This window comes from Pseudogemmobacter blasticus (assembly GCF_003071405.1).
In the GTDB taxonomy this organism is placed as follows: Bacteria; Pseudomonadota; Alphaproteobacteria; order Rhodobacterales; family Rhodobacteraceae; genus Pseudogemmobacter; species Pseudogemmobacter blasticus.
Genome location: NZ_CP020470.1, coordinates 2,060,113 through 2,113,995, shown reverse-complemented (window position 1 = coordinate 2,113,995; position 53,883 = coordinate 2,060,113). Strand labels below are relative to the sequence as shown.

The following is a 53,883-nucleotide window of genomic DNA, read 5'->3' as shown; positions in this document are numbered from 1 at the left end:
CACCACGGTCTGGGTTGATGCCGAGTGGACCGACCGCACCGTTCTTGTCCGCATTGTCGATGACGGGGAGGGGTATCCGCAGAACGTGATCGGCCGGATCGGCGATCCGTTCGTGCGGTCGCGCCGGTCTGAACAGGATCTCAGCAAGCGGCCCGAGTATGAAGGCATGGGGCTGGGCCTGTTCATCGCCAAGACCCTGCTGGAGCGGTCAGGTGCAACGCTGAGCTTTGCCAACGGGGCCGATCCCTTCCTTGCGCCGGAAGAGCGCCCTGAACGCTGTGGCGCCGTGGTCGAGGCGGTGTGGGCGACGACCAGCCTTCTGGCCTCGACCACACCGATCGGGGCGCAGAACGCCACGTTCGACCATTGATCCCGGCCCTGTAGGCCGAAACGCGGTTAACCGGCCGTTAACCGAGAGGGCTTTAGTCTGGCAGCGCCACCCTGCCGGAACGGGCCCATGCTGTTTGACTGGACGCTTGCCTTCGGAACACTGTTTGCTGCCGGCCTGATGGCCCTGGCGGCGGTTCTGATGGTGCAGGCCCTGTCGCGTCGGGGGCGGCAGGCGGTCAGCTCGATCTTTTCGCAGGCAACACCCGGCACGGTGCTGTTGTTCGATGGCGACCGGCTGGTTGATGCCACTCCTGCGGGGCGGGCCCTGGTGTCGGCGGGGCTGGCAGGCGGCAAGGCTTGGCTGCAGGCCATGGCCCGGCTTGAACCGCTGTTTCCGGGTCTGTCTCTACGGTTGGAGGGCCTGCCGCGCGAAGGCCGGTTTGTCCTTTGTTCGCGTCAGGACATCGAACCGCCGCTGGTGCTGCGCGCCGAAAGCCTGGGCGGGCTGACCCGGCTGACCCTTTCGGACAGTGACAGCGAACAGCGCAAGCCGGGCACCGAAGCCGCGGCCGAACTGGCCCTGCGCGACGAGGCCGAGACGATGCGGACCACGCTGACCCACGCACCCCTGCTGATCTGGCATTGCACTGGCGATGGTCAGGTGACCTGGGCCAACGGGGCCTATATCCAATGCGCGGTGAACCGGCTGGAACCCGGCGAAGATCTGGGCTGGCCCTTGCCCGCGCTGTTTCCCACCACCGCTGAAGACACCTCAACCCGGCGCAGCCTGCGCCTTGGCCATGATGATTACTGGTTTGACCTGTGTTCGGTCCCGCTTGAGGGGCGGGTGCTGCATTACGCGCAACCGGCAGACCGGCTGGTCAGGGCCGAGGTATCGTTGCGCGATTTCCAGCAGACACTGACCAAGACCTTTGCCCAGCTTCCCATCGGCCTGGCCATTTTCGACCGTGGCCGGGTGCTGCAGATCTTCAACCCCGCCCTGATTGACCTGACCGGGTTGCCGATCGAGTTTCTGGTCGCGCGACCAACGCTTTCCATGCTGCTGGACGCCATGCGCGAACGCGCTGTTTTGCCCGAGCCGAAAGATTACCGAAGCTGGCGCAAACAGATTTTCGATCTTGAGGAAGCCGCCGCGTCGGGCCTGTTTCAGGAAACCTGGTCGTTGCCCGACGGGCGGACGATGCGGGTGACAGGGCGGCCGCATCCCAATGACGGGCTGGCTTTCCTGTTCGAGGACATATCGTCCGAGACGGCGCGCAGCCGTCGTGACCGTGCCGATGTCGCGATGGGTCGTGCGGTGGTGGATGGGCTGGATCAGCCGGTGGTGGTGTTTGCGGCCGATGGCGGGGTGATCCTGTCGAACCGCGCCGCGATGCAGTTGTGGGGCGACCCTCCGCCGGGACTGGGCCTTGAGATGCAGGAGCCCGACGCCCTGGCCAACTGGCGGCGCCTGACAGCGCCTACGCTGTTGTGGAACGACCTGGCTGATTACATCCGCACCCTTGGCACCCGCGATCCTTGGGATGGTGAAGTGCGGCTCAAGGACGGCCGGCTGGTCGAATGTCGGGTGATGCCGCTGCCGGAAGGGGCGACCATGGTCAGTTTCCGGGTGATGCCGCCTGCCGCAGGCGATGCAGGTGCAGCGCAAGCCGTGATGGTCGCCTGACAGGGAACGACGGTCCGTCGGCATATCAGCCTTGCGCCGGGCTTTCGTCTTGCGTTTGGCCCGGCTAGACTCGGCCCATGCCTGCCGATGCTCCGCCCGAATTTCACCTTCCCGATGAAGAGGTTTCCCGCCGCTTTGGCGCAACCCTGGGCCATGCCCTGCGCCCCGGCGATACGGTCTTGCTGGATGGTCCTGTCGGCGCCGGCAAATCGCACATCGCCCGCGCGGCAATCCGGGCGCTGTGTGGCGCGGCGACCGAGGTGCCGTCGCCCACCTTCACGCTGGTGCAAACCTATGACGGGCCAGAGTGCGAAATCTGGCACGCCGACCTTTATCGGCTGACCGGCGGGCATGAGGTTGATGAACTGGGCCTGACCGAGGCGATGGGGCGCGACATCGTGCTGGTGGAATGGCCCGACCGGCTGGGCTCACGCGCGCCCGGCAACGCGATGCGGCTGACCCTGACCATTGAAGGCGACGGTCGGCGGGTGCGTCTTGCCCACGCGCCCGCGCAGATTCTGGCTGCGCTTGAACAAGGCACAAATTCATGACCCGCGACCGCGAAGCCGCCAAGACACTATTCCTGCGGCAGGCCGGTTGGGGCGCGGCGGTACGGCGGCATCTGGCTGGTGATGCTTCGGCCCGGCGCTATGAACGGCTGGAACAGGGCGCGGATCGTGCCGTGCTGATGGACAGCCCGCCCGGCGCTGGCGATGATGTGCAGGATTTCCTGCGCATCGACGCGCATCTGACGGCCATCGGGCTTTCCGCGCCGAAGATTCTGGCTGCCGAACCCGCCCAGGGTTTCCTTTTGCTCGAAGATCTGGGCGACAACCTTTACACGGCAGCGGTGGCGAAGGATCCGGCGCAGGAAGCCCCGCTCTATGCCGAGGCGGTTGAAGTGCTGCTTCACCTGCAACGGGCCGCGCCGCCAGCCCCGGTGCCTGATCTTTCCGCCGAAGACTGGGCGCGATCGGCGGGCTTCGTGCTTGATTTCTACGCGCGCGCCGCGACCGGGGCCGTGCCGGATGGCGACGACTTTCATGCCGCCCTGACCACGTTGTTGCAGACCCATGCCGACGGGCCGCGCATCCTGATCCTGCGGGACTATCACGCCGGAAACCTGCTTTGGCTGCCCGATCGGCGCGGGCTGGCGCGGGTGGGGCTGCTGGATTTTCAGCAGGCGCAGATGGGGCAACCGGCCTATGACCTTGTGTCGTTGTTGCAGGACGCGCGGCGCGATGTGGCGCCCGAGGTTGAAACTGAGGGCGTGGCGCGGATGGCGCGGGGGCTGGGGTTGACGGTGGCCGATCTGTCGCCGGCCTATGCCACGCTGGGGGCACTGCGCGCGCTGCGGATTCTGGGCATCTTCGCGCGCCTCTGTCTGGTGGATGGCAAGCCCGGCTATCTTGATTTCGTGCCCCGGGTCTGGGGGCAGTTGCAGCGCAACCTTTCGCACCCGGCACTGCACGGACTGCGCGACCTGTGCGGTGGTCTGTTGCCGCCCCCCACCCCTGAAACGCTGACCCGGATTCGTGCCCAATGCGCCCCTTCCCGCTGATGCTGTTCGCTGCGGGTTTCGGCACCCGTATGCGCGAACTGACGGCCATCCGGCCCAAGCCGCTGGTTCCCGTTCTGGGCGAAACGCTGCTGGACCGGGCGCTGAAGCTGGCCGAGGACGCGGCTTGTGCGCCGGTGGTGGTGAATGTGCATTACCTGGGTGGCCAGATCATCGACCATCTGGCCGGGCGACCGGGGGTGCAGATCAGTGATGAACGTGCCGCCATTCTGGATACCGGCGGCGGCTTGCGTGCAGCGTTGCCGACGCTGGGGCCGGGGCCGGTGATGACACTGAACCCCGATGCCGTCTGGCGCGGGCCGAACCCGCTGTCGCTGCTGGCCAAGGCCTGGGAGGGTGACCGGATGGATGCGCTGCTTCTGGTCAAGGACCGGGCGCAGGTGCGCGGGCGCAGCGGCAAGGCCGATTTCCGGTTGGATGCGGAAGGCCGGATCACCCGCGCCGTGGATGAGACGGGCAGCCTGTATCTGGGTGCGCAGATTTTGCGAACAGATGCGCTTTCAGCCATAACAGAGCCTGTTTTCTCGCTGAACCGCCTTTGGGACCGGATGATTGCCGAAGGGCGGGCCTATGCCTTGCCCTATGCCGGAGACTGGTGCGATGTGGGCAGCCCCGAAGGGCTGGCCGAAGCCGAGGCGATGCTGCGGGAGGGGGGCTGATGTTCGCAGGCCCGGGCCCGCATGTCTTTGGCCTGCCACCCGGCGCCGATTTCCCGGCACGGCTGGCCGATGGGCTGTTGCAACGTCTGGAGGGGCAGCCGCCCGAGGCGCTGGCCCGGGTCACGGTGTTCCTGAACACCCAGCGGATGCGCCGGCGGTTGCGGGCCTGCCTGACCGCGCGCGGCGCAACGCTGCTGCCGCGGCTGCGTCTGGTTACCGAACTGGGTGGTGATCCGCTGCTTTGCGGCGCCGAACCAGCGGTTTCCGGTCTGGGGCGGCGGCTGGAGCTTGTGGTGCTGATTGACCGGATGCTGCGGGCCGATCCGTCTTTGGCCCCGCGCGGGGCGCTGTTCGATCTGGCCGACAGTCTGGCCGCCCTGATGGACGAGATGCGCGCCGAAGGCGTGGACCCCGAGGCAGTGGCTGCCCTGGATGTTGAAGGCCACGCGGCGCATTGGGCGCGTAGCCAGCGGTTCCTGTCGCTGGTTGAGCGGTTCTTCGATGCCGATGCCCGCCCGGATGCCGAAGCGCGCCTGCGCGCCGCGACATTGCGGCTGATCGAGGGCTGGCAATCTCGGCCGCCGGCCGACCCGGTGATCGTTGCGGGTTCGACCGGATCGCGCGGCACAACCGCCCTGTTGATGCAGGCTGTGGTGCGGTTGCCCCAGGGCGCGCTGGTCCTGCCGGGGCATGATTTCGATCTGCCGGAACAGGTTTGGGACAGCATGGCTGATGCCATGGCGCACGAGGATCACCCGCAGTTCCGCCATCGCCGGCTGATGGCGCTGCTGAAGGTCGCCCCCCGCGATGTGTCGGAATGGACCACCGGCGCTGCGCCAGATCCGGCCCGGAACCGGCTTTTGTCGCTGTCGCTGCGGCCGGCCCCGGTTACCGACCAGTGGATTACGGAAGGCGGAGCCCTTCCGGGGCTGTCTGCCGCCACAGCCGCGTTGACCCTGCTTGAAGCACCCACCCCGCAGGCCGAGGCGATGGCCATCGCCCTGCGGCTGCGACAGGCGGTTGAGGAAGGGCAGAGCGTGGCGCTGATCAGCCCCGACCGTGATCTGACCCGCCGCGTCAGTGCCGCGCTGGACCGCTGGGGCGTGCTGCCGGATGACTCGGCTGGTCAACCTTTGCCGCATACGCCACCTGGCCGGCTGTTACGGCTGACGGCGCGGGCGATGGGGCGGCGGCTGGCAGGGGCGGATCTGCTGGCGCTGTTGAAACATCCGCTGGCCTTTGCCGGCGCCGACCGCGGGCCGCATCTTCTGTTGACCCGCGATCTGGAACTGGAACTGCGCCGCAACGGCCCGGCCTTTCCCGACATTGCTTTCCTGACGGCCTGGGCGGCGGGGCGGAAAGAGGTCTTGGCACCGGATTGGGCAAGGGCACTTTGCGCCGTGTTAGAGACGCTTTCTGACACGGCAGAGGCCCCGCTGCCCGCCATGATCGCCCGCCACAGGGCGGTGACCGAGGCTTTGGCACGCGGCACCGATTGGGCCGCTGCGGGTGAGGTGCCCTGGGACAAGGCCGCCGGGATCGAGGCGTTGCTGGCGATGACCGAGTTTCAGGCCGAGGCGCCCGAAGGCTTTGTCCTGTCACCGCTGGATTACCCCGCGCTGCTGGATGGCGTTCTGGCCCGACGCGCCGTGCGTGACGCGGTGCTGACGGATGAGCGCGTGCAGATCCTTGGCCCGCAAGAAGCGCGAATTCAGGGTGCCGATCTGGTGATTCTGGCCGGGCTGAACGAAGGCATCTGGCCGGGCCAGCCCGGCCCCGACCCCTGGCTGAACCGCAAGATGCGGGCCGAGGCGGGCCTTTTGCTGCCGGAGCGGCGGATCGGTCTGGCGGCGCATGATTACCAGATGGCCGCTGCCGCGCCGCAGGTGGTGCTGAGCCGCGCCCTGCGCGATGCCGAAGCCGAGACGGTTCCATCGCGCTGGCTGAACCGGCTGGTCAACCTGCTGGCCGGCCTGCCTGACGGTGGCGGCCCCGATGCGCTTGCACAGATGCGGGCGCGGGGGGCCGATCTGCTGGCGCAGGCGGTGGCGGTGGAGCGGCCGCTTCCTTCCGCCCCTGCGGCGCGACCCGCGCCGCGCCCGCCGGTTGCGCTGCGCCCGGCACGGCTGTCGCTGACCGAAATCGAGCGGCTGATCCGCGACCCCTACGCCATTTATGCCAAGCATCTGCTGAAGCTGCATCCGCTGTCGCCACTGCGGGCCGACGCCGACGCCCGCCTGCGCGGCGAAGTGGTGCACAAGGTGATGGAGACGCTGCTGAAGGCTGGCCCGCTGCCCGCAGACCCCGAGGCGGCGGTGGCGCGTCTGCTGGATGTGGCCGATACGGTGCTGGCGCAGGATGTGCCCTGGCCGGTGGCGCGGACGGTCTGGCGCGGGCGTCTGGCGCGGATCGCGCGGCCCTTTGTCGAGGCGCTGGCGCGTGAGGGTGGCACGCCGGTGCTGCTGGAAGAGAAACATACGGCCACCTTCGCCCATCCGCCTTTCACGCTGGTCGGTAAACCTGACCGGATTGACCTGTTGCCCGATGGCAGCCTGCGGATCGTCGATTACAAGACCGGCAAGCCGCCCGGCGAGAAAGAGCAGAGGTATTTCGCCAAGCAGTTGCTGCTGGCGGCGGTGATGGCGGATATGGGGGCCTTTCCGCAGGTGGCCGGTGCCGAGGTGCGCGAGATTGTCTATCAGGGCCTTGGAGCCGACCTGAAGGCGGAACGCACCGTGATGACGCCCGAGTTGATTGCCGCCACGCGCGATGAACTGCTGTTGCTGTTGCACGCCTGGGCCGAGCCGGGGCGGGGATATACCTCGCGCCGGGCGGTGTTCGAGGTGAAATGGCCGGGCGATTATGACGATCTGGCCCGCCACGGTGAATGGGATGCGACCGATGCCCCGGTGCCCGAGGATGTGCCATGAACCGGCCTGTTCCTTCCGACGCCTCGCTGGCCCAGATCGCGGCTGCCAATCCGGATGACAACGTCTGGCTGGTGGCCAATGCCGGATCGGGCAAGACGCGGGTTCTGACCGACCGGGTGGCGCGGCTGCTGCTGCGCGGGGTTGATCCGCAGAACATTCTTTGCCTGACCTATACAAAGGCGGCGGCGGCCGAGATGCAGAACCGGCTGTTCAAGCGGTTGGGTGAATGGGCGATGGCCCCGGAAGGGCCGCTGCGCGACAGTCTGGCCGACCTGGGCGAAGGTGACCTGCCGCCCGAACAGTTGCGTCTGGCGCGGCAGTTGTTTGCCCGTGCCATCGAAACCCCGGGTGGTATCCGCATCCAGACCATCCACAGCTTTGCCGGCAGCCTGCTGCGGCGGTTCCCGCTGGAAGCGGGCGTATCGCCGGGCTTTCAGGAGATTGACGACCGCAGCGCCGCCCAACTGCGGGCGGATGTGCTGGACGCCATGGCCGAAGGGCCGGATTCTGCCTTGTTAGAGACGGTTCTTGAAGATTCCGGCGAAGACCTTGATGCGCTGGCGCGGGCGGTCATCGGCCGAAAGACGGCTTTTGAGGGCCGGTTGGACGAGGCGGCGCTGCGCGCATCCTTTGGCCTGCCCAAGGGGCTGGACAGTGCTGCCTTGCTGGCGCAGGTGTTTCTGGGCAGCGAAGCGACGCTGCTGGCGGCGATCCTGCCGGCGCTGAAAAGCGGCACGGTGACCGACACGAAAGCCGCGGGTGTGGTCGAAACCCTGCCGCCACTGCCCTCGCTTGCAGCCTTGCGGGGTCTTGAAGGGCTGCTGCTGACCGGCGCCGGTGCCAAGGCGCCTTATTCGGCCAAGATAGGGTCTTTCCCGACCAAGAAGACGGCCGAAGCCATTGTTGCCCACAGGGCCGCGCTGGAGAACCTGATGGTGCGGGTCGAATCTGCCCGACCTTTGCGCATGGCGCTTGAGGCGGCCGAGGCGGCCGTGCGGCTGCATCGTTTTGCCCGGGCCTTCCTGCGCCGGTATGAGGCTGCGAAATCTGCCCGGGGCTGGCTGGATTTCGACGATCTGATCCTGCGCGCAACCGATCTGCTGACCGACCCTCTGGTCGCGCCCTGGGTATTGTTCCGGCTGGATGGCAACCTTGACCACGTTCTGGTGGACGAGGCGCAGGATACCAGCCCCGGCCAGTGGCGCATCATCGAGGCGCTGACGCAGGAATTCACCGCCGGCGAAGGCGCGCGGCGGGTGCCCCGGTCGCTGTTCGTGGTGGGCGACAAGAAACAGTCGATCTACTCGTTCCAAGGCGCAGATGTGGCGGCCTTTGACGACGTGAAGGGCAAGTTTTCGGGCCGGTTCAACGCCGCCAAGGCACCGTTGCAGCAGTTGCCCCTGCAACATTCGTTCCGCTCGTCCCGCGCGATCCTGGAGCTGGTGGATCGCTGTTTTGACGGCCCCGCCTCTGAACCGCTGGGCGGTGCGTTCCGGCATCTGGCCTTTCACGAAGATTTGCCGGGCCGGGTCGACATCTGGCCTTCCGAACCCCCGCCCGAGAAGCCCGAGGAAGGCGCCTGGTACGAACCCGTTGACCTGATGGCCGAGAACGACGCGACGGTTGTTCTGGCCCGCCGGATTGCCGGGCAGATTGCCACGATGATCGAAACCGGGGTTCAAATCCCGGATGACCCGAAAGCCGGCACCTTCCGCCCGGTGCAGGCCGGGGATTTCCTGATCCTTGTGCAACGCCGCAAGGAGGTGTTCGCCGAAATCATCCGCGCCTGCAAGGCGGCCAACCTGCCGATCGCCGGGGCAGACCGCCTGATCCTGACCGACGATCTGGCGGTGCGGGACATCCTGTCGCTGCTGGCCTTCCTGAACACACCCGAGGACGATCTGGCGCTGGCAACAGCGCTGCGGTCGCCGCTGTTCGGCTGGTCGGAAAAGCGGCTGTTCCGGCTTGCCCAGAGCCGCAAAGGCTATCTCTGGGAAGCATTGCGCAATGACCCGGCCGAGGTTGAAACCGTCGCCGTCCTGCATGACCTGCGCAACCGGGCCGAGTTCCTGCGGCCCTATGAACTGATCGACCGGGTGGTGACACGGCACGGGCGGCGGCCAATGATCCTGGGCCGGATGGGTGCCGAGGCCGCCGAGGCGCTGGACGAGTTGCAGGCCCAGGCCCTGGCCTATGAACGCAGCGAGGTGCCGTCGCTGACCGGCTTCCTGGCCTGGATGCAGGCGGGCGAGGTTGAGGTGAAGCGCCGGCCAGAGGCCGAGGGGGGGCTGATCCGGGTGATGACGGTGCACGGGGCCAAGGGTCTTGAGGCGCCGATTGTCATTCTGCCCGATACCGCCGACCGCCGTCTGGACGACCGCGATGCGGTCCTGCTGGTGGCGGACGGCGTGCCGGTCTGGGCCGGGCGCAAGGAGGAGAACCCCGCCGTGGTGGCCGCGGCCAAGGCCGAGCGCAGCGCCGCCCGCAAGGCCGAGAACCTGCGGCTGCTGTATGTGGCACTGACACGGGCAAAAAGCTGGCTGATCGTGGCGGCGGCGGGCGAATGTGGCCCCGAATCGTGGTATGGAATGGTCGAACGGGGCGCCGCGACCCTGCCGCTTCAGCCCCTGGCCGAAGGCGTGCGGCGGTTGCAGGTGGGGCACTGGCCCACGGATGCCCCCGCGCCTGTGCGGGCCAAGCCAGAGATTGCCGCACCTGATTGGGCGCTGGTTGCAGCGTCACCGCCCCCTGCGCCGTTGGCCGAGGTTTCGCCTTCGGCGCTGGGCGGTGAGAAGGTGGTGGCGGGCGAACCGCTGGATGCCCCGGGCTATGATCCCGTGTTGCGGGGCAGTCTGCTGCACCTGCTGCTGGAGCATCTGCCGGGCCTGCCGCAGGCCGACTGGGCGGCGCTGGCAGAACAGATCGGCGCGCTTGATGTTCTGGACGAGGCGACGGCGATCCTGTCGGAACCGTCTCTGACATGGCTGTTTCAGCCCGGAACGCTGGCCGAGGTGGCGGTTTCCGCGCCGTGGAACGGGGCGGTTCTGGCGGGCAGCATCGACCGGCTGGTGGTGACCCCTGATGTGGTGACCGCCATCGACTACAAATCGAACCGGCGGATTCCGGTCCGCCCTGAAGAGGTGCCCGAAGCCTATTTGCGGCAGTTGGGGGCCTATGCCCACGCGCTGCACGCCATCTACCCCGACCGCCGGATCGAGACCGCGATCCTGTGGACACACGGGCCGGTGCTGATGCCGCTCTCTCTCGATATCGTGAGGGCTGCGCTGGGCCGGGCCGCTATCCCTTGACGATTCCCGGCCCGGTCCATACCTTCGATAACCGACAAATCCCCTCAGGAGAACCGCCATGGGCGCTGCCACCGTCGCCGTCACCGATGCCACCTTTGATGCCGAAGTCCGCAAGTCGGACGTGCCGGTGGTGGTGGATTTCTGGGCCGAATGGTGCGGCCCCTGCCGGCAGATTGGCCCTGCGCTGGAAGAACTGGCGGCGGAATACGCCGGCAAGGTCAAGATCGTGAAGGTGAACGTGGACGAGAACCCGGAAAGCCCGGCGGTTCTGGGTGTGCGGGGCATACCGTCGCTGTTCCTGTTCAAGGACGGTCAGGTCGTGTCGAACAAGGTTGGCGCCGCGCCCAAGGCCGCGCTGGACAACTGGATCAAGTCGGCGATCTGATTTTCGCCTGCGTCAAGAGCAAGGGGCGGTCTGGAAGGGCCGCCCTTTTGTTTTGCGCCTGCCGCCGCCATATTGGGCAGCGAAACGACGGAGAGACAGATGGCCGACGACAAGTTTCCCGGCTGGCATGGAACCACGATCCTGGCGGTGCGCCGGGGCGGTGAGGTGGTGGTGGCCGGCGACGGGCAGGTAAGTCTGGGCCAGACCGTCATCAAGGGCACGGCCCGCAAGGTGCGGCGGCTGTCGCCCGGCGGCAAGGATGTGGTCTGCGGCTTTGCCGGCAGCACGGCGGATGCCTTCACCCTGCTGGAGCGGCTGGAGAAGAAGCTGGAGGCCGCCCCGGGGCAGTTGGCGCGGGCCTGTGTCGATCTGGCCAAGGACTGGCGCATGGACAAGTACCTGCGCAACCTTGAGGCCATGCTGATCGTTACCGATGGCGCGGCGCTGTTCGTGATCACCGGCGCGGGCGATGTGCTGGAGCCGGAACATGACATCGCCGCCATCGGATCGGGCGGCAACTTCGCGCTGGCCGCGGCGCGCGGGCTGATGGAAACCGATCTGCCCGCCGAGGCCGTGGCGCGCAAGGCCATGGCGATTGCTGCCGACATCTGTGTCTATACCAACGGCAATCTGACGGTCGAGCGGATCACCGCATGACAGGACTGCGCTTGTCAGGCGTCCGGGATCACGGCATCGGCGGCGGCAAGCGCCTGCCCGATCTGTGCAATCGGAACCGACAGGGCTCGGTCGCCTTCCCGTCTGGCGCCCTTGATGGCACCGGCAAGGGTATCAAGCACCTCGGCTCTCAGGGCCCGGGGAAGATGCACCTCCAGCCCCATCCGCTGTTCATTCGACAGGCGCAGCAGCCGAAGGTGCTGTTCCTCGGGGCGGCCGTGCAGGAAAAGCCGCAGGAACTTGCGGTCATGCCGCAGGTCCGCGACCATGCCCCGTGGCAGCGCGGCGCGCAGATCGGCAAAGACCGTCAGCCAATAGGTGCGCGCGTCGGCGGCCTTCAGCACTTCGGCGGCTTCGGCGGGATGGGCCTCGGCAAGCGTCAGTGGGCCGGCGTAAGGCTGGCCCCCGCAGACGACCCAGGTCGCCTGATGCGTGGCCCAGTCCGGGAAAAGCTGCATGAGCGGGGTCGCGTTCCAGAACTTGTGCGGCCCGATGGCATGAACCAGAAGCGCATCTTCGACCCCGCCTGTCATGACCGGGTGGTTGAACCGCATCGGCCAGGCAGTGACGGGCAGATGCAGGCTGGCGGCGGCCAGATACCAGGGCATTTCGGCAATCTGCGACGGGGGGGCCTGTTCCACAAGGTGCGCCGCCATCCTGTGAATCAGTTCGACCGAACCGCCCCGCTCCAGGAACCTGCGCGATACGCCGATCACACCGCCGTTCAGCAAGGGAACAGCGGGATCAAGGTCAAGGTGACGGAACACCGACAGCACCTTCTCGCGCCGCGCGAAGGCGCCTTCGGGCAAGGGGCGCCAGGCCAGACAGTCGAAATCCCACAGCGGCGCCAGCGGCCCGCGCACCAGAATGTCGGCGTCCAGCCAGATGACGCGCTCGTACTCGTCCAGCAGGGCGGGCAGTTCCAGCTTGGTCAGCACAAGCGGGCTGAAATGGGCCAGATAGGGCGCAACCCGCGCGTCATCGACCGTGACCCCCAGCCGTTTCGCCACATCGGCTGCGGTGAAGGGCAAAAACCGGCAGCGCGGCCACAGCCGCAGGAAGGCGGTCTGCTGATCTTCGGGCAACCCGTCGTGATAGATCACCACGGTCGCATCGAAGGCCGGGTCGCGCGCCAGGGTCGACGCCAGAAGCGCCCCCGCAGCGAAGGCGTAATTCGTGGTGAACCCCAAAACGATTGCTCTGGCAGACATCACCCGACCCCCATGCCGGGCGTCATGTGGTCAGCCGTCCCTTCCCCTGTCAAGGAAAACCCATGACTCCCGAAGACCTTCGCGCCGCCGTTGCCGCGGGCCTTGTCACCGAGGCGCAGGCCGCCTCGATCACTGCGCTGGCCGACAGCCGGTCGGGCCGCCGCGCCGCCATGCAGGCCGAGGATGAACCGTTCGAGTTCTTCCGCGGCTTCTCCGAGATCTTCATCTCGATCGGTCTGGTGATCCTGCTGACCGGCGTTTCCCTGATGCTGACATGGTTCGGTGGTTTCGGCCTGCTGGTGGCGGTGCCGCTGATCACGGCAGCGATTGCCTGGTGGTGGGCGGGCTATTTCACCCTGCGCCGGCGAATGACGCTGCCGTCAATGGTGCTGGCCAGCGCGTTCGGGGCCGGGCTGATGATCTTTATCGTCACCCTGCTGGGCCAGAGCGGCCTGGATGAACGGATGGTCGGGGTGCTGGCCTTTGCCCTGTCGGCTGCGGGTATGCTGCTGTGGTATCGCCGGTTCAAGCTGCCCTTCGCGGCGTTCCTGACCGGGCTTCTTGTGCTGGGCATGATCTATGCGATCACGGCATCAACAGCGAACCTGATCGCGCTGGCGTCTGGCGGCAATGGCTGGGACCGGCTGTTCGACCTGACGGAAAGCCCGGCCTTCGCCACCGCGACGCTGCTGTTCGGCATCGGGGCCTTTCTGGTGGGCATGTGGTTTGACACCCGCGATCCGCACCGTCTGGGCCGGCACGCGGCAACCGCCTTCTGGTGCCATCTGCTGGCCGCACCCGCGCTGGTGAACACGGTTGCGGTCACGCTGCTGAACAGCGGTGGCGGCACCGGAATCGCGCTTCTGTCGCTGGCTCTGTTTGTGATCACCATGCTGGCGCTGGTGATCGACCGTCGGTCTTTCCTGACGGCGGCGATTGCCTATATCGCGCTGGTCATCAGTTGGGTTGCCGGTGACAGCGGTGATTTCGGAACCTGGATCTTCGTTCTGATCGTGCTGGGGTCGCTGATCACCGCCATAGGCACCTGGTGGGTGCAACTGCGGGCCTTCGTGATGAAGGCGCTGCCAGACTTTCCCGGCAAGCACCGCCTGCCGCCCTATGCGAGGCCCGAATAGGGGTATGACGGATCAGGCTCCTTCCTTTTCGACCAGCCCTTGCAAAAGCGTCAGACGCTGGTCGACGAAACTGCCAGAGCAGGTTGCCAGATCGTGCATGGCGCGTACGAAGAACTGTCGATAGCCCTGACGCTCGGTGCACCAGGCCAGAAGCTTTACCCCCTGCGGCGGATGAACTAGCGCCAGCGGCAACACGCTGCGCTGCGACGGCTGATCCGAAAGGTCGGTATAGGCAAAGAAGACCGGCTGCGAGGCCCCGATCGCCCGGTGCAGCAGCGCAAGGTCGTCTGCCGAGGCCGGCGGCATGTCTACCCTGTAGAAAGTCGACGGCCGCACATCGAGCGCACAGTAAAGCCGCGCCAGCAAGGCGCCTTCGGGGTCTGTTGCTGCCAGGCGCTCCATGGCTGCCCGCGCCGCGGCGGCAGCCACCGGGTCGCCGCGGTGCATGGCCAGCGCCAAGCCGCGCAGCGCGGCATCGCGCAGATCGGGGTCAGGGGCGGTCTGGGCCGGGGCGGTAACGGGGCCGGCCACGGCCACCATCGCCCCACCCATCACCCGCAGCCCAAGGGCGCGGCGGGTCAGGCGAAAGAGACCGGACGAGCGGGCGGGGTACATGGCCATGGTCCTTGTGGCACAATGGAAAAGGGCGACGGCCATGCGCGTGCGATGGCCTGTTGTCCAGCCGCTTGCTTGAAACGCGGGCGGGCCGTCTTTAAGTGGTGCAGAACCGTCACAGGAGCGAGCATGACCGACCTGACCCCGCGCGAGATCGTGTCCGAGCTGGACCGCTTCATCATCGGCCAGAAAGAGGCCAAGCGCGCCGTGGCGGTGGCCTTGCGCAACCGCTGGCGGCGGAAGCGGCTGGCCGATGACCTGCGCGATGAGGTTTATCCGAAGAACATCCTGATGATCGGACCAACCGGCGTGGGCAAGACCGAGATCAGCCGCCGTCTGGCCCGTCTGGCCAGGGCGCCGTTCCTGAAGGTCGAGGCGACCAAGTTCACCGAGGTGGGCTATGTCGGGCGCGATGTGGACAGCATCATCCGAGATCTGGTGGACGTGGGTCTGAACGACACCCGCGCCCGGATGCGCGACGAGGTGCGCGACCGCGCCCGCCGTGCCGCCGAGGACCGGGTGATCGAGGCGCTGGCCGGGACCGATGCGCGCGATGCCACGCGCGAGATGTTCCGGGGCAAGCTCAAGCGGGGCGAGCTGGACGACACGATGATCGAGATCGAGGTTGTCGATGCCGCGCCGCAGATGCCGATGATGGGCGGCGCGCCCGGCATGGAAATGCAGATGCAGGGGTTGCAGGATCTGTTCAAGGCCTTCGGGTCACGCGGCAGCCGCAAGCGGATGACGGTGGCGCAAAGTTTCGACGTGCTGCTTGGGCAAGAGGCCGACAAGCTGCTGGATGACGAGGCGGTGCGCGCGGCGGCGCTTGAGGCGGTGCAGGAAAACGGCATCGTCTTCCTGGACGAGATCGACAAGATCTGCGCCCGGGCCGAAACGCGCGGCGCCGATGTCAGCCGCGAAGGCGTGCAGCGCGATCTTCTGCCACTGATCGAGGGAACGACGGTTTCCACCAAATATGGGCCGGTCAAGACCGACCATATCCTGTTCATCGCCAGCGGGGCGTTCCATATTGCCAAGCCGTCGGACCTGCTGCCCGAATTGCAGGGGCGATTGCCGATCCGGGTTGAGCTGGGTCCGCTCAGCGAGGCGGATTTCGTTCGCATCCTGACCGAAACCGACAATGCGCTGACACGGCAGTATTCCGGCCTGATGGGTACGGAAGAGGTGGCGGTGCGCTTTACCGAAGGCGGCATCGCGGCGATTGCCAGCATCGCCGCCGAGGTGAACCGCAGCGTCGAGAATATCGGGGCGCGGCGGCTTTATACCGTGATGGAGCGGGTGTTCGAGGAGCTGTCCTTCACCGCCCCTGACCGGGGCGGGGAAGAGGTGGTAGTGGACGAGGTGTTTGTCGAAAAGAACGTCGGCGCGCTGGCGCGGTCGGCCGATATTTCGCGCTACGTCCTTTAAGATCAGGCCAGCGGCGGCAGGCCACAATCGGCGCGCAGGGCCGGATCGCGGAGATCCAGCTCTTGCCCTGCGCGGTCTGCGGCGGCGGTGGTGCACAGCCAGGCAATGCAGCGGGCGGGTTGATCGGTAGGGGCCAGCGCGCTGCGCGGCAGTTGCGACACCTGGTTGATGCCCGAGGCGCGGATGGCCCCCTGCATGTCGGTATCCACTACGCCGGGGGCAAGCCCGTAGACCCGGATGCCCAGCGGCGCATATTCCAGATGGACCGATTTGGTCAGCATGGCCAGCCCCGCCTTGCCGGCGCAATAGGCGGCCCAGCCTTCCTGCGGGCGATGCGCCGCGCCGGACGACACGTTGACGATCACCCCCCGCCCGCGTGCCGTCATGGCCGGCAGGCACAGGCGGATGGCATCGAACTGTGCGGTCAGATTCGTCTCTATGCTTGCGGAAAACGCCTCGGGCGTCAGATCGGTGATGCGCCCGATGGGGGATACGACGGCCGCGTTGTTCACCAGGATGTCAAAGCCCGCTGCGGTGATTTCAGCCAGCCGGGCGCGGTTGGTGATGTCGCACAGCAGGCCGGTGCCTGCGCCGTTCAGCGCGGCTTCGGCACTGGCCAGACTGTCCTCGGTGCGGGCGGTGAAGGTGACGCGGGCACCAAGGGCAGCCAAGGCGGAAACGGTGGCCAGCCCGATGCCACGGGCGCCCCCTGTAACAAGCGCTGTCTGGCCAGAGAGGGGGAGGGTCATCATTCGGGCCTTTCCTGCGGGGTGAAACCCACATAGCCGACAGACCTTTCGCTTTCCATGACTGCGTGAAAGAACGGGCGGCGGAGTGTCTGTCTCATGCCCTTTCTCGCCTTTCTGCGCGCCAATGCGCCCTTCCTTCTGGCGGGGTTCCTGCTCTCGTTGCTATCCAGCTTCGTGCTGACCTATTTCCTGTCGCCCTTTGGCGCCGAGATCCGGTCCGAATATGGGCTGTCGCATGGAAGCTGGGCCACACTTTACGCGGGGTCTACCGTGGCCGGGGCGATTGCGATGGTCTGGGCGGGGCCGTTGCTGGACAGGTTCCGTGTGCGGACAATCGGGGTGGTGTCGCTGCTGGGGTTGGCGGGCGCGTCGGCGCTGATGGCGGTGAATCCCAGTGTGGTGACGCTGCCGGTGGTGATCTTTCTCTTGCGGTTCCTGGGGCAGGGCATGGTGGTGCAGGCCGCCGGCGTGGCGATGAGCCGGTGGTTCGTCGGCAGCCGGGGGCGGGCGCTGGCGATTGCCGCGCTGGGGTTCAGTGTGGGCGAGATCGTGCTGCCGCTGGCCTTTACCGCCGCCAAGGCGGTTGTGCCGTGGCGCTGGCTGTTCGTGCTGGCGGCGGGGCTGATTCTGGTCAGCCTGCCGGTCTTGCTGCGGCTTTTGCGGCTGGAGCGGACACCACAGCAGATGGCGACGGGCGAAGACAGCGCCGGATTGGCGGCGCGGCACTGGACACGGGCCGAAGCCCTGCATCACGGACTGTTCTGGTGCGTGCTGCCGGCGCTGATGGTTCCGTCTATGTTCATCACGGTGATCTTCTTCCATCAGGCCCATCTGGCCGAGGTGAAGGGTTGGTCGCATCTGGGGCTGCTGACGGTGATGCCGTTCTACACCCTGGCGGCGGTTGTGGGCATGTTTGCCACCGGCGTGGCGCTGGACAGGATCGGCACCCGGCCGATGATGCCGCTGTATCTCCTGCCGCTGGCCGCGTTCCTGCTGCTGTTCCCGAATGTGCAGAGCCTGTTCTGGGCCGGTCCGGTTCTGGCCTTGATGGGTCTGACGGCGGGCGCGCAGGCGACGGTGCTGATGGCCTTCTGGGCCGAGATCTACGGCACGCGGAACCTGGGCGCGATCCGGGCGCTGACCGGGGCGATCATGGTTTTCGGCACGGCTGTCGGGCCGATGCTGGCGGGCGAACTGATCGACCGTGGCATCGAGATTGATGCTCAGATGGGCGCGATGGCTGCGGTCACCCTGGTTTCGGCAGGGCTGGTGGCCTTTGGTCTGCGGCGCTTTGCCGGTGGATTTGGCCGCACTTGACCGGGGCGTCCTACCCCGTCACACAGGGACCATGAAGGTATTGTCAGTCCTTGTTGCCCTGCTGTTCCTGATCGCCTGCAGTCCGCGGGGCGAGTTCCTGATGCTGGCCGATATTCCGGCCGAGAAACAGGCCGAAGCCACCACATCGGGCGTGCGCGAAGTGGTGTTCGTCGGCACGTCACGCAAGGAAGAAGATGGCATTTTCGGCTTTGGCCGGTCAGAACAGGCGCGGTTCCTGCGGTATGACATCCTGGTGCCCTTCAACCGCCCTCTGGGCGAGGTGAGCTGGCCCCGCAGCGCCAAGCGGGCCGATCCGAAGACCGATTTCCTGACGCTTGACGGCATCGGCTATGACACCGCCGCCGATTTCCGCGGCGCGCTGCGCGAGTCGATGGCGCGGCGCAAGCAGCGCGACGTGGTGGTCTATGTTCATGGCTTCAACAACACCATGGCCGAAAGTGTGTATCGCGTTGCGCAGATGCACTATGACCTCAAGGTGCCGGGCATTGCGGTGCATTATGCTTGGCCAAGCCGCGGGTCGCCCTTCGGATATGTCTATGACCGGGATTCGGCGCTGTTCGGGCGCGACGGTCTGGAACAATTGCTGCACGAAGTCGCGCTGTCCGGTGCCCAGCGGATTGTGATCGTCGCCCATTCGATGGGGGGCGCGCTGACGATGGAGACGCTTCGCCAGACGGCCATCCGCAACGACAAGCTGGTGCTGGGGCATATCGGCGGCGTGGTCCTGATCTCGCCAGATCTGGATGTTGATCTGTTCCGTGCCCAGGCCCATGCGATGGGACGCCTGCCGCAGCCGTTCCTGATCTTCGGCAATACCAAAGATTCGATCCTGAACCTGTCGTCCAAGATCGCCGGCGCGCCTGACCGGCTGGGCAACCTGAGCGATCTGGCACAACTGGGGGATCTGGAGGTCACCTATTTCGATACGGCGGCCTATAATCAGGGGGCGGGGCATTTCAATCTGGGCACCTCGCCGGCGCTGATCCAGCTTCTTGGCGGGATCGCGAACATCGACGCGGCCTTCCGGGCCGAGGCGGCCAGTCGCGTGGGCCTGCTGCCCGGCGTGGTGCTGACCGTGCGCAATGCGACCGGCATCATCCTGGCGCCGGTCGAAGCGGCGGTCGATTAACGCCGGCGCAGATAGACGTAGAACGCCCCGGCGCCCCCGTGTTTCAGATGCGCTTCTGACACCTGCAACACGGCCTGTCCCAGCGGCGGCAGTCGCAGCCAATGCGGCACCTGATGGCGCAAGGCGCCGGTGGGGCGCGGCACGGGTTCGAACATGGCCCGCCCCTTGCCGGTGATGACCAGCACCAGCCGCAGCCCCTGCGATTGCGCGTTCAGGATGAAGCGGATCAGCTCGGGGTGCGCTTCGGCCAGGGTCATGCCGTGCAGGTCAAGCCGCGCTTCGGGCGCCAGCTTGCCCCGGGTCATGCGCGCATGGGTCTTGGCGTCCATCTGCAAGGGCTGGGCCGTGGGCGAAGGCGCCAGCACATGCGGGCGGGCCAGCGGCGCCTGTTCACCCAGCCGGAACTGCGGCAGGCGGGGCTGAGCCAGCACCCTCGGGGCCTCTGCCGGGGGCGGCGTGGGGGCCAGCGCCTCGGGCAGCGGCAGGTGGGTGCCGTGCATCGGCCGGGCGGTGCGGGCGACCGCGTGCCAAAGCTCGGCCTCCTCGGGCCGCAGGTGACGACGGCGCGACATGGGTCAAAGCCCTTCCAGCATGGCGAAGGCGCGGTCGATGGGCAGCAGCAGCACCATACGGCCGCCGTCCTTGACATCGCCCGCGGCATCGCCTGCCGCATCGCCGAAGCCATAGAAGATGTCAGCCCGCTGCGCGCCCTTGATGGCACCGCCGGTATCCTGTGCCACCATCAGCCGGTTCATGGGAACGCGGCCTTCCTTTTCAATCCAGACCGGGGCGCCAAGGGGCGTGTAGGCCGGGTCAACCGCCAGCGACCGCAGCGGCGTGATTGACCGGCCCATGGCCCCGATCGGCCCCTTGTCGGCGGGCAGGTTCGCGATCTTGCGGAAGAAGATGTAGGACGGGTTATGGTTCAGAAGCTCGGCCCCCAGATCGGGGTTGCTGCGGACCCAGGCGGCGATGGCCCCCGCAGACACCTGATGCGGCAGGAAATAGCCGCGGCGCACGAGTTCCTGCCCGATGGACCTGTAGGCGTGGCCATTGCGCCCGGCATAACCCACGCGGATGACCGAACCATCGGTCATGCGGATGCGGCCAGAACCCTGGATGTGCAGGAAGAACACCTCGACCGGATCGTCCAGCCAGGCGATCTCAAGCCCACGGCCGCCAAGGGCGCCGCCTTCGATGCTGGCGCGGCTGTGATAGACGGTTCCATCGGCCAGTTCCGGCGGACGGCGATAGATGGGCCAGGCATAGCGCGGGGTGCGGACGGCGGAGCCGGTCAGTTCGGGTTCGAAATAGCCGGTGAACAGCGCCGGAGGTGTGCCCACGATGACCGGGCGGAAGAACAGTTCGAAAAAGGCGCGGGCTGAGGCATCGTCGCGCGGCACATCGCGGGCCAGCTGGCACAGCGGGCGCCAGTCGGCGGCATCCAGCAGGTCACAGGTGTCAAGAAAGGCCGCCAAGGCGGCGGCCTGTCCATCCTGCTGCCAGCCGGCAAGGGATTCGAAGTCAACCACCTGGGCGCGGACGGGCGGTGCGGCCATCAGGGCCACCGCAAGCGCAAGATTGCGAAAAGCCCCGCCCATGCCAAGGATCAGTCGCCGGTGGCCACAAGTTGCCAGTTCGGATCGTCCGCGCCCATCTTGCGGGCAAAGGTCCAGACATCGCGCTGACGCTTGAGCGCCTTGGCGTCACCTTCCACCACTTCGCCGGCCTTGTTGCGAACAACCGAGGACAGTTCGCCCACGAAGCGCACGGTGATTTCAGCCATCTCAGAGCCGCGGGTGAAGGTCGCCTCTTGCAGGGTCATTTCCTTGAGGCCGACGAAGTTGGATTCGATGGTCAGCCCTTCGCGTTCGCGCGCGGCGATCACTTCGGCGAAACTGGCCTCGACATCGTCGGACAGGAAGGGGCGGATGCTGTCAAGATCGCCCTTTTCAAAGGCGGTCAGGATCATCTCATAGGCGCCGCGCGCGCCTTGCAGGAAGGTGCCAACCGAAAAGGCCGGTTCGACCAGTTTCATCGCGGCCAGCGCCTTGGCCGAGGACGATCCATCGGGAACGTGGTCGATGATGTCGCGGTCGGGGCCGCCCTCGATCACCTCGAAATCGCGCTGCACCCGCGGTTTTACCGCGTCCAGCGGAACAGGCGGCTTTTCGAACCCGTCCCGTGTGCCAAGAACGGACTTCAGCTTGAGGATCAGGAAAATGGCGATCCCTGCAAGGACAAGAAGCTGGATCAGCGACGAATTCATCAGACACCCTTCCGCTCTGCGCCTTGGGTTGGCGCCGGTTTGCCCTTATGTAGGGAGGTGTCGGCGCCAAGTAAACCTTGGGGCCATTCACGGCTGCGAAGGAGGCCGTCTGATGTGGGTCTTGCTGGCCATTCTGGCCTGGCCTCTGGTGGAAATCGGGCTGTTTGTCGAAATCGGCGGGCGGATCGGGCTGTGGCCCACGCTGGCCTGGGTGATTGCAACGGCGGCGCTGGGCATTCTGGTGATGCGGACCGAGGCGGCGCGTGGTCAGATGCGGCTGCGGCAGGGCCTGTCGGCGCTGGGGCGGCCCGATGCAGGGTTGGGGCGGGGCGTGTTCCGCGGCCTTGCCGGGCTTCTGCTGGTGCTGCCGGGGTTCCTGACCGATGCGCTGGGGCTGATCCTGCTGCTGCCGCCGGTGCAGGATCTGCTGACCGCGCGTCTGATGGCGCGGGTCACCGTGGTGCAGGCCGGTGGCCGCTCTGCCCCGCCTGAACCCGATGTGATCGAGGCCGAGTGGGAAGAGGTGCCCCCGTCCGAGGTGGGGCGCCGGGGCCGGTCGGGCTGGACCGAGGATTGACAGGGCCATCAGTCATTGAGCGCGCGCCGCGCCTCTGCTAGGCACAGCGTCGAATTCACGTTGTGCGCGTCAGGCAGGGTGCCCGACCGCGAAGGAGGATCAATGGCCGAAGAAGCCCCCGCCCAGCCCGCCGGAAACGGCGCCCAGTTCGCCCCGCGGATGCAGATTCTGGCGCAATATGTGCGCGACCTCAGCTTTGAGAACGTTCTTGTCCAGAAAGGCGTGGGCCAGTCCGAGATTCAGCCGGACATGCAAGTCGCCGTCAGCCTGGACGCGCGCAAGCGCAGCGCCGAGAACCAGTATGACGTGATCCTGAAGTTCAAGGTGGCCAACCGGAACAAGGTGACCAACGACGTGCTGTTCCTGCTGGAGCTGGAATATGGCGGCACCTTCCACATCGAAGGCGTGCCTGATGACCAACTGCACCCCTATCTGCTCATCGAATGCCCGCGGATGCTGTTCCCCTTCGTTCGCCGCATCATCAGTGATGTGACGCGCGATGGCGGCTTCCCGCCGCTGAACGTGGATACGGTCGATTTCCTGACGCTGTATCGTCAGGAACTGGCACGCCGGGCGCAGGCCAGCGCGGCCCAGCCGACCCCGCAGCCGAACTGATCAGATCAGGCGGGCTCCGGCCCGCCACACACCCCGCAGGCTGAAATCCGCGCCAAGGTGGACGAAATCCGCCACGGCCCCGGGCCGCAGATGCCCCAGATCGGCCCGGCCCAGAACGGCGGCGGGGCGGCTTGTGGCCATGGCGAAGGCGGTTTCGGGCCGTGTGCCCGTCATCGCCACCAGATTGCCAATCGCCTGCGGCAGCGTCAGATCGGCGCCGGCCAGCGTGCCATCTTCCAGCGTCAGCCGCCCGTTACGCCGCAGGATGCGCCGTCCGCCCAGGGTGAATTCGGTCTGGTCAGAGCCGGCCACGGCCATCGCATCCGTCACCAGATAGATGCCGGCCGTATTGGCGGCCAGCGCCACCCGCATGGCCACCGGGTGGACGTGATGTCCATCCGCAATCAACCCGCCGTTCAGCCCGCCCACCAGCGCCGCGCCAACCAGACCCGGTTCGCGGTGCTGAAGCTGGCTCATCGCGTTGAAAAGATGCGTCACGCAGCGGGCACCGGCAGCAATGGCCGCCTGCGCCTCGGCATGGGTGCAGTCGCTGTGGCCAAGGCTGACAATCACCCCGGCGCGGGTCAGCGTGGCAATCTGCTCGGGCGTGACCGAGGCGGGGGCGACCGTTACCAGCAGGGCAGGCAGGCGTTTTCTGCCTTCACAGAGACGATTCAGATCATCACCTGTCATCGGGCGGATCAAGGCCGGATCATGCGCACCCTTGCGGTGCGGGTCCAGATGCGGGCCTTCCAGGTGCAGGCCCAGCAGGCCCGGCGTTCCCTCCGCACGGGCAGCCGCGTCGATCAGCGCGGCGGTCGCCTCGGCCGTGTCGGTGATCAGGGTCGGCAGTACGCCGGTTGCCCCCAACCGGGCATGGGTCTCGCAGAAGGCGCGCAGATCGGCGGGGGTGGTCTGCCCCGAGATCATCTGCCCCCCCGCGCCATTCACCTGAAGGTCAAGCAAGCCGGGCAGAAGATAGCCGCCGGCCAGGGAAACAGTCTCTGCTGCGGCGGAATCCGTCACTTTGCCGTCTGAAACGGTCAGGTCGGCAACGGGGTGCAGGCGGGTGCCGTCGAACAGGGCGGCGCCGGTATAGCGGATGGGCATCAGACGGTTTCCGTGACCTTGCGCAGATGGGGGGGCGTGTCGGGATCAAAGCCGCGACGGCGGGAAAGGTGTTCGGCAAAGGCATAAAACGCCACCGCCAGAACCAGCGGCGCGACCAGCGGATGCAGCCCCGCGACCGAAGGCAGCGTGGTGACACCGGGCGCCGTGGTTCCGGTCAGGAAGACATCCGCCCCCTGTCCGGCCAGACGCCCGGCCGTGGTGGCGACATGGGGCAGGGCGGCATCCTCGACCCCCAGCGCCAGCACGGGGAACTGTGCCTGCACAATTGCCGCCGGGCCATGCAGCACCTCGGCGGCGGAATAGCTTTCGGCATGAAGGCCGCAGGTTTCCTTGAGCTTGAGCGCGGCTTCAGCGGCAATGGCGAAGGCAGGACCGCGGCCCAGAACATAGGCATGGCTGGCACGGGACAGCCGGTCTGACAACGGTGACCAATCCAGCTCCAGCGCGGCGGAAAATGCTTCGGGCAGGGCGTGCAGGGCCGCGCGCAGGGCCGCATCATCCTGCCATTCGGCCAGCAGCGCCAGCCCGGCCAGAACCGAGGTGACGAAGGTCTTGGTCGCGGCGACGCTTTTTTCCTCGCCCGCGTGCAGCGGAAGGCAATGTGCGCAGGCCAGCGCCATCGGGCTGTCGGCAAAGTTGGTGATTGCAATGGGAATTGCCCTGCCCGCACCGGCGGCGCGCATCATTTCCACGATGTCGGGGCTGCGGCCCGATTGCGAGATGCCGATGCAGGCCGCGCCGGACAGCCGCAGCGGACGGCCATAGATCGAGGCGACCGAAGGGCCTACGCTGGCAACGGGGATGCCGGCCAGCAGTTCGATAGCGTATTTCAGATAGGTTGCCGCATGGTCGGACGATCCGCGCGCCACGGTCACGACCAGCGCAGGATCGGCTTTCCGCAAGGAGAGAGCCGCTTTTTCAACCACACTTGCACTTTGCAAAAGGAAGCGGGCGGTGGCTTCGGGAATCTCGGCCACTTCGCGGGCCATGTGGGTGGTCATGTCGGGCCTCCGTCCGGGGCAAGTTTCAGTTCGACGGCAAAGTCATAGGCATCGCCGCGGTAAAGAGAGCGGGTGTATTCCACGACCCTGCCATCGGGCAGATAGCCGATGCGTTCGATCCGCAGACCGGCGGCCCCGGCCGGGACAGCCAGAAGTTCGGCATCCCGCGGAGCAAGGTTGGCGGCCGAGATGCGCTGCACCGCGCGCACGGGGCGTTGACCATTGGCCTGAAGCGCATCGTAAAGGCTGGTAGCCACGGCTTCGGGGTCTGGCAGCGCCGAAAGCGGGATCGAGGCGCGTTCGATGGCCAAAGGCACTCCATCCGAACGGCGCACCCGTTCCAGCCGGGCGATGCGATCCCCGGCGCCCAGCCCCAGCGCCATGATCTCTTCCGGGGCGGGAGAGACGATCTGGCGCGAGAGCCAGAGGCTGTCAACGCTGCGGCCACGACGGGCCATATCCTCGGTGAAAGAGGTCAGCAGCGACAGCGCCTGTTCCAGCCGTTCCACCCGCTGCGCGACAAAGGTGCCCGAGCCGCGACGCTGGATCAACTGGCCCGAGGCGACAAGCGACTGGATCGCCTTGCGGATGGTCACGCGGGAAAGCCCGGTCATCGTGGCCATGTCCCGTTCGGCCGGCAGGCTGTCGCCGGGGGCAAGGCGGCCGCTGGTCATGGCGTCGGCGATGCGGCGCTGAAGCTGCAGGTAAAGCGGGCCGGAACCCGCGTCGTCAAACCCTTCCCGCGAGAAAATCTGTTCCATCACCCCACCTCGCGCGCCAGAAGAAGGGCGCCATCCAGCGCCGTGCCAAGGGCGGCGCGTTGCGGCAGATAGGGCAGCGCGGCGGCATAGGCCGGGCCAAGGCCGCCGGTGAAGGTGACCGGCAGGCCGGGGCCGGCCCCCAGTGCCTGCAGGATTTCGGCAATATCAGAGACGTTTTCTGCCCAAAGCGCGCGGGCGGCCGGATCGTCCGACGCAAGAATTTCCGGTGCAAGGGCGCCGAAGTCCCGTGGGGTGGCGGTCAGCGAAAAGGCGACCACGCCAGACGGCCCGCCGTGGCGGGCCAGCAAATCGCAGAGGAACGGGGTCAGCGGCGTGAATCCGTCATGGGCGCGCAGGGCCCGCGACAGGGCGGCACGGCCCAGACGCGCGCCTGAACCTTCATCCCCGAGGATCAGCCCCCAGCCGCCGAACTGCCGGGTTTCACCGCCCCGCTGGCGCACGAAGACCGATCCGGTGCCGATGGCCGCCAGCAGCCCATCAGCCCCCCCAAGCGCCCCGCGTGCGGCGGCGATGGCATCGGTCTCGATCCGGGCGGGAAAGGGGAGGGCGGCGGCAAGGCGTTCGGGGGCGCCCCTGGCATTGGCGCCGGCAAGGCCAAGCCCGGCACGCACCGCCCGAACATCGGCCGAAGGGCCTGCGGCACGGGTCAGCGCCTCGGAAACGCAAGCCAGAATGGTGCGGGCGGCAGCGTCGGCATCAGAGGCGATGTTGGCAGGGCCACCTTCCGCGCGGGCCAGAACGGCACCGGACGAATCAGCGACGGCAACCCGGCAGCCAGTGCCCCCTCCATCCACGCCGACAAGGTAGTGCATCCCGAATCCTCCCATAGCGCAATGATACCAAGATAATACCATTTGCAAAGGGATATTCTGTTTCCTGCGAATTTCAGGCTGTTAACGGGTAGAACGAAGAAGTCTCTTTACAAGTGGTATTGCTTTGGCATTATCTAGTGTAGGGGAGGACAGACATGGCCGAGAGATCGACCGAAGCGCGACACAGGCATTCCGTCGGGCTGCATCACATTGCACCGGCCGAGACGTTGAGTCGCCTGCTGGAGGCGCAGATGGCCGCGGTTCAGGCGGTGCATACCGCGCTGCCCGCGCTGGAGGCCGTTGCCGAAGCAGCCTCTGCCGCGCTGCGCCGTGGCGGCAAGATGGCCTATGCAGGTGCGGGGTCTTCAGGGCTGATGGCGCTGGCCGATTGTCTGGAACTGCCCGGCACCTTTGGCATTCCCCCCGATCGCACGCCGATGCTGTTTGCCGGTGGCGCGGTGGCCCTGCTGCACATGACCGGCGATGTCGAGGATGATCCGGCACTGGCGGCGGCGGATTTCGCCGCGGCCGGGCTGGCGGCCGGTGACGTGATGCTTTGCCTGTCAGCCTCGGGGCGCACGCCCTATGCGCTGGAACTGGCCAGGGCGGCGAAGGCCGCGGGTGTGACGGTGGCGGGCTTTGCCAACGTGCCCGGGTCTGACCTTCTGGCGCTGGCCGATCTGCCCGTGCTGCTGGACACCGGCCCCGAGGTTGTTTCGGGTTCAACGCGCATGGGCGCAGGAACGGCGCAGAAGGTGGCGCTGAATCTGGTTTCGGTGCTGGTCGGCATCCGGCTGGGCCATGTGCATGACGGATTCATGGTGAATGTGGTCGCCGACAATGCCAAGCTCAAGGACCGGGCGGCCCGGATCGTGGCAGCCCTGTCGGGGGTGGACCATGCGGCGGCGCTTGCGGCGCTGGCCGTGACTGCCGGGGCGGTCAAGCCGGCCGTTCTGGTGGCAGGCGGGCGCAGCGCCGCGCAGGCGGACGATGATTTGAAGCGGTCGGCGGGACATCTGGCCCCGTATCTTGGGTAACGAAGCAAACCGGGCCCGACGAGGCCCGCACATAGGGAGAAGACGGATGACGAAGACCTTTCGGATGGCGCTTCTGACCAGCACGCTGCTGGCCGGACCGGCGCTGGCGGAAACCACGCTGACGATCGAAAGCTGGCGCAATGACGACCTGACCATCTGGCAGGACGTGCTGATCCCCGCCTTCAACGCACAGCACCCCGACATCAAGGTGGTCTTCGCCCCCTCGGCCCCCACCGAATACAATGCTTCGCTGAACTCGAAACTTGAAGCCGGCAGCGCGGGCGACCTGATCACCTGCCGCCCGTTCGATGCCAGCCTTGAGCTGTACAACAAGGGCTTCCTGGCCGATCTGAGCGGCCTTGCCTCGATGGCCAACTTCAGCCCGGTGGCGAAAAGCGCCTGGCAGACCGATGACGGCAGCGCCACCTTCTGCGTGCCGATGGCCAGCGTGATTCACGGCTTCATCTACAACAAGGATGCCTTCGACGCGCTGGGCATCGCCGTTCCGACGACCAACGAAGAATTCTATGCCGCGCTGGACAAGATCAAGGCCGACGGCACCTATATCCCGATGGCGATGGGTACCAACGACCAGTGGGAAGCCGCGACCATGGGCTACCAGAACATCGGTCCGACCTACTGGAAGGGCGAGGAAGGCCGTCTGGCGCTGATCAAGGGCGAACAGAAGCTGACCGACGAACCCTGGGTTGCCCCCTATCGCGAACTGGCGAAGTGGAAGGACTATCTGGGTGACGGGTTCGAGGCCCAGACCTACCCCGACAGCCAGAACATGTTCACCCTGGGCCGCGCCGCGATCTATCCGGCCGGGTCGTGGGAAATCTCTGGCTTCAATACGCAGGCCGAATTCAAGATGGGCGCCTTCCCGCCGCCGGTCGCCGCTGCGGGCGATACCTGCTATATCAGCGACCACAACGACATTGCGATCGGCCTGAATGCCAAGTCGCCCAATGCCGAAGCGGGCAAGGTGTTCCTGGAATGGGTGGGCAGCCCCGAGTTCGCCACGCTTTACGCCAATGCGCTGCCGGGCTTCTTCAGCCTGAACTCGACCCCGGTGAAGATGGAAGATCCGCTGGCGCAGGAATTCGTGTCCTGGCGCGAGAAGTGCAAGTCGACGATCCGCTCGACCTACCAGATCCTGTCGCGCGGCACGCCGAACCTGGAAAACGAAACCTGGAATGCCAGCGCCAATGTGATCAAGGGCACCGAGACGCCCGAAGATGCCGCCAAGCGCCTGCAGGACGGGCTGGCAAGCTGGTACGAGCCGCAGAAGTAAGCGCGGCCTGACTGGACGGAGCCGGGGGGCCATGCGCCCCCCGGACCCCCCGCAGGGTATTTTCACCAAGAGGAAAGGGCGAAGGCATGGCTTCCGGAAGGCCTGTGCGATGGCATATTGCCGTGTTTCTGGCCCCTGCGGTGGCTGTCTACACGGCGTTGATGATCATTCCGCTGTTCGGCACGCTGGCGCAGTCCCTGTTCAACGTCGATGGCACGGGGCAGCGGGTCTTTGTGGGCCTGCAGAACTTTGCCAGGCTGTTCGGCGAGGCGCTTTGGTCCAGGCAGTTCTGGAACGCCTTGGGCAACAATGCGTGGTTCTTTGTCATCCACATGCTGGTGCAGAACCCGGTGGGCGTGGCACTGGCGGCGCTCTTGTCCAGCCCCAAACTGCGGATGGCTGCCTTCTACCGCACCGCGATTTTCATTCCGACGATCCTCAGTTTCGTGATCGTCGGCTTCGTCTGGAAGCTGATCCTGAACCCGAACTGGGGCATTGCCAAGGGGCTGATGGGGCTGGTCGGGCTGGACGGGTTCTTCGTGCCCTGGCTGGGCAAGGAGGACTATGCGCTGACCACGCTGGCGCTGGTCTCGGTCTGGCAGTTCGTGGGCATTCCGATGATGCTGATCTATGCCGCGCTGCTGAGCATTCCCGACGAGGTTCTGGAAGCCGCCGAAATGGACGGCATCAGTGGCTGGTCGCAGTTCTGGAAGATCAAGCTGCCGCTGATCCTGCCAAGCATCGGGATCATCTCGATCCTGACCTTCGTTGGAAACTTCAACGCCTTTGACCTGATCTATGTGACGCAAGGCGCGCTGGCGGGCCCGGACTTCAGCACAGACATCCTGGGCACCTTCCTGTACCGCACCTTCTTTGGGTTCCAGTTGCAACTGGGTGATCCCTACATGGGATCGGCCATCGCCGGGGCAATGTTCGGCATCATCCTGATCGGGGTCAGCGCCTATCTTTTCGGCATCCAGACCCGGCTGCGGAGGTATCAGTTCTGATGTCCAGCGCGCGTACTTCCCTTGGCCGGACCGTGGCCGCCCATGCCGTGCTGATTGCCTATACGGTGATCGCGCTGTTCCCGGTGTTCGTCATTCTCATCAACAGCCTGAAGACGCGGAAGGCGATCTTCGGCGATCCGCTGGCCCTGCCACTTGGCAAATCCTTCGATCTGGTCGGCTACCAGACGGTGATGAAGCAGGGCGATTTCGTGCTGTATTTCCAGAACAGCATGACCGTGACGGTGGCCAGCCTGTTCTTCGTGCTGCTGTTCGGGGCCATGGCGGCGTTTGCCCTGTCGGAATATCGGTTCCGCGGCAACACGCTGATGGGCCTGTATCTGGCGCTGGGCATCATGATCCCGATCCGCCTGGGCACGGTGGCCATTCTTGAGATGATGGTGGCCAGCGGGTTGGTGAACACGCTGACGGCGCTGATCCTGGTCTATACCGCGCAGGGGTTGCCGCTGAGCGTGTTCATCCTCAGCGAATTCATGAAGTCGGTCTCGAACGATCTCAAGAACGCCGGCCGGATCGACGGTCTCAGCGAATACGCCATCTTCTTCCGGCTGGTGCTGCCGCTGGTGCGCCCGGCCATGGCGACCGTTGCCGTGTTCACCATGATCCCGATCTGGAACGACCTGTGGTTCCCGCTGATCCTGGCGCCGGCCGAGCAGACCAAGACCGTTACCTTGGGGGCGCAGGTGTTCATCGGGCAGTTCCAGAACGACTGGAACGCCCTTCTGGCGGCGCTGTCGCTGGCCATCGTGCCGGTGCTGGTGCTGTATCTCATCTTCTCGCGGCAACTGATCCGCGGGATCACTGCAGGAGCCGTGAAATGATCCGAGTGATGGTTGCCGGGCTGGGCAACATGGGGCGCAGCCATGCGCTGGCCTATCATCGCAACCCGGCCTTCGATCTGGTGGGGCTGGTGAACCGATCAGTGCCGGTGCTGGACCCGGCGCTGAACGGCTATGCCATCACGCCCGATTTCCACGAGGCCCTGCACCGGCTGAAACCCGATCTGGTCTGCGTCTCCACCTATTCCGACAGTCACGCCGATTTCGCCTGTGCGGCAATGGAACAGGGTGCGCATGTCTTCGTGGAAAAGCCGCTGGCAACCACGGTGGCCGATGCGCGGCGGGTGGTGGATTGTGCGCGGGCAAACGGGCGCAAGCTGGCGGTGGGCTATATCCTGCGCCATCACCCAAGCTGGATGCGCCTGATCGCCGAAGCCCGCGCCCTGGGCGGCCCCTATGTGTTCCGGCTGAACCTGAACCAGCAGTCCAGCGGCCCGACCTGGGAAACACACAAGGCGCTGATGCAGACCACCAGCCCGATCGTTGATTGTGGCGTGCATTATGTCGATGTGATGTGCCAGATCACCGATGCCCCGCCGGTCGAGGTGCGCGGCATGGGGCTGCGCCTGTCCGACGAGATTGCGCCCGAGATGTACAACTACGGGCATTTTCAGGTGATCTTTGCCGATGGCAGCGTTGGCTGGTACGAAGCCGGCTGGGGCCCGATGATGAGCGACACCGCCTTTTTCGTGAAGGATGTGGTCAGTCCGCGCGGGGCGGTGTCGATCCGTATGCCGGAAACGGCCCGGTCTGATGACCACGACACGCATACGAAAACCTCGATGCTGCGGATTCATCGGGTGGGCCAGCCGGACGAAAACCTGAACATGGCCGATGAGCCGGGCCATCAGGATCTGTGCGAACGCGAGCAGGCCTTCATGGCCCGCGCGATTACCGAAGATCTCGACCTGTCGCGTCATATGGAAGATGCGGTTCGGTCGCTGGCGGTGTGTCTGGCGGCGGATGAAAGCGTCCGCTCGGGGCAGCCTGTGAAATTGCAGGGGTAGGAACATGGGTGCTCTGGAACTGAAGGCCGTCGGCAAGAGCTTTGGCAAGACCGAGGTGATCCGCGGTGTCGATCTGACTGTCGAGGACGGCGAATTCTGCGTGTTCGTCGGCCCGTCAGGCTGCGGGAAATCCACGTTGCTGCGCATCATCGCGGGGCTTGAGGATGCCAGCGCCGGTGACATCCTGCTGGACGGGCAGCGGATCAACGACGTGGCACCGGCCAAGCGGGAACTGGCGATGGTGTTCCAGAGCTATGCCCTGTACCCGCACCTGACGGTGCGCGACAACATGGGTCTGGCGCTGAAACAGGCCGGGGTGGCCAAGGCCGAGATCGCCGCCGCCACCGACAAGGCCGCCGACATGCTGGCGCTGGGCCCGTTGATGGACCGGCGCCCGGCGGAACTGTCGGGCGGGCAGCGGCAGCGGGTGGCCATCGGGCGGGCCATCGTGCGGCGGCCCAAGCTGTTCCTGTTCGACGAACCTCTGTCGAACCTGGATGCCGCGCTGCGGGTGGCAACACGGATCGAGATCGCCCGCCTGCACCGGGAACTGGCGGCAACCATGATCTATGTGACGCATGATCAGGTTGAGGCGATGACGCTGGCCGACAAGATCGTCGTGCTGCGGGCGGGACGGGTGGAACAGGTGGGCGCGCCGATGCAGCTTTACAATGACCCGGACAACGTCTTCGTCGCGGGCTTCATCGGCAGCCCGCAGATGAACTTCCTCAAGGCCGCCGCGCTGGGCGAACAGGGCGAGACGCTGGGCATCCGGCCCGAGCATCTGGAAGTGTCCCGCAAGGCCGGCCGGTTTGCCGCACAGATAAGCCATGTCGAAAAGCTGGGTGGCGAGACGCTGGTCTATGCTCGGTCCGAAACCCATGGCCTGCTGACCACGCGGCTGTTCGGCGAGCATGACTTTGCGGTGGATGAGACCGTCCACCTGACCCCCCTTGCCGAGCGGGGCTTCCGTTTCGATGCCGAAGGACAGCGGATGCGCTGAGGCTACCGCCGCACCCCTTGCGGCACGCCGGGCAGCACGCAGAGCATCTCATAGACAAGATTCGCGCCGATCAGGGCGGTGTTGCCGCTTGGGTCATAGGGCGGCGACACCTCGACCAGATCGCCGCCAACAAGGTTCAGCCCGGCGCAACCCCGGACAATCTCTAGCCCCTGCCAGATGGTCAGACCGCCCGGTTCAACCGTGCCGGTGCCAGGGGCGAAGGCGGGGTCAAGGCTGTCGATGTCATAGCTGAGATAGACCGGAGCATCCCCGATCTTCGCGCGGATCTCGGCCATCAGCGGCACCAGCGACTTGTGCCAGCAGTCTTCGGCCTGCACCACCGTCCAGCCGTTGCGGCGGCCCCAGTCGAAATCGTCGGGGGAATAGCCGGTGCCGCGCAGCCCGATCTGGAACACCTTGTCATTGATCAGGCAGCCGTCTTCGAAGGCCCGGCGGAAGGGGCAGCCGTGGGCCACCTTTTCGCCGAACATCGTGTCGTTGATGTCGGCATGGGCATCGACATGAATCAGCGCCACGGGGCCATGTTTTTCGCGGATGGCGCGCAGGATCGGCCAGGTCAGCGTGTGGTCGCCGCCCAGCGTCAGCGGCAACGCGCCGGCGGCCAGAACGCCGCGGTGGAAGCTGGTGATGATGTCGACCGATTTCTTCAGGTCGAAGGTGTTGATCGGCACATCGCCGATATCGGCCACCTGAAGGTGGTCGAAGGGCGCGGCCCCGGTTGCCATGTTATAGGGCCGCAGCATCCGGCTTTCGTCACGAATCTGGCGCGGGCCCAGCCGGGTGCCGGGGCGGTTCGAGGTGCCGATATCCATCGGGATGCCAATGATGGCGACATCCAGCCCTTCGGCGCTGGCGGCGGCGGGTAGGCGCATGAAGGTGGCGGGGCCGCCGAAACGCGGCATCTCGTTGCCGCCAAGGGGCTGATTGAAGGGCATGGGCAGACCTCGGGCTCGCAGGGGCTACGCCCAGCTAGCCGCAAGCGGCGCGTCAGGGCAAGCCTAGCCGGTGTAGCTGCGCACCAGCGCGCTTGCGATCAGGCTCCACCCGTCGGCCACCACGAAGAAGGCCAGCTTGAAGGGCAGGGATACCACGGCGGGGGGCACCATCATCATGCCCATCGACATCAGGATCGCCGAAACCACCAGGTCGATGATCAGGAAGGGCAGAAAGACCAGGAACCCGATCTCGAACGCGCGCTGGATTTCCGACAGCAGGAAGGACGGCACCAGCAGCGACAGCGGCGCATCAGCCATGGCCGAGGGCGCGCGCGGGCGCAGCGCATCCAGCGTGGCGAAGGTTTCGGCGTCGATCCGGGCCGACATGAAGGTGCGGAAGGGTTTGGCGGCCTGGGCAAAGGCGGTGGCGATGTCCATCTCGTTGCGGCTGAAGGGGCCAAGGCCGGCGGTCCAGGCTTCGGTGAACACCGGGTCCATCACATACCAGGTCAAGAACAGCGCAAGGCTGATGATTAGCATGTTCGGGGGCGCCTGTTGCAGCCCGATGCCCTGCCGCAGGATCGACAGGACGGTGACGATGAAGGGAAAGCAGGTCACCATGACCGCCAACCCCGGCACCACCGACAGCACGGTGATCAGCAGCAGAAGCTGCACCGACCGCGCGGCCAGCGAATCCCCCTCGCCCAGGCTGAGCGTCAGATCCTGCGCGGCGGCGGGATGCGCCAGCAGCAGCGCGGCCAGCGCGGCCAGAACAAGCGCGCGTTTCACAGCCCGCCCTTCAGGTTTGCCACCTCGGTCAGCCGCACGGCCAGTTGGCCCGAGGCGTCGCCCTCAAGTTCGGTCAGCTCGCCCCGGGCGATCAGCCGGTCGCCCACATAAAGCTCGACCGGATCATCGACGCGGCGGTCCAGCGGCAGAACGGCATCGCGGCCAAGGCGCAGCAAGTCGCGCACCAGGGGGCGGGCGCGGCCGACCGAGATGGTGATCTCGATCGGAACCTGGGCGAAGGGGCTGCTGTCGGTCAGGTCATCCATGGGCGGGCGCCTCTTTGGCAAGGGTGAAGAAGCCGCGCACGGCGGCGGCGATTTCGGCGGTGACGCGCGTCAGATCGACCTTGGCCTCGGTGCTGCCCAGCCGCAGATAGACCTGGCCTTCGGGCAGCGTCGGTTCCTCTTCAAGGGTCAGCGGCAGGCCGGTGGCCTGTTCGATCAGGTCGGAAATGGCCGGGCGCACGGCCGGGTTCAGCACCAGCGTGACCGGCTGGTCTGCCAGCTCCTCGGCCATGGGCATCAGCCGCTCCAGAACCAGCGGCGCCAGCGTTTCCCGCGCGGTTTCGGGCAGCAGGCGATTGACCATTTCGGTCAGCAGCGGCTCCAGCGCCTTGAGGACATGCGCCCGCGCCTCCTGATAGGTGAAGGAAAGTTGTTGCAGGGTGCGGGCCAGATCGGCGCGGATGCGGGTCTGGTCTTCCGCCTGCGCGGCGACGGCATCGTCCCAGCCGGCCTTGTAGCCGGATTCATACGACGCCAGCTTCGCCTCTTCGATGGCGGCGATTTCGGTGGTGACAAGTGTCTGGCTGCGGCCGGGTGCGGCTGCGGTTTCGAATACCTCAAGCCGGGGCATCGGCATCAGGCCCGCTCCTCTTCCGGTTCCAGCCAGCCGCGCAGGATTTCGATGGTTTCGGTCTGGCGCTCGGCGATCAGCCGGCGCAGGCGGGTGGCCGGATCTTCCGCCGCTTCTTCCCCGGGCGCGTTGGCGGCGAAATCGACCATCGGCAGATCAGGCAAGGAAAATCCGTCCTGGATCTCGCCTGTCAGGGCTTCGGGGGCTGTGGCCGCACCGGGCAGCGCCAGCCGTCCCTCGGGGGCCGGAAGTTGCGCCGCAGCGCGGCCCGAGGCCAGCAGCGGCCGCAGCACGAACAGCCCAAGGATCAGCGCCACCAGCGCCAGCGCCGCGATCTGGATCGCCGCCATCACGTCGATCGGCCCCAGCGGCGGGATCAGACGGGTGGTGGCTTCGGTGCCCTGAACGGTCGGTTGGGTGAAATCCAGCGACTTCAGCGTCAGCACATCGCCGCGCGTCTCGTCCAGACCAACGGCCGAGGCGACCAGTTCGCGCAGCGCGGCCAGTTCCTCGTCGGACCGGGGTTGCCGGCTTTGCGTGCCATCGGCTGCGGTCACCATCTGACCATCGACCAGAACGGCCACCGTCAGGCGGCGGATGCCCCCCGGGCCGCGCGTCAGTTCACGCTGGGTTTCGGACACTTCGTAATTCACCCGCTCACGGGTTTCGCTGGTGCTTGATTTGCCATTGGCGCCAGGGCCGGCGTCACCTTCGGGCAGGTTCGACGCCACGGTAACCGCGCCGCCCGGCTCGGTTGCCTGCTGGCTGTGCTCCTCAGTCTCGGAGGAGATCGCAACCCGGCCCTGCGGGTCAATCTTGCGCTCGGTCAGCGTTTCGCGGTCTGTCACCAGATCAACCGCCACTTCAACCACGGCCTTGCCGGGGCCAACCCGCGCCTCAAGCAGGCGTTCGACGTTGTGGCGGATTTCGGCTGCGCGGCCCGAGGCAGCCGTTCCGGTGGCCGCGTCGGGCGCATCATTGGCCGCGATCAGGCCGCCGACGGTATCAATCACATGTACATCCTCGGGCCTCAGCCCCGCCACCGCCGAGGCGACCAGATGTTTCAATGCCCGCGCCTGCGATTCGGAAAGGTTGCCAGACGCCGTGGTGACCGTGACACTGGCCGTAGGGGTCTGGTCGCGGCGAAACGTGTCGGACGGACCTTGCGAGATATGCACCCGCGCGGCCCGGATTTCCGGCACCGCCAGAATCGTGCGGGCAAGCTCGCCCTCTTTCGCGCGCCAATAGGCGGCGTCGAACATCTGCGACGTGGTGCCGAAGCCGGTCAACTGGTCCAGCAGTTCATAGCCCTGACTGCCGGCCGACGGCAGCCCCTCGCCCGCCAGCGACATACGCAGGGCATCGCGGGCGTTGATGTCCACAAGGATGGAATCACCCCGCACCTCATAGGCAACGGCGCGCTGGTCCAGCGCGGCAATCACCTCGCCTGCGGCGCGGCCATCAAGGCCGGCGTAAAGCAGCACCATCTGCGGCCCGCCCGCCATGCGCGCCAGCGCCAGAACGGCCAGGAACATGGCCAGCGTGGCCCCGGCCACAACAAGCCGTCGGCGGAGGGAAAGGCCGGTCCAGACCGAGGTGACATTCTGCAGCATCATTTCTCCGCCGGGAATCCTTCCCGTGCGGCCAGAATGAGAGGGTTTGCCTTAACAATCGGTTAGTGACATTCGATCTAGTTTCGTTCCCGGACCGGAACGGAGGATGCCGTGGTCAATACCGCCGAGGCCGCACTGGATGCGGGGCCGAAACCGAAGACATCGAAGCTGCCGCTGCTGATCGGGGTTCTGCTGGCCCTGCTGGGCGGGGCGGGTGGCTTTTATGCCACCTGGTCCGGCCTGCTGTTCGGCCCCACCGCCGAATCGCACGATGCGGCGGAACCGGCCGCCGGGCCGTTGCCCGACATCGCCTTTGTCGCGATCACGCCCGTGGTGGTGACGCTGGGCGCCGAAGCGGGCAGCCGGCATCTGAAATTTACCGCCCAGCTTGAGGTGGCCAAACCCTATGCCGCCGAGGTGACGCTGCTGATGCCGCGTATCCTGGACGTGCTGAACAGCTACCTGCGCGCCATCTCGGTGGCCGAGATCGAAGACCCGTCTGCCATGGCGCGGCTGCGGGCGCAGATGCTGCGCCGGGTGCAGATCGTCACTGGCGAGGGGCGGGTGCGTGATCTGCTGATTACCGAATTCGTGCTGGACTGAGGGGGCGAAGATGGAGCTGATTTCAGATGCGCTGCTGTTTGCCGCCAGTCTTGGCGCGGCGATCTACTGCTATGTTCTGGCCAGCCGGCTGCGCCGCTTTACCACGCTGGAAGACGGCATGGGCGGCGCCATCGCCGTGCTGTCGGCGCAGGTCGATGACATGACCAGGGCGCTGGACAAGGCGCAGGGCGTGGCCGGCGGGGCAGAGCATCGGCTTGAGGAACTGACCACGCGGGCGGAAGGCGTGGCGCGGCGGCTGGAACTGCTGGTTGCCTCGCTACATGACCTGCCCGAAGCGGGGCCGGCGCCCGAAACGCCTGAATCAGAGCCTGAGTCTGACGATGACAGCCGCCGCTTGCGCTTTGTCCGCCGCCGCGCCTCCCGCGCCCCGATGGAGGCCGCAGAATGAGGCGGCGGGCAGGACGTGGGGCCCTGATCGTGATCGCGCTGCTTTTCGCCTCGTCCGGTGCGCTGCGTCTGGGCGATGGGCTGGGGGCCGGGCTTGCCCGTGCCGCCGAAGGGGCCTTGCCGCAGGACACGGGCGCCCCTCCGCCCGATTGCCCGCCCCCGCCCGAAGATCTGGCAAGGGCGCTGAAGCTGCGGGAAGACCGGCTGGCCGTGCAAGAGGCGGCGCTGGCGGACCGTTCGGCGGCACTCGCGCTGGCGGATCAGGCAATCGCCACCCGTCTGGCCGAACTCGAAGCGGCCGAGATCGAATTGCGCAAGACCCTTGCCCTGGCCGATGGCGCCGCCGAGGGCGATCTGGCGCGGCTGACCACGGTTTATGAAGCGATGAAGCCGAAAGACGCCGCCGCCCTGTTCGACGCGATGGAGGCGGGCTTTGCTGCGGGCTTCCTGGGCCGGATGCGGCCAGATGCGGCGGCGGCGGTCCTGGCCGGAATGACGCCGGAAAAAGCCTATGCCGTCAGCGCCATTCTGGCCGGCCGCAATGCCATGGCCCCGAAAGACTGACTTCGCCTCTTGTTAACCCGCCGGGGCGAGACTGCCGCCTGAACAGGGAACGGAACCAGCGCAGATGTTCGGCATCATCGGAATCGTGGTCATCATCGTGATGGTCTTCGGCGGCTTTGTCGTTCATGGCGGCCACCTTGAACCCATCCTGCACGCGCTGCCGTTCGAGATGATCATGATCGGCGGCGCGGCGGTCGGGGCTTTCCTGATTTCCAACGATTTTGCCTCGGTCAAGCAGACGGTCAGAGACATTGGCAAGGTCTTCAAGGGCCCGCGCTGGAAACCCGCCGATTACCGCGATCTGCTTTGTCTGCTGTTCGAACTGGTGCGGCTGTCGAAATCGAACCCGGTCGGTCTGGAGGAACATGTCGAAAACCCGGACAATTCGGCGATCTTCGGCAGGTATCCGAAAATCCTGCAAGACCATGACGCGGTGGAACTGATCTGCGACACGCTGCGCGCCGCCTCGATGAATTATGACGACCCCCATCAGGTTGAGGAGGTGCTGGACAAGCGGATGGAGGCGCAGTTGCACCACGCCCTGCACTCCAGCCACGCGCTGCAATCCATGGCCGACGGCCTGCCTGCGCTTGGCATCGTGGCCGCCGTTCTGGGGGTGATCAAGACCATGGGCTCGATCGACCAGCCGCCCGAAGTGCTGGGCGCGATGATCGGCTCGGCGCTGGTTGGCACGTTTCTGGGCGTGTTCTTGGCCTATGGGCTGATGGGGCCGTTCTCGGCCCGGGTGAAACAGGTGGTTGAGGAAGACGCCCATTTCTACCACCTGATCCGCGAGGTTCTGGTGGCGAACCTGCATCGCCACCCGGCGAACATCTGCATCGAGGTCGGGCGGCAGAACACGCCGCATCAGGTGCGGCCCGGCTTCGGCGATCTGGAGGAGGCCTTGCGGGCCCTGAAACAGGACGCCGCATGATCCGCACCGTCCTGATCGCCCTGCTGCTGTCAGCCAGCCCCGCCATGGCCGAGGTCGCGCGGGTCAAGGGTGGTGAACACCCGGATTTCACCCGCATCGTGATTGAGGCCGCTGCCGCCGGAGACTGGCGCTTTGGCCGCACCGAAGACGGGTATGAGCTTGCCCTTGGCCCCGATGTCACCGGGTTTGATCTGAGCCAGGCCTTCCAGAAAATTCCACGTAACCGTGTGTCTGGCCTGTGGCGCGACCCGGCCAGTGGAAGGCTGCGGCTGGCACTGTCCTGCGCCTGCCACGCCATTGCCTTCGAATTCCGGCCCGGGGTCATTGTCGTGGACATCAAGACCGGCGCCCCGCCTGCGGACACCGCCTTTGAAAACCCCATCGACCCGCCCGCCCCCGCCCTGGCCCCGCCGGATGCCCCTGCCGGGTCTGCGGGGTATGACTGGCTGGCGATCCGGCCCGGGGGGGCGGCAGACACGCCGCCGTCGCCCGCGCGCCCTGCGCAAGGGCCTTTGGTCAAGGCGGCAACGGCTGCGGCGCTGGACCCGCTGCGTCGGGCCCTGCTGGAACAGCTCAGCCGCGGCGTTGCCCAGGGCGTGGTGGAAATCGCCAGGCCCGCCCGGCTGCCAGAGGGGACAGGGCCGCGGGGGGCCGGGCCAGAGGGGATTCGCATCGCGCTGGGGGAACTGCCGGGTCTCCGGGCCGCCACGATTCGCGACCCGGATCTGCCGCTGTCGGCGCTTGGGCTGGTCTGCCCTGATGACACGGCGCTGTCGGTCGCCGATTGGGGCCTGACCGGGCCGCCGGCCGAACAGCTTGGCGCTGCCCGATCCGGCCTGCTGGGCGAATTTGACACGCCGGTTCCCGAGGCGGTGCTGCGCGCCACCCGCGCCCATGTCGCGCTGGGGTTCGGGGCCGAGGGGCGGCAGATCCTGAACCTGCTGGACGGGCCGGATGACCCGGATCGCGCCCGCCTGCGCGCGCTGACCTTTCTGGTGGATCTTGAACCGGCCATGCCCAACCCGTTCAAGGGGCTGGAAAGCTGCGACACCGCCGCCGCGCTTTGGGCCGCGCTGGCGTTGGCCGTGGGCCGCCCGCCCGCCGCGTCAGAGATCCGCACGTTGAACACGGCTGCGGTGGCGCGCAGCTTTTCCGCCTTGCCGGCGCATCTGCGCCATCATCTTGGCCCGCCGCTGGTGGCCCTGTTCCTGACCGTGAACGATGATGAAACCGCAAGGCGGATCAAGGATGCCGCCCTGCGCGCGCCCGGCCCCGCAGCCCCCGAGGTTGCGCTGATGGATGCCGGCTACCAACTGGCCACGGGCGATCAGGTCAGGGCGGGCGCGCTGGCCGATTCGGTGCTGAAGGAAAGCGGTCCGGGGCAGGACATGGCGGCTGTCACCCGTGTCGAAGCCGCCTTTCAGGGCGACCATTCCCTTCCGCCGGATCTGCCCGCCGTGCTGGCCGCCTTCCGGCAAGAGGCGCGCGGAACAGCGCGGGAAGGGGCGCTGACCCGGGCGCTGATTCTGGCATCTGCAATGACCGGCGATTTTGAAACGTCCTTCGCCTTGCTGCCCAAGGCGCCGCAGACTGGCGGCGATCTCTGGCAGTTGGCCGCCGATGGGGCCGGGGATGGCGTCTTTCTTGCGCAGGCGGTCGCGGCGGCAGGCCAGCCGCCAAAGGTGGCGGACACCGTGGCGCAAGCCGTGGCCACCCGGCTGACAGAGCTTGGCTTTCCGGCCGAGGCTCTGGCATGGCTGGGCCCGCTTGGGCCGGCGGCGCCTGATCCGGTTCGGCTGTTGGCGGCCCGGGCAAGGCTGCAACTGCGCGATGCCCGAGGTGCCCTTGAAGCGCTGTCCGGCCTGTCTGACGCCGAAGCGGAAAGCCTGCGCGCCGCAGCAGTTCTGCAACTGGGCGACGCGGAAGCCGCCGCTGCCGCCTTGGGCCGAGCCGGTGATGCCGCAGGCCGCGACCGGGCCCTTGTCCGGGCAGAAGACTGGCCGCAGGTCGCGCAGGCGGGACCAGAGGCGTGGAAAGCTGCGGCGGCGCTGGTTGGCCCCGCGCCGGCAGGGGCCGCCGCGTCCGGCCCGATTGCCCGTGGCGCCGCGCTGGCCGACGAAACCGCCCGCGCCCGTGCCACGCTCAAGGCGCTGCTGGAAACAACCGTTGTCCCGTAACGCTTTGTCAACCTGACCACCGCTAGGCTTTGCCACGGGGCGGGTCCGCCGCCCCCGTTGCATCGGGATCAGAATGATCTGGCCACACCTTCGCCCCTTCGCCGCCGTGGCCATCCTGTTGTGCGCGCCCGTGGCCGCCAGCGCCGCGACCGATCCATCGGCGCTCTGCCTGTCCGCCGCGCGCAGGGCGGCCGCAGAAACTGGCGCTCCGCTGCGGATTCTGCTGGCGCTGACCCTGACCGAAACCGGAAGGGCCGGCCCGGACGGTATGCTGACCCCCTGGCCCTGGACGCTGAACAAGGGGGGGGAGGGGCTGTGGTTCGACAGTCGTCAGGCGGCGCTGACCCATCTGGAAACCGTGCTTGCGGCGGGCACGACCAATGTCGATGTTGGCTGTTTTCAGTTGAACTACCGCTGGCATGGTCAGGCCTTCGCCAGCCTTACAGGGATGCTCGACCCGGAAACGAACGCAGTTTACGCCGCCCGGCTGGTGTTGCGCCTGTATCAGGACAGCGGTGATTGGGGCGCCGCCGTTGCCGCCTATCATTCCTCGACCCCGGCCTATGCCGAACGCTACCTTGCCCGGTTCAAGCCGATCTACGCCGCGCTTGGTGACGGATCACCGCCGTCCGAAAGCGCGATCCCGCGCGAAAACCGCTTCCCTCTGCTGCTGGCCGGGGCGACCCGCGGCGCAGGGTCTCTGGTGCCCCTGTCAGATACCGCCTCACCCCTGATCGGGGGGCCGTAACCATGCCCGGCCTGACGATCCGTGCGCTGTTCCGTCCGACGATCTTGCTGGCGCTGGCGCTGATGGCGGTCATCGCAATGATGGTCCTGCCGGTGCCGGCGGGCGTGCTGGACGTGGGTCTTGCCCTTTCCTTCGCGCTGGCGATCCTGATGCTGACGGTGGCGCTGTTCATCGAACGTCCACTCGATTTTTCGGCCTTCCCCACCATCCTGCTGGCTTCGCTGCTGCTGCGGCTGTCGCTGAACGTCTCGTCCACCAAGCTGATCATCGGGCAGGGCCACACCGGCACCGCCGCCGCCGGCCATGTGATCGAGGGGTTCGCCGAATTCATCATGGGCGGCAATATCGTGCTGGGGCTGGTGATCTTTGTCGTCCTGCTGATCGTCAACTTCATCGTCATCACCAAGGGGGCCGGCCGCATGGCCGAGGTGGGTGCCCGCTTCGCGCTGGACGGGATGCCCGGCCGCCAACTGGCCATTGACGCCGACATGTCGGCCGGCGCCATCACCCATGAAGAGGCCAAGCGCCGGCGAGAGATCGAACTGGCCGAAACCAACTTCTTCGGCTCGCTCGACGGCGCATCCAAGTTCGTCAAGGGCGACGCGGTGGCGGGCCTGCTGATCACCGGGCTGAACCTGATCGTCGGGCTGGCGGTTGGTGTCGGCCTGCATGGCATGGCGTTTTCCCGCGCGTTCGAGACCTATTCGATCCTGACCGTGGGCGACGGGCTGGTCAGCCAGATTCCGGCCGTGGTGATCTCGGTTGCGGCGGCGCTGCTGCTGTCGCGCGGCGGGGCCAAGGGGGCAGCGGATGTGTCGTTCTTTGCCCAGTTGGGCCGCTATCCGGCGGCTTTGGGCACGGTGTCTGCCCTGATGGCACTGTTCGCCGTGGTGCCGGGGATGCCGTTCCTTCCGTTCATCGCCGCTGCTGCGGCGCTGGCCGCCGCCGCCTGGTATGGCGCCAACCGCAAGCCCGAGGCGCCGGAGGCCGAGACCAGGACCGAACCGCCCGCCCGCCGCCCGATTGGCGATGTGCTGGATTTCGATGAGATCCATATCGAATTTGCCCCCAACCTTGTGGGCATGGCGCTGGACCCGGCCACCGGGCTGGATGGGCGCATTGCCAACATGCGCAACCATATCGCCGCCAGCTATGGCCTGATCCTGCCCGAAATCCGCCTGACGGATGAGGCCGCCATGGCCCCCGGCCAATATCGCATCCGCATCCAGGGGGTGGAACGGGTGGCGAACCGGCTTTTGCCCGATCGGGTGCTGGTGCTGCTGTCCGAAGGCGTGCCCGCGCCCGAAGGCGAAGATGTCCGCGAACCCGTCTACGGCGCCCCGGCGCGCTGGATTCGCCCCGATCTGCAGGAAGATGCCGCCCTGGCCGGCCTGACCGTGGTGTCCCCCGCCGAAGTGCTGGCCACCCATCTGCTTGAGGTGCTGAAGGGCAACCTGGCACGGCTTCTGTCGCTGCGTGGGCTGCGTCGGTTGCTGGACGAATTCACCCAACTGTCCGACCGCAGCCGCGCCGAGGCCAACCGCCGCCTGCTGGACGATCTGGTTCCCGACAAGGTGCCGCTTGACCTGCTTCATGCGGTGCTGCGCCTGCTGCTGGAGGAACGGGTGTCCATCCGCAACCTGCCGCTCATCCTGGAATCGGTGGCCGAGGCGCGGGGTCTTGGCTCGCCCGAGGCGGTGACCGAACATGTCCGTCAGCGGCTGGGGTTCCAGATCGTGGCCGATTATCGCCGCCCCGATGGCTCGGTTCCGCTGATCCAGTTGGCGCCAGAATGGGAACGCACCTTCCAGACCCATCAGATGGACGGTGACCGCAATCCGCGCGACATTGCCCTGCCGCCCGACCTGTTCGCCCGGCTGGCCAATGGCATTGCCGAACGGATGGCGCAGGCGGCCGAAGGCGGGGCCTTTCCGGCGCTGATCGCCTCGGCTGCCCGGCGGCGGTTCCTGCGCACGGTGGTTCAGGCCAAGGGGTTGCAGGTGCCGGTTCTGTCTTATGAGGAGCTGGGCATCGACGTGCGGCCTGCGCTGCTGGGGCAGGTGGCGGCATGATGGATTTCGCGGCCCCGCTGGCGCAGCTTCTGGGCGTGGCCGAAGGGCTGGTCCTGCAGGTGATGCTGGTCTTCGTCCGGGTGGGCGCCGCCGTGGCGCTGTTGCCGGGCATCGGCGAACAGGCGGTGCCGCAGCGCATCAAGCTGGCGGTGGCGGTGGCGCTGACCGTCATCGTTGCGCCTGCCGTGCCGCCGCCCGGCGGCGCCGGCTTCGGCGCCCTGGCGGTTGAGGCGGCGGCGGGTCTGATCCTGGGGGTTGGCTTGCGGCTGATGATCCTGGCGCTTCAGACAGCAGGCACCATTGCGGCGCAGTCGATCACGCTGGCGCAGATGTTCGCCGGAACCGGGCCAGAGCCGCAGCCCATCGTGGCAAACCTGTTCACGCTTGCCGGAATTGCGCTGTTTCTGAGCATGGGCGGCCTGCCCCGCGCGGTTGAGCTGCTGGTCCTGTCCTATGATCTGATGCCGCCCGGCCATCTGCCCGACCCGGGCGCCTTGGCCGGCTGGGGCGTGGCGCGGGGGGCACAGGTTCTGGCGCTTGGCTTCTCGCTTGCCGCGCCCTTCGTGCTGGCTTCGCTGCTTTACAATCTGGCGCTGGGGGTCATGAACCGGGCCATGCCGCAACTGATGGTGGCGATGATCGGCGCGCCGGCGCTGACGCTGGGCGGGCTGGCGCTGCTGGCGCTGGCCACGCCGGCGCTTCTGGCGGTCTGGCGCGGGGCAATGGCGCAGGCCCTTGCCACCCCTTTCGCGGGGTAGGGCATGGCAGGCCCTGAAACCGAAGAAACCGAAAAGGAATTCGATCCTTCGCAGCGCCGGCTGGATCAGGCCCGCGAACAGGGTGATGTCCCCCGGTCCGAGGATTTGCAGGCCGCGGTCAGCTATGGCGGCTTCCTGCTGGCGGGTCTGCTGCTGGGTCCCTGGGCCATTCAGCGCATGGGCACCGCGGGCATGGCAATGCTCGGGGGGCCGGACGCCTCTCGCCCCGGGGGGGCGGGCTGGTGGCACAGGTGGCCGGGCAGGCAGGGGCCATGGCGGGCCCGGCGGTGCTGATGCTGATGGTTCCGGCGGTTCTGGTCCTGATCTATCTTTTGGCGACGCGGTCGTTGGTCTTTGCGCCGTCGAAACTGGCGCTCAAGCCTGAGCGGCTGTCGATCCCCACCAATCTTCGGCAGAAATTCGGCCGCGCCGCGCTGGTCGATTTCGCCCGCAAGGCTGCCAAGCTGATCGTCGTGGCACTGATCCTGGGGCTTTATCTGCGGTCTGGCCTGCCCTGGCTGACACTTGCCTCGGCGTTGCAGGCCGGGCAGGTGGCCGCGCTGGTCGCGGATCAGGCCCTGCGCTTCCTCATGCTGATCCTTGCGATCAGCCTTGTCTTCGGCCTGGCAGATTGGCTGTGGCAGCGGTTTGAGTTCACCCGCCGCAACCGGATGACCCGCAAGGAACTGACCGATGAGATGAAGGACAGCGAGGGCGACCCGCATCTCAAGGCCGACCGTCGCCGTCGCGCGCAAGAGGTGGCGACCCGGCGGATGCTGACCGATGTGCCAAAGGCGGATGTGGTGATCGTGAACCCCACGCATTACGCCGTGGCGCTGAAATGGGAACGCGGCAAGGGCCGCGCGCCGGTCTGCGTGGCCAAGGGGATGGACGAGATTGCCGCCCGCATCCGCGAACGCGCGCAAGAGGCCGGCGTTCCGATCCGCCGCGACCCGCCCACCGCCCGCGCCTTGCACGCCAGCCTTGAGATCGGGCAGGAGATCCGCCCCGAACATTACGCTGCCGTCGCCGCCGCCATCCGGTTTGCCGAAGCCTTGCGCAAACGCGCCCGCAACCGGGGGGCGCGATGAGCGGCGACCCACGGCTGCGCCGTCTGTCCGAAATGGCGGACATGGTGCTGCAGGCCCGGTCTGCCGAACTGTCGCGCATTGCCGCCGCGCGTGAGGCGTTGAAGGCGCAGCTTGCAGCCCTTGAGGCGCCGCGCCCGGCCGAGGGCCTTTCGCCGGCGGCGACAGCGCTTGTGTCTTTTGATTATGAAACCTGGGCCAGCCGACGCCGGGCCGACCTGAACCTGCTGATCGCGGCCCGGCAGGCCGAATGGCTGCAGCATCTTGATGAAACCCGCCGCGCCTTTGGCCGCGCCCAGGTTCTGCAGCGCCTGCAGGCGGCCGAACGGCAAAAGCGCGGTGATTAACTGTCCTGACGGGCGATTTCGGTGATCAGCACATCGGTAACCGTCGGGCCCAGAATTCCCGCTGCCTTTTCCGTCAGCGCCTGCCGCAGCAACACCAGGTTCGACCCATCGGTGAACGATCCCCGGAATCCGCCGCTGTTGGCATGGTCGAACAGCACCTGAAGGAAGGTGTCGCGGATCTTTGGCTCGCGGTTGTAGACGGCTTCGGTCTGGCCGGCCTGCACCTCAAGGCTGAGCGAGAGCACGACCATGGCCGTCACCCGCCCGCCTTCAAGGATGGGCACCACGAACTGGTTGTTCAGCTTCACGTAATCTGGGGCCGTCTCCGGCTTTGCATCTTGCTCGGGGGCGGGTTCGGCCGTGTGGTCGGCCTCAGGGCGCAGGACCAAGCCGGCGCCAAGGCCGGTGCCAAGGCCCAGAAGGGCAAGAAGAACGGGAAGAAGTTTGCGGATCATGGTCAGAACGGCAGCAGGATTTCCGCGGCCTGCTGGCCATAGCGCGGCTGCTGCACCTCGGAAATCTGGCCGCGCCCGCCATAGGAGATGCGGGCGCCGGCGATCTTGTCATAGGTCACCTCATTCTGGCGCGAAATGTCGGCGGGCCGGACATAGCCGGTCACGATCAGTTCGCGCAGCTCGAAGTTGACCCGTACCTCCTGCTGCCCCTCGATCCGCAGCACGCCATTCGGCAGTTCCTCGACCACGGTCGCCGCCACCCGCAGCGTCAGCTTTTCCTTGCGCGAAACGCTGCCATCGCCGGCAAAGGTGGATGAAGACTGCGTTTTCACCGCTTCGGCCATGCTGGCCCCTTCGGGCAGGGCATCGTCAATCCTTTGCGGGATGCCGAAAAGCGACGGGATGCCCATGCTCTGGCTGCCCTTGCGGGAGCGGTCGGTCGAATTCGAAATCTCGGCACTGTCGTCGATCTCGATCACCACGGTCAGGATATCGCCACGCTTGGCGGCGCGTCGGTCGCCCAGAAGCGATTCCGTTCCCCCCGTCCACAACGACGACGCATCCGTTGGCCCCGAGGGATCGGCCATTTCGGGCATCGGCGTCGAATACATCGCGTGATGCTGATAGCTGCCCTCAAGCGGTGAAAAATCGGGCGCGCGGCCGACCTGGCTGAGATCGCCGCAGGCGGCGGGAAGCAGGGCAAGCAGGGCGGGCAGTTTTCGGGTCACGGGGGGCCTCCAACGATCAGGGTGCCGTCTGGGGCGACACGGCCCGAAACGGTGGCTTTCGACGCAAGGTTCAGGGCGCGGATGCTGTCGCCTTCGGCACCCGCTTCCAGGGCGCGGCCGTCGGCGCGGATGGTCAGGCCGCCGGCGCGATAGACCAGGGTGACGATGCCGTTCCGCTGAACCAGGGCGGGGGCGCCGATGTCGCGGGCATGAACCGCCCGCCCGGCATAAAGCGCAATGCGGGTCTGCTGGCCCAGGGCCGCCTCGGGCGCGGTCAGCGCGCCGGGAATCTCGGCATCAACCAGCAGCAGGTCACCCTGCGTCAGCACGGTGCCGGCTGGCAGCGTGCGCGCCGCGACAACGCTTTCGGCGCCGGCAACGCCGGGCAAGGTCAGAAAGACAGCCAGGCGCAGCAGCATCACCGCACCTGCGTTGTGGCGGCCAGCATCTGGTCGACGGCGGTGATGACCTTGGCGTTCAGCTCGTATCCCCGCTGCGCCTTGATCAGCTCGGTCACCTCGCGCACCGCATCGACCGAACTTTCCTCAAGATAACCTTGCCGCAATGTGCCCAGCCCGTCGGTGCCGGGGTTGCCCACCTGCGGCGGGCCAGAGGCCGGGGTTTCCAGGAAAAGGTTGGACCCGATCGCCTCAAGCCCCTTTTCATTGGTGAAGCCGGTCAGCGTAAGCTGGCCAAGCTGTGTGGGTTCCACCTGATCGGTGAAATAGGCATAGACCTCACCCGCGGCATTGATGGCAATCGAATGCGCGTCGGAAGGTATGGTGATGCCGGGCACCACCGGGTAGCCATCCGCGGTGACGATCAGACCATCGGGCGACCGTTTCAGCGCACCGTCGCGGGTATAGCCCGAGTTTCCCGAAGGCAGCGTCACCTCAAGATAGCCGGCGCCTTCGATGGCAAGATCCAGATCGCCCTTGGTCTGCGCCAGCGGCCCCTGTTCCAGAACCAGAGACACGGCCGCGGGCCGCACGCCCAGGCCGATCTGCACCCCGGTCGGCAGCATCGCGCCGTCCTGCGCGGTGATGGTGCCGGGGCGGGCAAGCTGCTGGTAATGCAGATCGGCGAAGTCGGCACGGCGGGCGTTGTAGCCGGTGGTCGACATGTTGGCGAGGTTGTTGGACACCACGTCAACCTTCATCTGCTGGGCCGCCATGCCGGTTGCCGCGATATGAAGCGCCTTCATCGTCAGCGTCCCAGCGTCTGGATCACGCCGCGCATGCGGCTGTCTTCGGCATCCATGAACTTCTGGCCCATCTCATAGGCGCGCTGCACCTCGATCATCCGGGCGATTTCCACCACGGGCTGAACATTGCTGTCCTCAAGAAACCCCTGCTTGATGATGCCGCTCTCAGCCGGTTCAAGCTGGCCGCCGTCAAACAGGGTGCCCGACTGATGGCGCAGCGCCAACGGATCGACCGGGCGCCAGAGGCCGATCCGGGCGATCGGCGCGCCGCCCGACGAAACTGTGCCATCCGATGAAACGCCCACCTGCCCGGCGTCCGGCGGCACGAAGACCGGGGTGCCCCCGGCGTCAAGCAGGCGAAAGCCGTCGGGGGTGACAAGCTCCCCCTCGGCCGAGGGAGTGAAGCTGCCGGCCCGGGTCAGCCGGTTGCCCTGCGGCGTTTCCACCAGAAAGAACCCTTCGCCCTGAATGCCCAGGTCGAAGGCGCCGCCGGTCGGCGTCAACCCGGCCTGTGACAGATCGACGATACGGCCATTGCCATGGGCCATCGAAACCGAAGGTTCGTGGTCCAGCCGGGCGACGTGCTCGGCGAACACCACGTCTTCGCGCCGGAAGCCGGTGGTCGAAAGGTTGGCGATGTTGTTCGCCACCACCTGCATTTCCCGCATCAGCCCCGATTGCCGGCCCAGCGTCACATATCCCGCGGTATCCATGGTCAGCCCCCTGCGATCATCGGGATCACCAGCTTGGTGAAGAAGGTCACCAGCGAGCCGGTCATGAAACCCATCGAGACCCAGAACACCGCCATCATCGCGGCCACCTTGGGCACGAAGGTCAGCGTCATTTCCTGCACCGAGGTCAGCGCCTGAAAAAGGCCGATCACCACCCCGGCCACCAGCGCCACCGTCAAGAGCGGCGCGGAAATCGTCACCGCAACCCAAAGGCCCTGGCGCATCACGTCATAAAGCGCGGCGTCGGTCATATCGGCATCCTCAGAATCTCCTGATAGGCCTCGACCACGCGGTCGCGCACGGTGGCCACGGTTTCCACGGCCAGTTGCGATGAGGCCAGCGCCTCGACCAGGGCATGGGGGTCCGCGCCGCCGGTCATGGCGGCGCGGGCCGTCTGCTCGTGCCGGACAAGCGTTTCGGCGAAGTTTCCCGCCAGCTTGCCGAAACTGATGCCCCCGTCTTCCGAAGGCTTTGGCGCTGCGGCCGTTCTGGCCTGCGCATAGGTCTGGGCGGCGAACGAGGGTTTCACATCCATTCCGGCGGTCCCCCTCAGCGGCGCAGAAGGTCGAACAGGCTTTGCGTCATCTGGCGCGCCTGGTCGAACATGCGAAGATTGGCTTCATAGCTGCGTTGGGCTTCCCGTGCGTCGGCGATTTCCAGCACCAGATCGACGTTCGAGCCGTCGTAATACCCCGTCTCGTCGGCCAGCGGATTGCCGGGGTCATAGATGCGGGTCAGCTCCGAGCGGTCCAGCCGCACCGGGCCTGCCGTGACCTGCCCGCTGTCCATCTCCTCGTGAAAGCTGATGGTCTTGCGGTGGTAGCCGGGGGTATCGGCATTGGCGATATTCTCGGAAACATGGCGCAGCCGGGTTGCCTGGGCCTGCATCCCCGAGGCCGCGAAGCCAAGCGATGTGGTCAGATCATTCATCGCGTGCCCCCGTTACCTTGCCCGGCCCAGCGAGGCGCGGATCACGTCCGAGGTGGCGCGATAGATCGCCAGCGCCATGTCATGTTCCTGCCGGGCCTCGGCCGATTTCACCATTTCCTGTTCCAGCGACACGCTGTTGCCGTTGGGCGATTCTGCGCCCCCGTTGGCCACGGGCGCAGGGTCCATCGGGCGGGCCGGGTCGGCGATATGGCCGGCGCGCGTGGTTTTCAGCGCAAGGCCGGGGTCGGCATAGACCGAGGCGAAATCGGGAATATCCTGCGCCTTGTAGCCGGGGGTATCGGCGTTCGCGACATTCTTCGCGATCACCCCCATCCGGGCACCGGCATGGGCCGCCATTCCCTGCGCCATGCGTGTCAGTTCCAGTTTCTCGAACATCGGGGCTTCTCCCTCGACCTGCTTCACCAAGGCTTAAGGGCGATTCCTTTAGAAACCGTATTCAGGGAACAAAGTGAGATCGCCGTGCCCGGAATTTTTCAGTCTTTGCAGGCCCAGATCGCCACCATCCAGCCTGCCCGTGCCGTGGGCCGGGTGGCCGAATCAGCGCGGGGCACCTTTCTGGTCTCCGGTCTGGCCTTGGCCGCGCTGGGGGACCGTGTGGTTGCCGAAACCGGCGCCGGTACGCTGGGGGGAGAGGTCGTTCGCATTTCGGCCCGTGGCGCCACCGTTCTGCCGGAGGAAGATCCCGAAGGTCTGGTCATTGGCAGCCGGGTGGAACTTGTCGGTCCGGTCACGCTTGCCCCCGATATGGGCTGGCTGGGCCGGATCGTTGATCCGTTGGGTCGCCCGCTGGATGGCCGGCCGGTTCTGCCCGGCACGCGGCAGCTTTCCATGAACGCGGCCCCGCCTGCCCCTGCCCTCCGGCGCCCGCTGGGGGGGCGGCTGTCCACCGGCGTTGCGGTGTTTGACACGCTTCTCCCGCTGGTGCGTGGCCAGCGGATCGGACTTTTCGCCGGGTCCGGTGTCGGCAAATCCTCGCTTCTGGCCCGCTTTGCCCGCGGTGTCGCGGCCGATGTGGCCGTGATCGGGCTGGTGGGCGAACGCGGGCGCGAGCTGCGCGATTTCACCCAGCGGGTGCTGGGGCCCGCCGGCATGGCGCGTTCGGTCGTGGTCACCGCCACCTCGGACCAGTCGCCGCTGATGCGCCGCCGCTGCGCGCTGTCGGCCATGACGGTGGCCGAGCATTTCCGCGATCAGGGCCTGCATGTCCTTCTGCTGCTTGATTCCGTCACCCGCTTTGCCGAGGCGCATCGCGAAGTGGCGCTGGCCTCGGGCGAAGTCGCCTCGCTTCGCGGCTATCCGCCTTCGGTCAGCCACGCGATCATGTCTCTCGCCGAGCGGGCGGGCCCGGGCGCGGGCACCGCGGGCGACATCACGGCGGTGTTTTCCGTGCTTGTCGCCGGGTCTGACATGGAGGAACCCGTGGCCGACATCCTTCGTGGCACGCTGGACGGGCATGTCGTGCTGGACCGCAAGATTGCCGAGCGTGGCCGGTATCCGGCGATCGACCTGCTCCGGTCCGTCTCGCGCAGCCTGCCCGAGGCGGCAAGCGCCGCTGAAAACGCCCTGATCGCCGATGCGCGGCGTGTGCTGTCGGCCTATGACCGCGCCGAGATGATGGTGCAGGCCGGGCTGTATGTTCCGGGCAGCGATCCGGCGGTTGACCGGGCGCTGCGCCTTTTTCCGGCGCTGGACGGCTTTCTTGCCGAAGACGCCCCCGCCGGCGGGCCCGAGGCCAGCTTTGCCCGCCTGCGCGCCTGCCTCGGGCTTTGACCGGCTGTTCAGACTCCCCGAAAGGCAGGGTACACCGGCCAGTCACCATTTGCCCGCATCCGGCATTGGGGCTGTCTGACCGGGCCGTGACCCTGGCCTGCAAGAACCCGTTCTGCCCTGCGGCCCGGATATGGTCGTCTGGTCCCGGCGTGGTGGTCCGGCAGGACAAGGCCCGAACCTATCTGCCCAGAAGCTGCAACGCGGTTTTCGCCGCCGACAGCGCGGCGCCCTGTGTCGAAACCTCGCTCCGCACCAGGTAGGTTCGCACCAGCCTGGCCATCGTTTCCGGCTCGGCAAACTGGCTGACCGTTGCCTCGCCAAACGTGTTGCGCGCCTTGGCCTTGAACATCTCAAGCTGCTTGTCGATGTCGATGCCGGCAACGCTGGACGGCAGCCCTAGGGCGGTTTGCATGACACTGCGCAGCGGCTTGTTGCCCAGAATCGTGTACCATTTCGCATCCTCGCTGCCGGTCTTCGCCGCCAGACTGCCCAGTTCGCTTTCTGCATTCAGCGCCAGCCGCATTGCCTCATTCTGCGTGCCGACGGCGGTTTCGAACCTTTTGGTGTTGTATGCCGTCAGCAGCCTGTCCGCGAAGTCTGACATCTTGTTGCGCGGCGTTGCATAATCGCCAAAGCCGAAGGCGGCCGAAAAGGCCTGATACCGCTTGTCCGACAGCTTGTTGGCCAGGGCATCGGTCTTCAGCGTCCCCCCCGCCAGCACCTTCTGGAGAAAGGCCTTGGCGTCGATGTCCGCCTCAAGGCCAAAGGCTGTCAGCGCCACCTTCAACAGCCGGCGGTCGGCGACCAGGTCCTTGGCACTGTTCACCTTGCCGATGTTGGCCCGGAAATAGGCCTCATCCCGCTGGTTGGCAGGCGTCGCCTGCAAGGCCGCCTGCTGCTTTTCCATGGTCCGTTTGAGAAACGTCCAGCCGGCATAGCCCGCAAGCGGAATGACCGGCTGGAAGCTCATGCCCGGCCCGCCGACAGCAGCCGCTCTTCCCGTGGAAGCAGCCCGCGCAGGGATTTGAGCACCTGATAATGCTGTTCCTCCAGGACGGCGCGGCTTGCTTCGGCCAGCAGGCGGCGGCTGTCCGGGTCGGTCAGCGCCTGGCTGAGCTGTTCGATGCCGCGCAGCAGTTGGTGGCGTGCATCGCCGGGCACGGCATCGCCCGATAGCACCAGTTGCGCGATATAGCAGACGCGGCGCACCGGGGTGTTCGCCTCTTCCGGGTGGATCGCATCGCGCAGCCGCAGGATATTGGCGTTCGGCGTCATGATCGCCAGCTTCGACCGCTTGTCGCCATTTTCGATCACGGCACCGTTGATCAGCACCCGCTCATGCGGGCCCAGCTTGAGAACAAGCCCGCTCATGCGCCCGCCCCCCCGTCGCCGCGCAGGCCCCGCAGGACGGCGGTGTTGATCTCGACCAGAACCTCGGGGCTGGCGGCACCGGCCAGCACCTTGCGGCTGTGTTCAAACGTGAAGCGATACAGATAGAACAGCCGCGCCCGCAGCGTTTGCGGCAGGCTGTTGTCGGGCAGGGCCACGTCGGCGCCCAGCGTGGACCACAACTGTTCATTC

Annotated in this window: 60 protein-coding genes (2 of these 60 cut by a window edge); 33 read left to right on the top strand and 27 right to left on the bottom strand. The window is 66.7% G+C overall.

Translation table 11 applies throughout. From position 1 onward, the window contains the following. From regB to hslV, 9 genes are all read left to right on the top strand, one after another. Positions 1-370 carry the 3' end of a sensor histidine kinase RegB gene (regB, locus tag B6K69_RS10325; protein ID WP_107671751.1) on the top strand. 1,022 nt of this gene lie to the left of the window's left edge, so only the last 370 of its 1,392 coding nucleotides appear in the window; the start codon falls outside the window, past its left edge; the stop codon is at positions 368-370. 87 nt (positions 371-457) lie between these two features. Next, positions 458-2,017: a PAS-domain containing protein gene (locus tag B6K69_RS10320; protein WP_108643718.1), complete on the top strand. Its 1,560-nt coding sequence runs from the start codon at positions 458-460 to the stop codon at positions 2,015-2,017. Positions 2,018-2,094: 77 nt separating this feature from the next. After that, positions 2,095-2,568 (top strand): tRNA (adenosine(37)-N6)-threonylcarbamoyltransferase complex ATPase subunit type 1 TsaE, encoded by a 474-nt coding sequence (gene tsaE, locus B6K69_RS10315; RefSeq protein ID WP_108643717.1) that lies wholly within the window; start codon positions 2,095-2,097, stop codon positions 2,566-2,568. Further along, positions 2,565-3,578 (top strand): aminoglycoside phosphotransferase family protein, encoded by a 1,014-nt coding sequence (locus B6K69_RS10310; RefSeq protein ID WP_108643716.1) that lies wholly within the window; start codon positions 2,565-2,567, stop codon positions 3,576-3,578. Before tsaE ends, B6K69_RS10310 begins: the two co-directional genes overlap by 4 nt. Further along, positions 3,560-4,255: a nucleotidyltransferase family protein gene (locus B6K69_RS10305; protein WP_108643715.1), complete on the top strand. Its 696-nt coding sequence runs from the start codon at positions 3,560-3,562 to the stop codon at positions 4,253-4,255. Before B6K69_RS10310 ends, B6K69_RS10305 begins: the two co-directional genes overlap by 19 nt. Further along, positions 4,255-7,185: a double-strand break repair protein AddB gene (addB, locus tag B6K69_RS10300; RefSeq protein ID WP_108643714.1), complete on the top strand. Its 2,931-nt coding sequence runs from the start codon at positions 4,255-4,257 to the stop codon at positions 7,183-7,185. The genes B6K69_RS10305 and addB overlap by 1 nt, the downstream gene beginning before the upstream one ends. Beyond that, the gene (gene addA / locus B6K69_RS10295; protein ID WP_108643713.1) at positions 7,182-10,493 is read left to right on the top strand and encodes a double-strand break repair helicase AddA; all 3,312 of its coding nucleotides are present in this window, start codon (positions 7,182-7,184) and stop codon (positions 10,491-10,493) included. The genes addB and addA overlap by 4 nt, the downstream gene beginning before the upstream one ends. A 58-nt stretch (positions 10,494-10,551) precedes the next feature. Further along, a complete protein-coding gene (trxA, locus tag B6K69_RS10290; RefSeq protein WP_107671758.1) occupies positions 10,552-10,878 on the top strand; it encodes a thioredoxin in 327 nt (108 codons plus the stop codon). Positions 10,879-10,977: 99 nt separating this feature from the next. Next, a complete protein-coding gene (gene hslV, locus B6K69_RS10285) occupies positions 10,978-11,535 on the top strand; it encodes an ATP-dependent protease subunit HslV (RefSeq protein ID WP_108643712.1) in 558 nt (185 codons plus the stop codon). 14 nt (positions 11,536-11,549) lie between these two features. Here the strand turns inward: hslV and B6K69_RS10280 are convergent, their stop codons facing one another. Beyond that, on the bottom strand, positions 11,550-12,764 hold the full coding sequence (locus tag B6K69_RS10280) for a glycosyltransferase (RefSeq protein WP_108643711.1): 1,215 nt from the start codon (positions 12,762-12,764) through the stop codon (positions 11,550-11,552). A 62-nt stretch (positions 12,765-12,826) separates the two neighbouring features. On the opposite strand from B6K69_RS10280, the gene B6K69_RS10275 reads away from it, so the two are divergent. Further along, the gene (locus B6K69_RS10275; protein ID WP_108643710.1) at positions 12,827-13,900 is read left to right on the top strand and encodes a hypothetical protein; all 1,074 of its coding nucleotides are present in this window, start codon (positions 12,827-12,829) and stop codon (positions 13,898-13,900) included. A 12-nt stretch (positions 13,901-13,912) separates the two neighbouring features. Here B6K69_RS10275 and B6K69_RS10270 read toward each other — a convergent pair whose 3' ends face one another. Continuing rightward, positions 13,913-14,515: a WYL domain-containing protein gene (locus B6K69_RS10270; RefSeq protein ID WP_164681932.1), complete on the bottom strand. Its 603-nt coding sequence runs from the start codon at positions 14,513-14,515 to the stop codon at positions 13,913-13,915. Between the two features lie 129 nt (positions 14,516-14,644). Between B6K69_RS10270 and hslU the strand changes: the two genes are divergently transcribed. Then, positions 14,645-15,943 carry an ATP-dependent protease ATPase subunit HslU gene (hslU, locus tag B6K69_RS10265; RefSeq protein WP_108643708.1) on the top strand — a complete coding sequence of 433 codons (1,299 nt, stop codon included), beginning with the start codon at positions 14,645-14,647 and terminating at the stop codon, positions 15,941-15,943. A gap of 2 nt (positions 15,944-15,945) precedes the next feature. Here hslU and B6K69_RS10260 read toward each other — a convergent pair whose 3' ends face one another. Then, positions 15,946-16,695 (bottom strand): SDR family NAD(P)-dependent oxidoreductase, encoded by a 750-nt coding sequence (locus tag B6K69_RS10260; RefSeq protein WP_108643707.1) that lies wholly within the window; start codon positions 16,693-16,695, stop codon positions 15,946-15,948. Positions 16,696-16,788: 93 nt separating this feature from the next. Between B6K69_RS10260 and B6K69_RS10255 the strand changes: the two genes are divergently transcribed. Together B6K69_RS10255 and B6K69_RS10250 are read left to right on the top strand one after the other, a co-directional pair. After that, on the top strand, positions 16,789-18,009 hold the full coding sequence (locus B6K69_RS10255; RefSeq protein WP_108643706.1) for an MFS transporter: 1,221 nt from the start codon (positions 16,789-16,791) through the stop codon (positions 18,007-18,009). A 31-nt stretch (positions 18,010-18,040) separates the two neighbouring features. Beyond that, on the top strand, positions 18,041-19,159 hold the full coding sequence (locus tag B6K69_RS10250) for an alpha/beta hydrolase (RefSeq protein ID WP_164681931.1): 1,119 nt from the start codon (positions 18,041-18,043) through the stop codon (positions 19,157-19,159). On the opposite strand, the gene B6K69_RS10245 is transcribed toward B6K69_RS10250, so the two are convergent. Genes B6K69_RS10245 through B6K69_RS10235 form a run of 3 tightly spaced genes read right to left on the bottom strand, consistent with a single transcriptional unit; the run spans position 19,156 to position 21,428 of the window. Further along, positions 19,156-19,731, bottom strand: a complete 576-nt coding sequence (locus B6K69_RS10245) for a Smr/MutS family protein (protein ID WP_108643704.1) — start codon at positions 19,729-19,731, stop codon at positions 19,156-19,158. The genes B6K69_RS10250 and B6K69_RS10245 overlap by 4 nt on opposite strands. A gap of 3 nt (positions 19,732-19,734) precedes the next feature. Continuing rightward, a complete protein-coding gene (gene mltA / locus B6K69_RS10240) occupies positions 19,735-20,760 on the bottom strand; it encodes a murein transglycosylase A (protein ID WP_108643703.1) in 1,026 nt (341 codons plus the stop codon). Positions 20,761-20,768: 8 nt separating this feature from the next. Next, a complete protein-coding gene (locus B6K69_RS10235; RefSeq protein ID WP_108643702.1) occupies positions 20,769-21,428 on the bottom strand; it encodes a Tim44/TimA family putative adaptor protein in 660 nt (219 codons plus the stop codon). Between the two features lie 112 nt (positions 21,429-21,540). Here B6K69_RS10235 and B6K69_RS10230 point away from each other — a divergent pair, with 112 nt between their 5' ends. Both B6K69_RS10230 and secB read left to right on the top strand, forming a co-directional pair. Beyond that, positions 21,541-22,005, top strand: a complete 465-nt coding sequence (locus B6K69_RS10230; RefSeq protein WP_164681930.1) for an FxsA family protein — start codon at positions 21,541-21,543, stop codon at positions 22,003-22,005. A 102-nt stretch (positions 22,006-22,107) separates the two neighbouring features. Next, a complete protein-coding gene (gene secB / locus B6K69_RS10225) occupies positions 22,108-22,620 on the top strand; it encodes a protein-export chaperone SecB (RefSeq protein WP_107671771.1) in 513 nt (170 codons plus the stop codon). Here secB and nagA read toward each other — a convergent pair whose 3' ends face one another. Genes nagA through B6K69_RS10205 form a run of 4 tightly spaced genes read right to left on the bottom strand, consistent with a single transcriptional unit; the run spans position 22,621 to position 26,346 of the window. After that, positions 22,621-23,730: an N-acetylglucosamine-6-phosphate deacetylase gene (gene nagA, locus B6K69_RS10220; RefSeq protein ID WP_108643701.1), complete on the bottom strand. Its 1,110-nt coding sequence runs from the start codon at positions 23,728-23,730 to the stop codon at positions 22,621-22,623. Next, the gene (locus B6K69_RS10215) at positions 23,730-24,752 is read right to left on the bottom strand and encodes an SIS domain-containing protein (RefSeq protein ID WP_108643700.1); all 1,023 of its coding nucleotides are present in this window, start codon (positions 24,750-24,752) and stop codon (positions 23,730-23,732) included. Before B6K69_RS10215 ends, nagA begins: the two co-directional genes overlap by 1 nt. Then, the gene (locus B6K69_RS10210) at positions 24,749-25,513 is read right to left on the bottom strand and encodes a GntR family transcriptional regulator (RefSeq protein ID WP_107671774.1); all 765 of its coding nucleotides are present in this window, start codon (positions 25,511-25,513) and stop codon (positions 24,749-24,751) included. Before B6K69_RS10210 ends, B6K69_RS10215 begins: the two co-directional genes overlap by 4 nt. Next, on the bottom strand, positions 25,513-26,346 hold the full coding sequence (locus tag B6K69_RS10205) for a glucosamine kinase nucleotide-binding domain-containing protein (protein ID WP_108643699.1): 834 nt from the start codon (positions 26,344-26,346) through the stop codon (positions 25,513-25,515). The genes B6K69_RS10210 and B6K69_RS10205 overlap by 1 nt, the downstream gene beginning before the upstream one ends. A gap of 155 nt (positions 26,347-26,501) precedes the next feature. On the opposite strand from B6K69_RS10205, the gene B6K69_RS10200 reads away from it, so the two are divergent. The 6 genes from B6K69_RS10200 (at position 26,502) to B6K69_RS10175 (ending at position 32,551) form a co-directional block, all read left to right on the top strand. After that, entirely contained in the window at positions 26,502-27,383 is an 882-nt protein-coding gene (locus B6K69_RS10200) for an N-acetylmuramic acid 6-phosphate etherase (protein ID WP_108643698.1), read from the top strand. A 46-nt stretch (positions 27,384-27,429) separates the two neighbouring features. Further along, entirely contained in the window at positions 27,430-28,677 is a 1,248-nt protein-coding gene (locus tag B6K69_RS10195) for an ABC transporter substrate-binding protein (RefSeq protein WP_107671777.1), read from the top strand. An 86-nt stretch (positions 28,678-28,763) separates the two neighbouring features. Then, complete coding sequence (locus B6K69_RS10190) at positions 28,764-29,684, top strand: carbohydrate ABC transporter permease (protein ID WP_107671778.1); 921 nt, start codon at positions 28,764-28,766, stop codon at positions 29,682-29,684. Continuing rightward, positions 29,684-30,523, top strand: a complete 840-nt coding sequence (locus tag B6K69_RS10185) for a carbohydrate ABC transporter permease (RefSeq protein WP_108643697.1) — start codon at positions 29,684-29,686, stop codon at positions 30,521-30,523. The genes B6K69_RS10190 and B6K69_RS10185 overlap by 1 nt, the downstream gene beginning before the upstream one ends. Beyond that, a complete protein-coding gene (locus B6K69_RS10180) occupies positions 30,520-31,548 on the top strand; it encodes a Gfo/Idh/MocA family protein (protein WP_206340510.1) in 1,029 nt (342 codons plus the stop codon). Before B6K69_RS10185 ends, B6K69_RS10180 begins: the two co-directional genes overlap by 4 nt. A gap of 4 nt (positions 31,549-31,552) precedes the next feature. Next, the gene (locus tag B6K69_RS10175; RefSeq protein ID WP_107671780.1) at positions 31,553-32,551 is read left to right on the top strand and encodes an ABC transporter ATP-binding protein; all 999 of its coding nucleotides are present in this window, start codon (positions 31,553-31,555) and stop codon (positions 32,549-32,551) included. 2 nt (positions 32,552-32,553) lie between these two features. On the opposite strand, the gene speB is transcribed toward B6K69_RS10175, so the two are convergent. The 5 genes from speB to fliF form a co-directional block, all read right to left on the bottom strand. Further along, on the bottom strand, positions 32,554-33,507 hold the full coding sequence (speB, locus tag B6K69_RS10170) for an agmatinase (RefSeq protein WP_108643696.1): 954 nt from the start codon (positions 33,505-33,507) through the stop codon (positions 32,554-32,556). Between the two features lie 63 nt (positions 33,508-33,570). Beyond that, positions 33,571-34,296, bottom strand: a complete 726-nt coding sequence (gene fliP, locus B6K69_RS10165) for a flagellar type III secretion system pore protein FliP (protein WP_108643695.1) — start codon at positions 34,294-34,296, stop codon at positions 33,571-33,573. Next, the gene (locus tag B6K69_RS10160; protein WP_107671783.1) at positions 34,293-34,562 is read right to left on the bottom strand and encodes a FliM/FliN family flagellar motor switch protein; all 270 of its coding nucleotides are present in this window, start codon (positions 34,560-34,562) and stop codon (positions 34,293-34,295) included. Before B6K69_RS10160 ends, fliP begins: the two co-directional genes overlap by 4 nt. Then, positions 34,555-35,157, bottom strand: a complete 603-nt coding sequence (locus B6K69_RS10155) for a FliH/SctL family protein (protein ID WP_108643694.1) — start codon at positions 35,155-35,157, stop codon at positions 34,555-34,557. The genes B6K69_RS10160 and B6K69_RS10155 overlap by 8 nt, the downstream gene beginning before the upstream one ends. Further along, positions 35,157-36,767: a flagellar basal-body MS-ring/collar protein FliF gene (gene fliF, locus B6K69_RS10150; RefSeq protein WP_108643693.1), complete on the bottom strand. Its 1,611-nt coding sequence runs from the start codon at positions 36,765-36,767 to the stop codon at positions 35,157-35,159. Before fliF ends, B6K69_RS10155 begins: the two co-directional genes overlap by 1 nt. Before the next feature lie 108 nt (positions 36,768-36,875). Between fliF and B6K69_RS10145 the strand changes: the two genes are divergently transcribed. The 11 genes from B6K69_RS10145 to B6K69_RS10100 all read left to right on the top strand — a co-directional run bounded on the left by B6K69_RS10145 (position 36,876) and on the right by B6K69_RS10100 (position 46,463). Then, complete coding sequence (locus B6K69_RS10145; RefSeq protein ID WP_228156711.1) at positions 36,876-37,367, top strand: flagellar basal body-associated FliL family protein; 492 nt, start codon at positions 36,876-36,878, stop codon at positions 37,365-37,367. A gap of 10 nt (positions 37,368-37,377) precedes the next feature. After that, positions 37,378-37,776, top strand: coding sequence for a hypothetical protein (locus B6K69_RS10140; protein ID WP_108643692.1), 399 nt, complete (start codon positions 37,378-37,380; stop codon positions 37,774-37,776). Next, a complete protein-coding gene (locus B6K69_RS10135; RefSeq protein ID WP_108643691.1) occupies positions 37,773-38,339 on the top strand; it encodes a MotE family protein in 567 nt (188 codons plus the stop codon). Before B6K69_RS10140 ends, B6K69_RS10135 begins: the two co-directional genes overlap by 4 nt. Before the next feature lie 64 nt (positions 38,340-38,403). Continuing rightward, positions 38,404-39,273: a flagellar motor stator protein MotA gene (gene motA, locus B6K69_RS10130; protein ID WP_108643690.1), complete on the top strand. Its 870-nt coding sequence runs from the start codon at positions 38,404-38,406 to the stop codon at positions 39,271-39,273. Beyond that, the gene (locus tag B6K69_RS10125; RefSeq protein ID WP_108643689.1) at positions 39,270-41,450 is read left to right on the top strand and encodes a serine/threonine-protein kinase; all 2,181 of its coding nucleotides are present in this window, start codon (positions 39,270-39,272) and stop codon (positions 41,448-41,450) included. Before motA ends, B6K69_RS10125 begins: the two co-directional genes overlap by 4 nt. 73 nt (positions 41,451-41,523) lie before the next feature. Continuing rightward, entirely contained in the window at positions 41,524-42,198 is a 675-nt protein-coding gene (locus B6K69_RS10120) for a lysozyme family protein (RefSeq protein WP_108643688.1), read from the top strand. Between the two features lie 2 nt (positions 42,199-42,200). Then, positions 42,201-44,270, top strand: coding sequence for a flagellar biosynthesis protein FlhA (flhA, locus tag B6K69_RS10115; protein ID WP_108643687.1), 2,070 nt, complete (start codon positions 42,201-42,203; stop codon positions 44,268-44,270). Further along, positions 44,267-45,028 (top strand): flagellar biosynthetic protein FliR, encoded by a 762-nt coding sequence (locus B6K69_RS10110; protein WP_108643686.1) that lies wholly within the window; start codon positions 44,267-44,269, stop codon positions 45,026-45,028. The genes flhA and B6K69_RS10110 overlap by 4 nt, the downstream gene beginning before the upstream one ends. Positions 45,029-45,031: 3 nt before the next feature. Next, positions 45,032-45,322, top strand: coding sequence for an EscU/YscU/HrcU family type III secretion system export apparatus switch protein (locus B6K69_RS18510; protein ID WP_250645397.1), 291 nt, complete (start codon positions 45,032-45,034; stop codon positions 45,320-45,322). Next, positions 45,301-46,119, top strand: coding sequence for an EscU/YscU/HrcU family type III secretion system export apparatus switch protein (locus tag B6K69_RS10105; RefSeq protein WP_250645396.1), 819 nt, complete (start codon positions 45,301-45,303; stop codon positions 46,117-46,119). Before B6K69_RS18510 ends, B6K69_RS10105 begins: the two co-directional genes overlap by 22 nt. After that, positions 46,116-46,463: a hypothetical protein gene (locus tag B6K69_RS10100; protein ID WP_108643685.1), complete on the top strand. Its 348-nt coding sequence runs from the start codon at positions 46,116-46,118 to the stop codon at positions 46,461-46,463. Before B6K69_RS10105 ends, B6K69_RS10100 begins: the two co-directional genes overlap by 4 nt. Here the strand turns inward: B6K69_RS10100 and B6K69_RS10095 are convergent. The 9 genes from B6K69_RS10095 to B6K69_RS10055 are packed head-to-tail and all read right to left on the bottom strand — an operon-like array spanning position 46,460 to position 50,907. Continuing rightward, on the bottom strand, positions 46,460-46,918 hold the full coding sequence (locus tag B6K69_RS10095; RefSeq protein ID WP_108643684.1) for a flagellar basal body-associated FliL family protein: 459 nt from the start codon (positions 46,916-46,918) through the stop codon (positions 46,460-46,462). The two genes, B6K69_RS10100 and B6K69_RS10095, sit on opposite strands and share 4 nt — an antisense overlap. 2 nt (positions 46,919-46,920) lie before the next feature. Then, a complete protein-coding gene (gene flgH / locus B6K69_RS10090; protein ID WP_108643683.1) occupies positions 46,921-47,646 on the bottom strand; it encodes a flagellar basal body L-ring protein FlgH in 726 nt (241 codons plus the stop codon). Further along, entirely contained in the window at positions 47,643-48,065 is a 423-nt protein-coding gene (flgA, locus tag B6K69_RS10085; protein ID WP_108643682.1) for a flagellar basal body P-ring formation chaperone FlgA, read from the bottom strand. Before flgA ends, flgH begins: the two co-directional genes overlap by 4 nt. Then, a complete protein-coding gene (flgG, locus tag B6K69_RS10080; RefSeq protein ID WP_108643681.1) occupies positions 48,065-48,850 on the bottom strand; it encodes a flagellar basal-body rod protein FlgG in 786 nt (261 codons plus the stop codon). The genes flgA and flgG overlap by 1 nt, the downstream gene beginning before the upstream one ends. 2 nt (positions 48,851-48,852) lie before the next feature. After that, positions 48,853-49,563, bottom strand: a complete 711-nt coding sequence (locus tag B6K69_RS10075; protein ID WP_108643680.1) for a flagellar hook-basal body complex protein — start codon at positions 49,561-49,563, stop codon at positions 48,853-48,855. 2 nt (positions 49,564-49,565) lie between these two features. Beyond that, complete coding sequence (locus tag B6K69_RS10070) at positions 49,566-49,832, bottom strand: flagellar biosynthetic protein FliQ (protein WP_108643679.1); 267 nt, start codon at positions 49,830-49,832, stop codon at positions 49,566-49,568. Further along, on the bottom strand, positions 49,829-50,116 hold the full coding sequence (fliE, locus tag B6K69_RS10065; RefSeq protein ID WP_107671801.1) for a flagellar hook-basal body complex protein FliE: 288 nt from the start codon (positions 50,114-50,116) through the stop codon (positions 49,829-49,831). The genes B6K69_RS10070 and fliE overlap by 4 nt, the downstream gene beginning before the upstream one ends. Positions 50,117-50,130: 14 nt before the next feature. Next, a complete protein-coding gene (gene flgC, locus B6K69_RS10060; RefSeq protein WP_107671802.1) occupies positions 50,131-50,511 on the bottom strand; it encodes a flagellar basal body rod protein FlgC in 381 nt (126 codons plus the stop codon). Between the two features lie 12 nt (positions 50,512-50,523). Continuing rightward, positions 50,524-50,907, bottom strand: coding sequence for a FlgB family protein (locus B6K69_RS10055; protein WP_108644882.1), 384 nt, complete (start codon positions 50,905-50,907; stop codon positions 50,524-50,526). A 78-nt stretch (positions 50,908-50,985) separates the two neighbouring features. On the opposite strand from B6K69_RS10055, the gene B6K69_RS10050 reads away from it, so the two are divergent. Continuing rightward, positions 50,986-52,302: a FliI/YscN family ATPase gene (locus B6K69_RS10050; RefSeq protein ID WP_418260542.1), complete on the top strand. Its 1,317-nt coding sequence runs from the start codon at positions 50,986-50,988 to the stop codon at positions 52,300-52,302. 178 nt (positions 52,303-52,480) lie between these two features. Here the strand turns inward: B6K69_RS10050 and B6K69_RS10045 are convergent, their stop codons facing one another. The 3 genes in view from B6K69_RS10045 to flaF are tightly spaced (each overlapping or abutting the next) and all read right to left on the bottom strand, a layout consistent with a single transcriptional unit that may run on beyond the window. Further along, complete coding sequence (locus B6K69_RS10045) at positions 52,481-53,272, bottom strand: DUF1217 domain-containing protein (RefSeq protein WP_108643677.1); 792 nt, start codon at positions 53,270-53,272, stop codon at positions 52,481-52,483. Next, positions 53,269-53,673: a flagellar biosynthesis repressor FlbT gene (gene flbT, locus B6K69_RS10040; protein WP_108643676.1), complete on the bottom strand. Its 405-nt coding sequence runs from the start codon at positions 53,671-53,673 to the stop codon at positions 53,269-53,271. The genes B6K69_RS10045 and flbT overlap by 4 nt, the downstream gene beginning before the upstream one ends. Then, positions 53,670-53,883, bottom strand: the 3' portion of a protein-coding gene (gene flaF / locus B6K69_RS10035; RefSeq protein WP_108643675.1) for a flagellar biosynthesis regulator FlaF. Its footprint extends 161 nt past the window's final position; only the last 214 of its 375 coding nucleotides appear in the window; its start codon lies beyond the right edge, outside the window; its stop codon occupies positions 53,670-53,672. Before flaF ends, flbT begins: the two co-directional genes overlap by 4 nt.

Coding starts and splice junctions, on each gene's coding strand:
- B6K69_RS10155 (WP_108643694.1), bottom strand. CDS start 35,157: ATGCCGATGCCCCGGCTTGAGGTATTCGAAACCGCAGCCGCACCCGGC.
- B6K69_RS10105 (WP_250645396.1), top strand. CDS start 45,301: ATGGCGGGCCCGGCGGTGCTGATGCTGATGGTTCCGGCGGTTCTGGTC.
- B6K69_RS18510 (WP_250645397.1), top strand. CDS start 45,032: ATGGCAGGCCCTGAAACCGAAGAAACCGAAAAGGAATTCGATCCTTCG.
- B6K69_RS10280 (WP_108643711.1), bottom strand. CDS start 12,764: ATGTCTGCCAGAGCAATCGTTTTGGGGTTCACCACGAATTACGCCTTC.
- B6K69_RS10190 (WP_107671778.1), top strand. CDS start 28,764: ATGGCTTCCGGAAGGCCTGTGCGATGGCATATTGCCGTGTTTCTGGCC.
- B6K69_RS10270 (WP_164681932.1), bottom strand. CDS start 14,515: ATGTACCCCGCCCGCTCGTCCGGTCTCTTTCGCCTGACCCGCCGCGCC.
- hslV (WP_108643712.1), top strand. CDS start 10,978: ATGGCCGACGACAAGTTTCCCGGCTGGCATGGAACCACGATCCTGGCG.
- B6K69_RS10320 (WP_108643718.1), top strand. CDS start 458: ATGCTGTTTGACTGGACGCTTGCCTTCGGAACACTGTTTGCTGCCGGC.
- motA (WP_108643690.1), top strand. CDS start 38,404: ATGTTCGGCATCATCGGAATCGTGGTCATCATCGTGATGGTCTTCGGC.
- B6K69_RS10235 (WP_108643702.1), bottom strand. CDS start 21,428: ATGAATTCGTCGCTGATCCAGCTTCTTGTCCTTGCAGGGATCGCCATT.
- B6K69_RS10045 (WP_108643677.1), bottom strand. CDS start 53,272: ATGAGCTTCCAGCCGGTCATTCCGCTTGCGGGCTATGCCGGCTGGACG.
- flhA (WP_108643687.1), top strand. CDS start 42,201: ATGCCCGGCCTGACGATCCGTGCGCTGTTCCGTCCGACGATCTTGCTG.
- B6K69_RS10195 (WP_107671777.1), top strand. CDS start 27,430: ATGACGAAGACCTTTCGGATGGCGCTTCTGACCAGCACGCTGCTGGCC.
- mltA (WP_108643703.1), bottom strand. CDS start 20,760: ATGGGCGGGGCTTTTCGCAATCTTGCGCTTGCGGTGGCCCTGATGGCC.
- B6K69_RS10110 (WP_108643686.1), top strand. CDS start 44,267: ATGATGGATTTCGCGGCCCCGCTGGCGCAGCTTCTGGGCGTGGCCGAA.
- addA (WP_108643713.1), top strand. CDS start 7,182: ATGAACCGGCCTGTTCCTTCCGACGCCTCGCTGGCCCAGATCGCGGCT.
- B6K69_RS10185 (WP_108643697.1), top strand. CDS start 29,684: ATGTCCAGCGCGCGTACTTCCCTTGGCCGGACCGTGGCCGCCCATGCC.
- B6K69_RS10120 (WP_108643688.1), top strand. CDS start 41,524: ATGATCTGGCCACACCTTCGCCCCTTCGCCGCCGTGGCCATCCTGTTG.
- trxA (WP_107671758.1), top strand. CDS start 10,552: ATGGGCGCTGCCACCGTCGCCGTCACCGATGCCACCTTTGATGCCGAA.
- B6K69_RS10250 (WP_164681931.1), top strand. CDS start 18,041: ATGAAGGTATTGTCAGTCCTTGTTGCCCTGCTGTTCCTGATCGCCTGC.
- flbT (WP_108643676.1), bottom strand. CDS start 53,673: ATGAGCGGGCTTGTTCTCAAGCTGGGCCCGCATGAGCGGGTGCTGATC.
- B6K69_RS10215 (WP_108643700.1), bottom strand. CDS start 24,752: ATGACCACCCACATGGCCCGCGAAGTGGCCGAGATTCCCGAAGCCACC.
- B6K69_RS10200 (WP_108643698.1), top strand. CDS start 26,502: ATGGCCGAGAGATCGACCGAAGCGCGACACAGGCATTCCGTCGGGCTG.
- B6K69_RS10310 (WP_108643716.1), top strand. CDS start 2,565: ATGACCCGCGACCGCGAAGCCGCCAAGACACTATTCCTGCGGCAGGCC.
- B6K69_RS10305 (WP_108643715.1), top strand. CDS start 3,560: ATGCGCCCCTTCCCGCTGATGCTGTTCGCTGCGGGTTTCGGCACCCGT.
- B6K69_RS10160 (WP_107671783.1), bottom strand. CDS start 34,562: ATGGATGACCTGACCGACAGCAGCCCCTTCGCCCAGGTTCCGATCGAG.
- addB (WP_108643714.1), top strand. CDS start 4,255: ATGTTCGCAGGCCCGGGCCCGCATGTCTTTGGCCTGCCACCCGGCGCC.
- tsaE (WP_108643717.1), top strand. CDS start 2,095: ATGCCTGCCGATGCTCCGCCCGAATTTCACCTTCCCGATGAAGAGGTT.
- B6K69_RS10180 (WP_206340510.1), top strand. CDS start 30,520: ATGATCCGAGTGATGGTTGCCGGGCTGGGCAACATGGGGCGCAGCCAT.
- B6K69_RS10275 (WP_108643710.1), top strand. CDS start 12,827: ATGACTCCCGAAGACCTTCGCGCCGCCGTTGCCGCGGGCCTTGTCACC.
- B6K69_RS10095 (WP_108643684.1), bottom strand. CDS start 46,918: ATGATCCGCAAACTTCTTCCCGTTCTTCTTGCCCTTCTGGGCCTTGGC.
- fliE (WP_107671801.1), bottom strand. CDS start 50,116: ATGGATGTGAAACCCTCGTTCGCCGCCCAGACCTATGCGCAGGCCAGA.
- B6K69_RS10230 (WP_164681930.1), top strand. CDS start 21,541: ATGTGGGTCTTGCTGGCCATTCTGGCCTGGCCTCTGGTGGAAATCGGG.
- B6K69_RS10260 (WP_108643707.1), bottom strand. CDS start 16,695: ATGATGACCCTCCCCCTCTCTGGCCAGACAGCGCTTGTTACAGGGGGC.
- B6K69_RS10255 (WP_108643706.1), top strand. CDS start 16,789: ATGCCCTTTCTCGCCTTTCTGCGCGCCAATGCGCCCTTCCTTCTGGCG.
- B6K69_RS10125 (WP_108643689.1), top strand. CDS start 39,270: ATGATCCGCACCGTCCTGATCGCCCTGCTGCTGTCAGCCAGCCCCGCC.
- B6K69_RS10175 (WP_107671780.1), top strand. CDS start 31,553: ATGGGTGCTCTGGAACTGAAGGCCGTCGGCAAGAGCTTTGGCAAGACC.
- hslU (WP_108643708.1), top strand. CDS start 14,645: ATGACCGACCTGACCCCGCGCGAGATCGTGTCCGAGCTGGACCGCTTC.
- B6K69_RS10210 (WP_107671774.1), bottom strand. CDS start 25,513: ATGGAACAGATTTTCTCGCGGGAAGGGTTTGACGACGCGGGTTCCGGC.
- B6K69_RS10245 (WP_108643704.1), bottom strand. CDS start 19,731: ATGTCGCGCCGTCGTCACCTGCGGCCCGAGGAGGCCGAGCTTTGGCAC.
- nagA (WP_108643701.1), bottom strand. CDS start 23,730: ATGCCCATCCGCTATACCGGCGCCGCCCTGTTCGACGGCACCCGCCTG.
- B6K69_RS10070 (WP_108643679.1), bottom strand. CDS start 49,832: ATGACCGACGCCGCGCTTTATGACGTGATGCGCCAGGGCCTTTGGGTT.
- secB (WP_107671771.1), top strand. CDS start 22,108: ATGGCCGAAGAAGCCCCCGCCCAGCCCGCCGGAAACGGCGCCCAGTTC.
- flgC (WP_107671802.1), bottom strand. CDS start 50,511: ATGAATGATCTGACCACATCGCTTGGCTTCGCGGCCTCGGGGATGCAG.
- flgG (WP_108643681.1), bottom strand. CDS start 48,850: ATGAAGGCGCTTCATATCGCGGCAACCGGCATGGCGGCCCAGCAGATG.
- B6K69_RS10135 (WP_108643691.1), top strand. CDS start 37,773: ATGAGGCGGCGGGCAGGACGTGGGGCCCTGATCGTGATCGCGCTGCTT.
- B6K69_RS10055 (WP_108644882.1), bottom strand. CDS start 50,907: ATGTTCGAGAAACTGGAACTGACACGCATGGCGCAGGGAATGGCGGCC.
- speB (WP_108643696.1), bottom strand. CDS start 33,507: ATGCCCTTCAATCAGCCCCTTGGCGGCAACGAGATGCCGCGTTTCGGC.
- B6K69_RS10205 (WP_108643699.1), bottom strand. CDS start 26,346: ATGCACTACCTTGTCGGCGTGGATGGAGGGGGCACTGGCTGCCGGGTT.
- B6K69_RS10140 (WP_108643692.1), top strand. CDS start 37,378: ATGGAGCTGATTTCAGATGCGCTGCTGTTTGCCGCCAGTCTTGGCGCG.
- B6K69_RS10075 (WP_108643680.1), bottom strand. CDS start 49,563: ATGGATACCGCGGGATATGTGACGCTGGGCCGGCAATCGGGGCTGATG.
- flgA (WP_108643682.1), bottom strand. CDS start 48,065: ATGCTGCTGCGCCTGGCTGTCTTTCTGACCTTGCCCGGCGTTGCCGGC.
- B6K69_RS10100 (WP_108643685.1), top strand. CDS start 46,116: ATGAGCGGCGACCCACGGCTGCGCCGTCTGTCCGAAATGGCGGACATG.
- fliF (WP_108643693.1), bottom strand. CDS start 36,767: ATGATGCTGCAGAATGTCACCTCGGTCTGGACCGGCCTTTCCCTCCGC.